Origin of the sequence: Marivita sp., assembly GCF_048006345.1 — a bacterium.
GTDB lineage: Bacteria > Pseudomonadota > Alphaproteobacteria > Rhodobacterales > Rhodobacteraceae > Marivita.
The window spans coordinates 1300001-1357311 of record NZ_CP180351.1 but is presented as its reverse complement, the minus strand read 5'-3'; the positions used below and the strand labels follow the sequence as shown (position 1 = coordinate 1357311).

The window sequence follows — 57311 nt, the reverse complement described above, 5'->3', positions numbered from 1 at the left end:
TCGAATGTGCTCTACGAGGACTTTACCGCCCGCCACGTTGTCGGTCTGTCCATTTTCTGGACGACACCGTTGGGACCGCTGCGCTTCAACTTCTCAGAAGCACTCAGCAAGGAAGAGTTCGACGAAAGTCAGGCGTTCGATCTGACGATTTCCACTCAGTTCTAAATGGCGCAAAGACCCCGCACAGTTTTAGGAGCGCTCCTCGGGGCGCTTCTTTGCGTCTGGCAACCAGCGCAGGCGCAACAGGACGGCGGCCTGACAAATCTGGGCGTCGTGCAAAGCCTGATCCTGACCGTGGCTCCAGAGGCGCTTTACACGCAAAGCGACTTCGGTCAGCGCATCACACGCGAGATCGAAGCCGAAAGTGCCGAGATCGCCGCCGAGAACCGCCGCATCGAAGCGGAGCTGACAGCAGAGGAACGTGAACTCACTGAGTTGCGCGACAGTCTTACCCCCAAGGAATTTCGCGCCCGCGCCGAGGCGTTCGACGAAAAGGTGCAGCGCTTGCGCCGGGAACAGGACGAAAAGGTCCGGGCCGTCGGCACCCGCAACGAAGAAGCCCGCCGCGCTCTTTTGACGGCCGCGCAGCCGGTTCTGCTGCGATTGATGGAAGAAAGCGGCGCCGTCGCTGTGCTGGACCGGCGCGTCGTGCTGCTCAGCGTGGATTCGGTCGATATCACCGAACAGGCCATTCTGCGGGTGAATGCCGAATTCGGCGATGGGGCCGAGATCCTGCCGCCGCGCCCCTGACAGCTTGCTCCCCGGCATCGGGATTGGTACTCAAAGCCCAACAAGACCAAAAAGGACGCCCCATGAGCGACACGCTTCTTCGTGCAGACATCCAGCTGATCCAGCGCATCCTGCCGCACCGCTATCCGTTCCTGCTCGTGGACCGCGTGGAAGAAATTGACGGCACGCAATCTGCGCTTGGCATCAAGAACGTCACGATGAACGAGCCGCATTTTCAGGGTCACTTTCCGGGCACCCCGATCATGCCGGGCGTCACGATCATCGAAGCGATGGCGCAGACCGCTGCCGTGATGGTGGGCACCGCGCTCGACCTCGCGGACAAGGAGATGCTGATCTACTTCATGGCCATCGACAAATGCAAATTCCGCCGCAAGGTGATCCCCGGCGACCAGCTTCAGATGCGGCTGACCACGTTGCGTGGCAAGCCGGGCGGCAAGGTCTGGAAATTCGGCGGCGTGGCGACGGTGGACGGTGAAATGGCGGCGGAATGCGAATTCTCGGCCATGATGGATCTGCCCGCGTGACAGCCCAAATTCACCCCAGCGCCGTGATCGAAGAGGGCGCGCAGATCGGTGATGGCTGTGTCATCGGCCCGTTCTGTCATATCGGCCCCGAGGTTGTGCTGGAAAATAACGTCACGCTGAAAAGCCATGTCGTCGTGACCGGCCAAACCTCTATTGGCGAAGGCACCGAGATCTTTTCCTTCGCTGTGATCGGCGAGATCCCGCAGGATCTCAAATTCGATGGCGAAAAGACCAGCCTGATCATCGGCGCACGCAACCGCATCCGTGAACATGTGACAATGAACACCGGCACCAAGGGCGGTGGCGGTGTGACCCGCGTGGGCGACGACAACCTCTTTATGGCGGGCTGCCATGTCGCCCATGACGTGCAAATCGGCAACCGCGTGATCGTCGTCAACAGCGCGGCTTTGGCCGGGCATTGCATCCTTGAAGACGACGTGATCGTCGGTGGACTGTCAGGCGTGCATCAGTTCGTGCGCATCGGCCGTGGCGCGATCATCGGCGCGGTGACCATGGTGACCAATGACGTGATCCCTTACGGTTTGGTTCAGGCCGAGCGCGGGCGACTGGACGGGCTGAACCTCGTCGGTCTCAAGCGCAAAGGCGTCAGCCGCGCGGACATCACGGCCTTACGCGCGGCGTTCCAGATGCTGGCACAGGGCGAAGGCGCGTTTCAGGAACGGGCCAAGCGACTGGGCGAAGAAACCGACAGCGCCTATGTCCATCACATCGTCGATTTCATTCTGGGAGAGACTGACCGGTCCTTCCTCACGCCGGGCTGAACGATGACACTGGCGCTGATCTGCGGGCAGGGGCGGTTGCCGCGCATCGTCGCGGATGCGCAACCGCAGCGCCCTCTTGTCTGCGTTCTGAACGGGTTTGAACCCGACGGTCTGACGGCCGATCTGACTTTTCATCTCGAAACGCTCGGCAGCCTGCTCGATACACTGAAGGCGCGCGGCATCACGCGGGTCTGCCTTTGTGGGGCGATCCGTCGCCCGCCGATTGATCCCGCACGGCTGGACGCGAAAACCGCCCCTCTCGTGCCACGTCTGCAAACTGCTCTGACGTCTGGCGATGACGGTGCCTTGCGGATCGTGATGGCGCTCTTCGAAGAAGTCGGGATCTCCATCGCTGCGGTGCACGAGCTTGTGCCTGACCTGTTGCCTGCTGCCGGTGTCCTGACGTTCAAGACCTATCAGCCGCAGAACAGCATCGAGGCGACCATGGGCGAACGCACCGTGGCCGCCATGGGCGCACGGGATGCGGGGCAGGCCTGCGTGGTGCGCGGTGACAGCGTTCTGGCCCGCGAGGATGCGGCAGGCACTGACGCCATGCTCACCCGGCTTGCGCGGGACCGTGCCAACAACACCGGCGACTTCCTCAGCAACCCGATCAACGCCGCAAGCGACATGTTCGGCGGATTGCTGGGGGATGCAACCGACTGGCTCACTGGAGGCACGTCGACATCCGATGGCGGCATCCTCTTCAAAGCGCCAAAACCCGGACAGGACCGCCGCGCGGATCTGCCGGTGATCGGGGCCGGGACGCCCGACGCGGTCTCGGCTGCCGGACTGTCCGGCATCGTGATCGAAGCAGGGGGCGTGATGATCCTCGACCGGGCCAAGACGGTCGCTCGCTGCGATCAGTTGGGCCTGTTCCTCTGGGTGCGGGAAAAGGGCGGCTGATGCGGGTCTTCGTCATTGCCGGAGAAGCCTCGGGCGACAAGCTGGGCGCGGCGCTGATGGCGGGCCTGCGCAAACATGCGGGCGATGTGACGTTCGAAGGCATCGGCGGCGACCGCATGATCGCCGAAGGGCTGGATAGCCTGTTTCCCATGGATGAAATCTCGATCATGGGCATCACCGAGATCCTGTCGCAATACCGCCAGCTCAAGGCGCGTATCCGCCAGACGGCGGATGCGGTGTTGGCGGCCAAACCGGATGTCCTGATCACCATTGACCTGCCGGAATTCAGCCTGCGTGTGGCCAAGCTGGTCAAGGCGCGCAGCACTATCCGGACCGTCCACTATGTTGCCCCGACGGTCTGGGCGTGGCGTCCCGGACGCGCGAAAAAGATGGCCGCGCATATCGACCAGGTGCTCGCGCTTTTACCGTTCGAGCCGCCCTATATGGAAGCAGCCGGCATGCGCTGCGACTTTGTTGGCCATCCCGTCGTGACCGATCCTGTTGCCACACCCGAGGACGTGGCGGCCTTTCGCACTGCGCAAGGCATCGGCGATGCGCCTCTTGCTCTGATCCTGCCCGGATCGCGCCGCAGCGAGGTGTCGCGCCTCTTGCCGGTTTTCTCCGAAGTGGTCGATACGCTGCAAAAGCGCCACTCCGATCTGCGCTTCGTCCTGCCTGCAGCACCGAATGTGGCGGCTTTCGTGGCGGACGCGGTGGCTTCCTGGCCGGTCAAGCCGATCATTGTGAACCCGGCCGAGGATGGCATGGCGACCAAGCAAGCGGCCTTTGCTGCGGCCGACGTGGCGGTTGCTGCATCGGGCACGGTATCGCTCGAACTGGCGGCATCGGACACCCCCATGGTCATCGCCTACGACATGAACTGGATTTCACGCCAGATCATCGGGCGGATGCTGCTGGTGGACACGGTGACCTTGGTCAATCTCGTATCCGAGACACGCGTAGTACCGGAATTCATCGGCGCGAACTGCACGCCGGGTCCGATTGCCGACGCGGTGTCGGACCTTCTTGCTGCACCGGAACGACAGAACGCAGCGATGGCCCTGACGATGGAGCGGCTGGGAAAGGGGGGCATTGCCCCCGGCGAACGCGCTGCACTGGCTGTACTGGACGGCCTGAAATAGAAACGGGGGCCGGATCGCCTGATCCAGCCCCCACCAAAAACAACACGAAGAAGCGCGTTACTGCGGCTGCAACGCGGTGATTTCTTCAAAGGCTGCGGTGAAGCCAGACAGCGACATTGCGACCGTGACCCGCTGGTCCGGGGCCAGCGCCGGGACGATGGTCACATTGGCCACGTTGCCACGACGAAAGGCCGCCACGTCCTCGGCAACAAAACCGACGCGCGCGTAGCAACCGACGGTGGTGCAGAACGAAAAGTCATAGCGCTTGGCCTGACCGGAATCGACCCGCACGTTCAGCTTCTCGGTCAGCAGCGTTTCAAGCGGAACAACAAAGGTGCCACCGGCTGCAACCTGTCCGCCTTGGGGTACGCGGAAGATGCTCACTTCGGCCACGTTGCCACCGTTCTGATCTTTCAACAGTTGATACATCTGGCAGGGTTCAGGTCCTTCCGGAACACGCAGACACTGAATCGACCAGTCGCCATGGGTGGTTTTGACATAAGTGCCGTCCTTCGCCGACGGCTCTGCCACGGGCTCACCAGTGTCCAGAACCGACAGATCGGCATTCGCCGCGGGGGCCTCGGTGCCTTCGGGCGCGGCGGTGTCCTGCGCCATGGCGGCACCGGCAAAAGCGAAGCTGGCAATCGTTGTCAGAAGCAAAAGGGGTTTGGTCATAAAGTCCTCTCCGAAGCGTCGGTCATGTTTGTCCGTGCGTTATCATGCGCTGTGCGAAGTGTCAGGCCAAAACGCGAAAAGTTGACCAAGCGAGCGGCGGATTCTTGCGCCTGCTGGCACAAATTGTTTCAGGCGATGGTGTTCAAGTGAAAACTGAGCAACGGCATTCAATGGCCTGAAATTAAAAGGGAAGCCGCAGTGGTGCGACTTCCCTTTCTTGCTCCCTGTCGGACCGGCCGACTATTATTGCGGTGACGCTACGAAATGAAATCCACAGCGTCAACAGGCAAAATTCAATCGTGAATTCACAAAAAAGGCCACGCTTCGCAGCGTGGCCAGTCCAACAGGGAGGATCGCCCGGATCGCAGGGGATCAATTCGATCCGGACGAAAAACATACTGGCGGCAAAAGGTTAAGTTTGTATGTTCGGTTCCTGAACAGAGTGCTGGGGGATGTGTATGGAAAACGGTGTGTTTGTCGGCGGCGGAGGCGAGGGCTACGGCGTCAAGCAATGGTTGCGGTTGGACTATGCCAACCGGCATGGGCTTGTCGCAGGCGCGACAGGTACCGGCAAAACCGTGACGCTTCAAATCCTTGCCGAAGGATCTCTGCTCAGGGCGTCCCGGTGTTCATGGCCGACGTGAAAGGCGATCTGTCGGGCCTTTCCAAACCCGGAAGCGCCGATTTCAAGCTGCATCAACCCTTTACAGACCGCGCGGCAACCATCGGTTTCGAGGATTTCGCCTACCGGGCCTTTCCTGTCACGTTCTGGGATCTCTTCGGCGATCAGGGGCATCCGATCCGTACGACGGTCGCCGAAATGGGGCCGCTGCTGATCTCTCGCCTTCTCGAACTCTCCGAGGCGCAGGAAGGTATCCTGAACATCGCCTTCCGCGTGGCCGATGAAGAGGGACTGCCGCTGCTCGACCTCAAGGACCTGCAGTCCATGCTGGTCTGGCTGGGCGAGAACGCAAGCACGGTGTCGCTCCGCTATGGCAATATCGCCGTCCAGTCCGTCGGTGCGATTCAGCGACGCTTGCTGGTGCTCGAAAATCAGGGGGGCGCCGATTTCTTTGGCGAACCGGCGCTGGAACTGCGCGACCTGATGCGCACCGACCCGAACGGTCAGGGGCAGATCAACATCCTTGCCGCAGACAAGTTGATGGGGTCGCCACGGCTCTACGCAACCTTCCTGCTGTGGCTTCTGTCCGAGCTTTTCGAAGAGCTGCCCGAAGTGGGTGATCCCGAGAAACCGAAACTGGTCTTCTTTTTTGATGAGGCGCATCTGCTCTTCGACGATGCCCCCAAAGCGCTGGTCGACAAGGTGGAGCAGGTCGCGCGCCTGATCCGGTCCAAAGGCGTCGGCGTCTATTTCATCACCCAGAATCCCGACGACATCCCCGAAGACATCCTTGGTCAGCTGGGCAACCGCGTGCAGCATGCCCTGCGCGCGTTCACCGCGCGCGATCGCAAGGCACTGCGCATGGCGGCGGAAACCTACCGCGAAAACCCGGCTTTCGACACGGAACAGGCGATCCGCGAGGTCGGCGTCGGTGAGGCGGTGACGTCGATGCTCGAACGCAAGGGCATTCCGGGCATGGTCGAGCGTACCTTGATCCGTCCGCCATCCTCGCAGCTTGGCCCGATCACCCCGGCAGAGCGGGGCGGCATCATGGGCGCGAGCGACCTTGGCGATAAATACACGCAGCGCCTTGATCGCCAGTCTGCCTTCGAAATCCTCGCGCAACGCACGGCCGAGGCTGCCGCCGCCGCCGAGCAGGCGGAACAGAAGGAAGCCGAGCTTGATGCGGCAATGCGGGAATATACCGCCGGTCGGCGCTATACCGGCACCCGCGTCGGGCGCTCCACCTCGCAACCGACGCGGACCAGCCGAACCAGTCGCAAGGACGAAAGCTTTGGTGAAGCGATTGCCAATGTGGTCGTCAAGGAACTCAAGGGCACAACCGGGCGGCGGATCGTCCGTGGTATCCTTGGCGGATTGTTCAAAGCCCGCTGAGCACTGGTCCTTCCGGGCAGGGCGGGCTAAGTCAGGGCGTCGAACAGGACGAAAGACGCATCTATGCCCGCCGATACCACAACCGACGCAGAAATGGCCGCCGATGAACGCCGTTCCGGTTTGCGCACCATCCGCAAGGTCGGCCCATATCTGTGGCCCGATGACAAGCCGTGGGTCAAACGTCGTGTCGTGATCGCGCTTGTCAGCCTTGTGCTGGCCAAGATCGTCAACATGTTGGCACCATTGCTCTTTGGTAAAGCGGTCGATGCGCTGTCCGGGCAGGCGTCTGATCTTGTTCTGGGCGGCGTCGGGCTCACGCTGGCTTATGGCTTTGCCCGCCTTATGAACGTGGGTTTTCAGCAATTGCGCGACGGTGTTTTTGCCCGCGTCGGCCAGCGCGCCTTGCGCTCTTTGGCGCTGGAAACCTTTACCCATATCCACCGTCTGTCGATGCGCTATCACATCACGCGCAAGACGGGTGGGTTGAGCCGGATCATCGAACGCGGGGTCAAGGGCGTCGACTTTCTCTTGCGGTTCATGCTGTTCAGCGTAGGTCCGTTGATCCTTGAACTGCTGCTAATCTGCCTTGTGCTGCTCTGGCTGCTCGACATCCGCTACATGCTGGTGGTGCTGTTCACCATCGCCATTTACGTCTGGTTCACCTTCAAGGTCACCGAATGGCGCGTCCGTCTGCGCCGCGAGATGAACCAGCAAGACACGGATGCCAACCAAAAAGCCATCGACAGCCTGCTTAATTTCGAAACCGTCAAATATTTTGGTGCCGAAGCCCGCGAAGCCGCACGCTATGACAAATCGATGGAAGCTTACGAAGGCGCTGCCATCAAGACGGCGACCTCGCTTGCCTTCCTGAACTTCGGTCAAAGCCTCATCATCACCGCAGGGCTTGTTGCCGTCATGGTGATGGCGGCGCTTGGCGTTCAGGCTGGCACGATCACGGTTGGCGATTTCGTCATGGTCAACGCCTACATGATCCAGATCACCATGCCGCTGAACTTCCTTGGCACGGTCTACCGCGAGATCCGTCAGGCGCTTGTCGACATGGGGGAAATGTTCGACCTTCTCGAACAGCCGCAGGAAGTGTCCGACAAACCCGGCGCACCGGATGTGCAGGTGTCGAAAGGCGCCGTACAGTTCGACAACGTGAAATTCGGATACGACCCCGCTCGTCCGATCCTGAAAGGTGTATCGCTGCACGTCCGCTCGGGCGAGAACGTGGCCTTGGTCGGCCCCTCCGGGTCCGGCAAATCCACCATCGGACGACTGTTGTTCCGTTTTTATGACGTGACGGATGGCGCGGTGCGGATTGATGGGCAGGATGTGCGCGACGTGACGCAGACCAGCCTGCATGACGCCATCGGCGTGGTTCCGCAGGATACGGTGCTTTTCAACGACACGATCCGCTACAACATCGCCTATGGCCGCGCCGGTGCCACCGAGGACGACATCATTGCCGCCGCCCGCGCCGCGCAGATCCACGATTTCATCCTGTCGCTGCCCGAAGGGTACGACACGATGGTGGGCGAACGCGGATTGAAACTGTCGGGTGGCGAAAAGCAACGCGTCGGCATCGCCCGCACACTGCTCAAGAACCCGCCGATCCTCATTCTGGACGAGGCGACATCCGCGCTCGATTCCGAAACCGAGGCGTCGATCCAGGGCGCATTGAAACTGGCCAGCGAGGGCCGCACGGTGATCACCATCGCGCACCGCCTGTCCACCATCGCCGATGCGGACCGGATCGTTGTTCTTGAAAACGGGCAGGTGGTCGAAGAAGGCACCCATGACAGCCTGTTGGCCAGTCACGGGCGCTATGCGTCGCTCTGGAACCGTCAGATGCAAGAGGACGAGGCCGCCTGAGGGGCCGTGGACCGGGAATGACCACAACAGGGTCATAAAATGGCCCACTGAAATAACGAGGTTTTGCGCCGTTCCCTAGCTGAGAAGCAAAGAGAAACGATGTCCAGACTGATCTTTTCACAAGTCCTTTTGCTGATCGAAGCGGTTGTGATCGTTGCGCTGTATCAGGTGTTCAGCGATTTTGAATGCCGCCAGACCGATCTGTTCGTTCTGTGTCGGGGCATTCGCCTTGGCATGGTGCTGGGGCTTTGTCTTGCCGCCGGGTTCGCGCTGCTGCTGTTTTTCCAGCCCTCCCTGCGTTCGGGACTTGTGGACAAAGCCGCGTCCGGCGGGCCGGCGTCGCGCCGTTGGGGCATCGTACATATCGCCGGACTGGCATTGATCGCGGCCCCGACAGTGATCCTGTCACAGGGGCAGATGGTCGACCAAGCCGGGCTGTTTCTGTCGGCGCTGGCATTGGGCGGGGTTGCCGCGCTGGTCGGCGCGGCGCTATGGCTGATGCCTGCATCCGCGTGGCGCGACCTGTTCCGCGACCATGCCCGCATCCTTCTGCCCACCATCGCGATTGCGCTTCTGATCCCGTCACTGGCCTGGGCGATCAGCCTTGCGTGGAATTGGTTCGAAACGCTCCAACTCGCGACCTTCTACGGTGTCGCAATCGTTCTTGCGATCCTCGGCAATGATGTCTTCGTCAATCTTGAGCGCGAAACCATCGGCATCGTCGACTTCTACGTCGAAGTGGCCGAGTCCTGTTCCGGGATCGAAGGGCTGGCTCTGACCACCGCCTTCATGGCGATCTATGCGCTGATGATGAAGGATGATCTGCGCATGGGGCGCTTCTGGCTGATCGTCTGGCCAGCCGCACTTCTTCTGAGCTTCCTTCTGAACATCGTGCGGATCAGCGTGCTGATCCTGATCGGGGCCTATGTCTCACCCGAACTTGCGGTCAACGGATTCCACAGTTTCGCGGGCTGGCTGTCTTTCACGCTTCTGGCCTTGCTGATCCTCACCATCGTGAACGTGCTGCCGGGGCTGAGCAAAACGCCTCGGGCCACAAACGCAAAGGCGCTGACCCCGCTGACCGAGGAAAAGGCGGCGGCCTTCATCGTGCCGTTTCTGGCCTTCATGCTCTCGGGATTGTTTGTCCATACATTCTCGCAGACCCCGGAACTTTGGTACGGCGTTCAGGTCGTGGCGATGGCCTTGGCCTTGTGGATCTTCCGCAAGCCCATATTGGCCCTGACGCGCGATATAGATCTGATTGCGATCGGCGCAGGTGTTCTGATCGGTGTTGGCTGGATCGTGACGGCAGAACCTGCCGCGCCTTACGCATCTCTCGCAGAGGTCGGCGCAGTCGCATTGACCGTCTGGGTCGTGCTGCGCGTGATCGGGACGGCGGTTCTTGTGCCCATCGTGGAAGAGCTGTTCTTCCGTGGCTACCTATTCAGCCTCATCGACGATGGCAGCGCTTGGCGGAAAGGGCTGGCCATCGCGGTTACGACGGCCGGCTTTGCCGCGCTCCATTCCCGGCCAATAGCAGCCGCCATTGCGGGTGTCGTGTTTGCGGCGGTGATGCTCAGACGGGGCAGGGTGTTTGACGCCATTCTGTCCCACGCAGTCGCAAATGCCCTGATTGCAGCCGCCGCCCTGGCCACGGGGCAGTGGTCCCTGATTTGACGTCTTGCTCTTTGGTGGAGCCAAAAAAAAAGCATCCGACGAAAACGTCGGATGCTCATGTGTGTTGAGGGTCCAATTTACGCTCGCTTGCGCCGACGGACTTCCCAAGCCAACAACATTGCTGCAGCAACAACGGCAAGCGCCAGTGCACCACTGCTTGCATCGATTTCAGGAACAGAGGACGACACGGTAGGTGTCGTGCTTCCGCCACCGAAAAAGATACGCCAGCTATCCCAGAACATAAGTACCTCCTATATAGCAGCAATTCTGTCCTACACAAAAAAGCCATAATCTCCAAGCAACGGGGCTTTTCTGTTCACTTTTGCGCAACAATCATCAACTCTGACTAAAATAGAAAAAGTGCGGTTAACAAAGCTGCCACATTATTCAGCAGCCCTGACCGGAGGCGTGCCATCATTGGCCTGCGACCGCTGCAAAATACGCTTGAGATCATCAAGACCGGGAGCGCCGGATGTGCCTTCTTCGTAGTCCGCGTCAGGGCGTCCGTCGTCATCTTCCCAAAGGATCGTCGGTGATTTCAGCTTGCGTGCCGCCCGCTGCAATGTCCAGTCGCGACCTGCGCGGCTTGCGCTGCCTCCGCCCAGACGGGCCAGCAGGCGGAAGAACCACAAGGCGTAGGTCGTGAACCACACCCGTGCCGCCAGCATAGCGGGGGTGAAGACCAGCGTCAGAACCGTCGCGATGCCCAAGCCGAACACAACCGCCGTTGCCAGCTGTTTCCACCACAGCGCCGTTGGGCTGTCGATGGAATAGCCACCTCCGAAGAAATCAAGGCTCAGGCCGAACATCATCGGCGCAAGGCCAGCCATCGTTGTGATTGTGGTCAGAAGCACCGGACGAATACGATCCTCGGCGGTGCGCACAATCGCCTCGATCCGCGGCATGTAGCGCGAGTATTCTTGGTAGGTGTCGATCAGAACGATGTTGTTGTTCACCACGATCCCGGCCAGCGCGACGATCCCGGTGCCGGTCATGATGATGCTGAAGGTCTGATCCATGACCAGCATCCCGATCAGCACACCTGTGGTGGACAGCACCACCGCCAGCAGCACCAGCAACGCGTTGTAGAAGCTGTTGAACTGCGCCAGCAGGATGATGAACATCAACCCCAGCGCCGCCGCAAAGGCGTTCATCAGGAACGCGCCGCTTTCCTCTTGTTCTTCCTGATCGCCTGTCCACTCCCACTGAATCCCCGGCAGCGGGTCGGTGTCGAGCCATTGTGTCAGATGGGCGATCCGCTCATTCGCATTGACCGGCACAACCCGCGCCCCATTGTCGAGCGCGTCTTGTATTGCAGCTGCCGATACCTCGGACCCAGTATCGAACACAGAATATTGCGTATCGTTCGGCCCACGGATCTGGCCGTCGTCCGTGGCTTCAACCAGACCAAGCGTCGTGTCGGACCCGTCAGACCCTGCAACAACGACTTTGCTCAGCCCCACAAGAACATCTGCTTTGACGTCGAAATAGCGCTTCTGATCGACGCGGTTGATCTCGGCCAGTTTGGCCACCGGTTTACGGGTGATGAAGTTGGACAGCGGCACCAGACCGTCTGGAGTGCGCACGCGCAACGTGTCGAGCGTTGACAGGTATCTGTCCTCTTCCGGCAGACGCACACGGATCTCGATTTCTTCGTCGGAACTCGGCACGCGCATCGTGTCAAGCAGGATGCCGCGCGTCACCAATTGCACCATCGCGCCAACCACAGCCACGTTGGCACCATAACGCCCGGCCTTTTCCACATCGACATCAATCTGCCAGTCGATGCCGGGCAGGGGCCGCGTGTCTTCGATCAGTGTCAGACCCGGCGTCTGTTCGAACTTCTGACGTGTGGTCTCGGTGACAGCCAGCAGCTGGTCCCAGTCATCCGCCTTGAGACGCAGATGCACCGGCTTGCCACTGGCCGGGCCCTGTTCCAGCGCCTTGATCTCGACCTGTATCCCCGGCAGGGTTTGCGCCGCCGCGTTCAGTTCCGCAATCACGACATTGCCGTCCAGATCGGGACGATCAGCACGGTCTTCCCAAGGGATCGTTTCAAACTGCACCTGTCCAATGGTATCGCCGGGAATGGAGGCCCCGCTGGCATCGGTGTTCAGACCGCCGTCACCCGCAAAGGAAAAGGCGTTGATCACACCGGGATGCGCCAGAACGATGTCTTCGACCCGGCGGACAAGGGCGTCCTTTTCCTCAAGGCTCAGGTTGCCACGGGCGCGGACATAGGCAATCGCCTGTTCCGGTTCGGATTCCACGAAGAATTCGACGCCGTTGCTGTGTTCACCGAAATACATGAACACGCTGACAACAAAGCCCAGCACGCTGGCAATGGCGACGATTGGCATGATCGGATTGCCCGCGATAAGCTTGGTGAAATAGCCGAAAGCCGTCCGGCGGCGGCTGCCCTCGACCCGAGTCCGTTTCCAGGTGATCGACGCGGCATCGAGCACGATCGACGCCAATACAGACGCCACCAGAAACAGCGCCACGCCCGGAAGATGCGAGACAAGCCCATTGCCCAAGGGCGGGAACAGGAACCCCGGCTCAAGCAGCAAGAGCGCGCCTAGAAACAGCATCGTCAGCACGACAGGAACCAGCGCCGCCCGCAAAAGCCACGGTGTCCGTGCTTTCATGGCAGTCGACGCACGATCCAGCATTCGCGAAAAACGCCCCGTGACGCCGCCCATGACCGGCAGATAGACCAGCGCAACCACCAGCGATGCCGACAGCACGAAGATCAGCGTGACGGGCAACATCCCCATGAATTCGCCCGGAACACCCGGCCAGAACAGCATCGGCAGGAAGGCACACAGCGTTGTCGCGGTTGAACTGACCACCGGCCAGAACATCCGCTTTGCCGCCTCGACATAGGCATGCATCGGCCCCGACCCGTCCTTGATGCGCTTGTCGGCATACTCCACCACCACAATGGCGCCATCGACAAGCATCCCCACCGCAAGGATCAGCCCGAACATCACGATGTTCGAAATGCTGACCCCCATGATCGTCAGGAACACGAAACACAGCAGGAACGAGGTCGGGATCGCGAAGCCGACCAGCAGCGCCGCCCGCAGACCGAGCGAGGCCAGAACGACGATCATCACCAGCGCCACGGCGGTCAGAACCGACCCTTCCAGCTGTTTGACCATGCTGTCCACGATCCGCGACTGGTCGTTCGAACTGCCCACCTGCACAGCGGCGCGCAATTCCGGCGGCCAGTTTGCCTCGGCCGCGGCGACCTCCTGTTTGACCAGTGTCGCGGTGTCGATCAGGTTGAAGCCCTTGCGCTTCACCACTTGCAAGGCCAGCGTCTTTTCCCCGTTGAATCGCGCCGTGCCCTCGCGGTCCTCGAATGTCAGGTTGATGGTCGCCAGATCGCCCAACGTGACAACACGGTCGCCATTCACCTTGACCGGCAGGTCATACACATCGCGCTGATCGTCAAAGCTCGAAGGGATCTTGACCGCGAAACTGCCCTGTTCACTGCGCAATTCACCTGCCGCGATCAACTGATTGTTGTTGCGAACAACATTGATAAGTTCGTCAGCCGTGACGTTGTAGCTTTCAAGCCGAAGCGGGTCGATCACCACTTCGAGCATTTCATCCCGGTTCCCGGCAAGCCCGGCCTCAAGAACAGGTTCCAGAGATTCCAAACGGTCCTGCAGGTCTTTCGCCACCCGCGCCATCGTGCGCTCGGGCACAGGGCCTGTCAGGTTCACGATGATGATCGGGAATTCCGAAAAGTTGATCTCGTTGATCGAATACTGCTCGGCTCCGGACGGAAAGCTGGCCTGCGCTTTGTTCATCGCGTCGCGCACATCGGCCATGACCTGCGTCTTGTCCCAGCCGAACTCGAACTCAAGCGCGACACCCGCATAGCCTTCGGCAGCGGTGCCGGACATGGATTTCAAGCCATCCAGATCCGCCATTTCGGTTTCCATCGGCTTGACCAGCAGGGTCTCGCTGTCTGCAGCCGAAATACCGGGGAACTGGACCGACACGAAGAGAGCCGGGATTTCGATATCCGGCTCACCTTCCTTGGGCAGCGTGTCGTAGGCGAACCACCCGATGGCCAGCGACAACGCGATGAACGCCAGCACCATTCGGGCGCGTTCAGCCGCCCAATCGACAATCCCGGTCATTGGATGACCTCTTCAAAACTGGGGGCGACGGGCACACCATCCGTGACGAATTCCTGTCCCACGGTGATGACATCCACCTGATCAGGCAGGCCTTTGACATATATGCCGTCCGGCGTGTCGCGCAGGATTTCGACAGGCATGAACAGCGCCGCGCTGTCGCTGTCGATGACCCGAACGCCCAACGTACCCTCGTCATTCAGCGTCAGCGAAGACGATGCAAGAAGATGTGCCAGAACACCCTGCGATTGGATCAAAATCTCGGCTGTCTGTCCGTCGCGGATGGAAAAATCGGGGTTTGGAACGGTCAGTTCCACCCGGAAGGTGCGTGTCGTCGGATCAGCGGCGCGGGACAGGAAGGTCACGCGGGCCATCACATCGCGACCTCCGTTCAGCCGCGCCCCGGCCATTGCGCCCACTTCGACACGGCCAACCTCGGTCTCGGGGACAAATCCAACCACCTTGATCGGATCCAACTGGATCACCGTGGCACAGAGGCCACCGGGCTGCATCAGGCTCCCAAGTTCCGCGGTATCGGTCTCAAGCACACCTGCAAACGGTGCGGTGATCTGAAGGCGGTCGATTTCCGTCTGTGCTCGGGTGACGGAAGCCCGCGCGCTTTCGATGCTGGCGGTCAGCCCGTCCAACCCCGCCTCGGCTGCTTTCACACCTGCTTCTGCCGTCGTGATGGCGGCCTGCGCGCTTTGTACGGCGGCTTCGGTATTGGCCACACGGGTCTGGCTGGCGAACCCGTCCTGGCTCAGACGCTCGGCGGCAGTCGCATTGATCCGCGCTTCCTCAAGCCGCGCTTGCGCTTCGGAAAGGCGAGCCTGCGCTTCGGGAATTCGTGCTTCGACCTCGGGGCGGCGGGATTCGGCTTCGGCCAGTCTGGCCTCTGCCTCGGCAAGCGCCGACGCCCGCGTGCCCGGATCAACCGAACACAGCAGATCGCCCGCCTGAACAAAGGTTCCCTTGCGCAGGGGCGGCGACATGATCTTGCCGCTGACCTCGGACACGACAGACACCTGCCGCGCCGCTTCCGTTTCGCCACGCAGTCGCACCTGAGTTCCGATTTCCTGCGCAACTGAGCGTTTTGCCATGACCCGCACGACACCGTCCGCAAGGACCTCATTTTCCGTGGAAACCTCGGCTTCGGGCGCCGCCGCAACATCTTCGGAAGGCGCGTCTGCAACCTCGCGGGGGCTCAGATCCGACAAAAGCGCGAAGAAACGCTCTCGTTCGATCACCAGCCCAAACAGAACGGCGGCCACCAGACAGGCGGTGATAAGGGGAACTATGCGCATCAGACGAACCTTGTGCCTGCCGATCTATCGTAAAACGGGTGTCTTTGCCCCGGTCTGCGTGTGTCTTATCCGGTCTTCTTGCCCGCAATAAGACATACGGTGAACTAATCAGTTTAGATTAAGTCTCCGCAGAATTTTTTTCAAGATGAACCGAATGGTTCACCTTGTCTCAGGGCGTCGTTGCACGCGGGTGTGCAGGAATTGAGCAACGGATGGCTTATGTCACATTACATTGCGTGGGAAACACCGGAAAACCGCGGCTTGGCACCCGAGGCGCATCACGGTATGAGGGGCAAAATGTACGCGCGTCCAGCAAGAGGCGCAGGTCAAAAGGGGCTTCAGGGTGAGCGACACAGACAGCTTTATCGAAGAGGTGACCGAAGAGGTCCGCCGCGACCGCCTTTTCGCTCTGATGCGCCGCTATGGCTGGATTGCGGTGGTTGCGGTTCTGCTCTTGGTGGGCGGCACAGCCTATCGCGAATACACCCGCGCCGCCGAAACGGCCAAGGCGCAGGCCTTTGGCGATGCGATCCTGGCCGCTTTGGAAAACGATGCCGCTGCGGATCGTGTAAGCGCGCTTGACCAGATCGAGGCCCCCACCGCCGAAGGCGCTGCCGTGCTCGACATGCTGATCGCCGCGGAAGAAGCTTTGGAAGGCAACGGAACCGCCGCGGCCGAACGGCTCAACGCGGCAGCCACCGATGGCGACTTGCCAGAGATCTACCGCCAGATCGCCAGCTTCAAGGCGCTGACACGTCCCGAAAGCCCGCTCGGTGCCGACGAACGGCGCGTGGCGTTCGAAGCGATGGCCGTACCCGGCGCGCCGCTGCGGCTTCTGGCCGAGGAACAATTGGCGCTGCTCGACATCGAAGCAGGTGACACCGAAGCCGCACTGACCCGCCTCAACGCACTTCTGTCGGATTCGGAACTGACAGCAGGCTTGCGCCGACGCGCGTCTCAGTTGATTGTGGCGCTGGGGGGCGAGATCGAGGCGTCCTGATCGGAGGGCCGTCAGGGTCCGACACGACAAAAAGACGAGGGCAGGGCAGTGCAAGCGAAACTTATTTTGGCCAGCGTGATCGCAACCGGTGTTCTGGCCGGCTGCGCGGATCGCGAGATTATGCTGCCGGGCGAACGTCTGGGCGTCCGCGAAGTTCTTCAAGACCCGGTGAATGCCGTGGCCGCGACACCCGAAAACGCCACCGTCGCAGCAAGCATCCCCGCCACGGTGAACAACGCGGCATGGGCACAAAGCCATGTCAGCCCCTCGACCCGGATTGGCAACGCCGCGCTCTCTACCAATCTGACGCCGGTCTGGTCGACCTCCATCGGGCAGGGCGACAAACGCCGCGCGCGGATCATCACCGATCCCGTGGTCGCCGATGGTCGCATCTTCACGGTCGACAGCGCAGGCCGCGTCTCTGCCACGTCCACCAACGGCGAGGCGCTGTGGTCCTACAGCCTCGTGCCCCTCCGCGATGATGCCTCGCAAGCGCTGGCAGGTGGTGTGGCACATGACAACGGTCGGCTTTATGTCACGTCCGGTTTTGGCACGCTGACCGCTCTCGATGCCGCAACGGGTCAGGAAATCTGGACCCAGCGCCTTCAGGCAACGGCAACAGGCGCACCCACTGTGTTCGGCGGTCTGGTCTACCTCGTCGCGGGCGACAGCACCGCTTGGGCGATCGAGGCTGATGATGGCCGGGTGCGCTGGCAGTCCGACGGTCTGGGTGACGTGGGCAACGTCGCCGGGGCAGCACCACCTGCGGTCAACAACACGCATGTGGTCTTCTCCTTCGGCAGCGGTGCCGTACAAGGCGCATTCCGTCAGGGCGGCCTGCGCCTCTGGAGCGCGGACATTGTTGGCGCCCGCAAAGGATTTGCGATTGCTCTTGTTGATGACATCACGGGCTACCCGGTGATTGACGGCAATACGGTCTACGCGGGCAACCATTCCGGCAGCCTTGTCGCGCTCAATGTCAATTCCGGCGAACGGCTCTGGACCGCGCAGCAGGGTGCAATGGACCCGGTCTGGCCGGCGGGCAACTCGGTCTATTTTGTCTCTGACCTGAACGAGCTTGTGCGTCTGGACGCCACAACGGGCGAACAGATCTGGGCGGTCGATCTGCCGGGCTACGAACCTGTGCGCCGTCCACAACGCCGCCGCGACTCGGCATTCGCCAACCACGGTCCGATCCTTGCCGGCGGGCGTCTTATCGTAGCCTCTTCGGATGGCTTCCTGCGCTCCTTCGATCCGGCTTCGGGCGAATTGATCAGCCAGACCGAGATTCGCGGAGGTGCAACCACGCGCCCTGTCGTTGCCAATGGTACGCTTTACGTGGTGTCCACCAACGGTGTGCTGCACGCCTATCGCTGACCCCTTTCGCAGGCGCGGGAAATAGGCTAGGCGGGCGGCTTGATCTGAACCGGAGTCCTGTGCGCCCATGTCTTTCACCCTTGCCATCGTCGGCCGCCCCAATGTCGGCAAGTCGACCCTGTTCAACCGTCTGGTCGGCAAACGGCTGGCTCTGGTGGATGACCAGCCCGGTGTGACCCGCGACCTGCGCGAAGGGGCGGCCAAGCTGGGCGATCTGCGCTTTACCGTGATCGACACCGCCGGTCTGGAAGAGGCGACCGACGAAAGCCTGCCGGGTCGGATGCGCAAACTCACCGAACGCGCCGTGGACATGGCCGACATCTGCCTGTTCCTCATCGACGCCCGCGTCGGTGTCACCCCCGCCGACGAGGTGCTGGCCGAGATCCTGCGCAAACGTGCAGCGCATGTGATCCTTGGGGCCAACAAGGCCGAAGGCAACGCGGCTGAGGCCGGTGTTCTGGAAGCCTATGCTCTGGGTCTCGGCGAACCGCTGCGCATCTCGGCCGAACACGGCGAAGGCATGCCCGATCTCTACACCATGCTGCAACCGCTGGCCGACGCCTTCGAAAAACGCGCCGAAGCAGACGCGCCCGAAACCGAAGTGGATGTCGACGATGACGATCCCGACGCGCCCCGCGCCATCACCAAGGCCAAGCCGCTTCAGATCGCCGTTGTGGGCCGCCCCAATGCGGGCAAATCCACACTAATCAACAAGATCCTTGGCGAAGACCGCCTGCTCACTGGCCCCGAAGCGGGAATCACCCGCGATGCCATTTCCGTCCAGACCGAATGGGACGGCGTGCATATGCGCATCTTCGACACGGCGGGCATGCGCAAAAAGGCCAAGGTGCAGGAAAAGCTGGAAAAGCTCTCCGTCTCCGACGGCCTCCGCGCCGTCAAATTCGCCGAGGTTGTGGTCGTCCTGCTCGACGCTGCGATCCCGTTTGAATCGCAGGATCTGCGCATCGCCGATCTTGCCGAACGGGAGGGCCGCGCCGTCGTCATCGCCGTGAACAAATGGGACACGGAAGACGACAAGCAGGACAAGCTCAAGATGCTGAAAGAGGAGTTCGAACGCCTCCTCCCACAACTGCGCGGCGCACCGCTTGTCACCGTCTCCGCCAAAACCGGACGCGGCCTCGACCGCCTGCAAGCCGCCATCGTCAAGGCGCATACCGTCTGGAATCGCCGCGTGACCACCGCCCAGCTCAACCGCTGGCTGGCCGCGATGCTCGAACAGCACCCGCCGCCCGCGCCGCAGGGCAAACGCATCAAGCTGCGCTACATGACCCAGGCCAAGACCCGTCCGCCCGGTTTCATCGTGATGTGCTCACACCCCGACAAGATGCCCGACAGCTACAAACGCTACCTCGTCAACGGGTTGCGCGACGATTTCGACATGCCGGGAACCCCCATCCGCCTGACGCTGCGCGGGCAGGGCGATAAGAACCCCTACAAAGGCCGCCGCGAACGTAATGCAGGGGCGTTGAAAAAGCATTTGGGGAAGGGGCGGGGGTAACCGGCTGAAGGTCGGGTGTGCGGACGAAGCTGGCTGTCATCGGCCTATTGCGAATGACTGCTGCCAGCCCGAAGCGGACATGATCAGCCGAACGCTTTGTTAGCCCAGCGTCAGCAGGTCGGGCGGGAAAAGCGGAAGTTCGCTGCGAACGCGAATTCGTTAGCATGGGGCAATGACTACTCGTGAATACAAGGCTTGGGCGCTAGATTTCAGCGCCCAAGCCTCGTAGTTTTGGGGCTAGACATCGTTGAAGCTTGTCAAAAGCCAACCGTAGTTGGTGAATACGAGTGAAATGGTTCGCTGCCATCTTTGCCAGCGCTCACCGGCATTACGGCCATAGACATCAACGTAAACTGTCGCGGTTGTACCATCGTTGAAGAGCGTATGGGCGTTTGCGATCTCATAGTCTTGCCGTCCGTTGCGCCAGGGTTCATTTCGGCGCACCACCGGATCCACCCAGAAAGTCCGCTCTTCACGAGCCGCGCCGTGCTTGAGAAGGTAGTAGTAGGCGATCACGGCGGGCATCGGACCGTTTTCGCCCTCTGCCCGCGCACGTGACAGCACGTTGTCACGTGCCACTTGCCCGAAGGATTGCGGCGCCTGGTACGCGGCGGACAGGATGCGCTCGGCGCTTTCGCGATCGCGCCGGTTCTCGCGCCGGGCCCCGTAAGGCACGACATCGCTGTTCTGGGCGGCGGCCTGCTGCGCGGACAGCGCAACCTGACCCATCGTCGTCGCTCCGACTCGGGCGACGGTGGACCGGGAAACGACCCGCCGGAGCGTCGCCTGCGCCGCACGCCTGGCCGCCATGCGGCCCAGCCCCTGCAGCAAGAAGGGCACGAACCACGCGGCTTTGGCGGGCTGCGCCGGGACAAGCGCCAGAGCGCCGGCGCCAAGAAAGAAATCTCTGCGAAGCATGAGTGTATTTCCTTTTTTTGCTACCGGCTCAGCGCCGGTTGAAGAGCCAGATCAGAAGGCCGATGCCGGTGATCGCGAGAAGTAGCTTTTGAAAGTTGGACATGTCTTCGGTTTCCTGTGTCAGTGATAGCTGGGAGGGGCTCAGCAACGGCCGCGAAGAAAGTCTTCGAGGTAGTCCGACAGGGTCATCAGCAGGGCGAACCCGACGACCCAGCGCCAGAAGATGACGCAGAGCACGAGGGTGAGGAAAAAAGCGGCTTCCATGGTTTCGGTCCTTTCCGGTTGCGTGAGCATCCTCAGGATCGGTGAAACCCCTCCGGCAGACGACAAGGCGATTCCGGCATAGCGAGCGGGAGGATCCGGAGGGCGCAGGCGCCAGCCCAAAACGGAGACCGGGGGCGGATGACCGCCCCCGATCTGTCTTCAAGGCCAATGTGGGAGCACAGGGCGACAGGCGCCCTGCGCCGCGCGCCTTAGCGCGGCTTGAACGGCTTGCCGACAAGGTCCATCATCGCGGAGTCGTAGCCGTTCAGGTGGCCGAAGGTCTGCTGGCCCTGCTTCAGCGATCCGCCCGTCAGCGTCAGGCCCCCATCGGGGCTATGGGCATGGAACTGCACATTGTTGCCAAGGTTCGTGCCACCGGTGAACGGCCCGCCGAGGTTTCCGTTGCCAAGGCTGTTGGACCGGTTGAGCGGCTGGCCGCCAAACTGGTTGGGCAGCAGGCCGAGGCCGGGTTTGAAGGATGTCATGTCTGGTTCCTTTCAAATTCATGATGGGAATGCGCCGACCCGCACCCGCGGCTCGGCCAGCCGATCCACCGGACCGACCACATTAAGGATCTCGGAGTCCCCTCCGGCAGACGATGATGTGATTTCCGGCAGAGACGCGGACCTTTTGCTCAGGTGTTCCCGGACCCGTAATAAATCCTCAGCTTGGTCAGATGCGAAAGGACGCTGACATCGTGGATTTGAGTACCACTGATCTCCAGCGTCTGCAGCGCGGTCAGCCCGGCCAGTGGGGCGAGGTCGGTCACCTGCGTGCGGTCGAGGCGCAGCGTCTGCAGCGCGGTCAGCCCGGCCAACGGGGCGAGGTCGGTCACCTGCGTGCCGTTGAGGTTCAGCTCCTGCAGCGCGGTCAGCCCGGCCAGTGGGGCGAGGTCGGCCACGTGAGTGCCGAAGAGCCACAGCGTCTGCAGCGCGGTCAGCCCGGCCAACGGGGCGAGGTCGGCCACGTGAGTGCCGAAGAGCCTCAGCGTCTGCAGCGCGGTCAGCCCGGCCAACGGGGCGAGGTCGGTCACCTGCGTGCGGTCGAGGAGCAGCGTCTGCAGCGCGGTCAGCCCGGCCAACGGGGCGAGGTCGGTCACCTGCGTGCCGTCGAGGTCCAGCGTCTGCAGCGCGGTCAGCCCGGCCAACGGGGCGAGGTCGGTCACCTGCGTGCGGTCGAGGCGCAGCGTCTGCAGCGCGGTCAGCCCGGCCAACGGGGCGAGGTCGGTCACCTGCGTGCCGTTGAGGTTCAGCTCCTGCAGCGCGGTCAGCCCGGCCAACGGGGCGAGGTCGGTCACCTGCGTGCCGTCGAGGTTCAGCTCCTGCAGCGCGGTCAGCCCGGCTATCTCCTCCGGCAGGCGGTCGATCGACAGGAAAAACAGGTCCAGTTTGCGCAGGCCGACCGTTTTCGCCTCCGCGATGCGCAGTCGGGCTTCCTCGAAATCATCGGCATGGGGCGGGCGTGGGTCCAGCAGGATCGGCTCCAGTCGGGCGGGGTGGGTGCGCGCGATCAGGTCGCGCTGCGCGGTGCTCATCACCACCTGCACCAGCACCGCATCGCGGAACGACACGCCCTGAACCGACCAATTCCGCATGTCTTGACGGGGCAGGGCGTGAAAGCCTTCGAAACAGGTGGCGGTGTTGGCCCCGGCCTGCTCCAGTTTCGTCGGCCAGTCTTGCCCATCATCCAGCTTTGCCACGGTGCGCAGGACATCGTCCTGTGTCGCGTCGGGCAGTTTGACGGGGTGCTTGCCATCAAACGGGATCATTATGGTCCTCCGGTAGATCGAGCGCGGGGGCGGAGATCAGATCATGCCGCTGGTCATGGATCAGCGCGTTCCCAAGATATGTGTCGCCATCCGTTTCAAGCAGCAGGCTGCGCATCAGGTGGCTGGCAAGATTTTCGCGCGCCAGCTTGTTAAAGTTCTCTTCCTTGTCACGGCGCTGCCGTCCGCTGAGCGCGTCGATTTCCTTTTTTCTTTGTGCGCTGAACATGACCGAAATCTCGATCTCCTCCATCGGGGCGGTGACGGCGACCCGAAGTTGCGTATCGGCAAAGGTGACGCAGGTTGCCACCTCGAAGCCGTGTTCGAGACTGTTGACGTTCCAGACCTTGCGCACCGTGTTGCCGCGTTTTTTTGGATTCAGGCTATAGGAGATCACGCTGCTGGTGTTGAGCGTGTTGTCCATGTCAACGAAGTCCCCGTCCTGAAGCATGGGGGGCGGGGCGGATTTCGGATCCAGCGCATCGCCATCCATGCGCTGGAAGGCCGAGGTGTATTTCCGGAAGCCGAAATCGAGTGTCGCGAAGGGCTTGCCGTCGCTGGTGTGAAGCTGCACCCAGCCGTCCTGCAGGGAGATCGCGGTGACGACGATGTCATGGCGGGTGCCGCCATCGTTCAAGTCATTGGACAGCACGGTGACATCAAAGCGCGTTTCGCTCCTGTCCTGCAGCGACAGGGTGATTTCGCCGGGCCAGTCATAGGCACTGGTGCGAAACACCTCGCCGATGGTCGGATCGAAGCAGCCACGGCTGAGCAGGTAGAACGGATACAGCTTTGCGGCGCTCATGTTGTAAATCGGCTTCGTATCGGCCCCGTTGAGCAGGCTAATGATGGCCCGATAACTCATCTGCAGCTTTTCGTGGCGCCTTTCCGCGGTCTTGCTTTCGCACAGCGTGTCGACGCGGTTGATTTCTCGATTAGGCAGACCTGTCGCATCCGGGAACCGCCCTAACGTCAGTTCCTTGACGTGTTGCATGTAACGTGTCATGGCGGCTCTGTCGCTGGCCTGCGTGATGTCATATTCCTGACGGAAGAACTGGCGCAGCCGTTCGGGGTCATATTGTAACAGTAACACGGGTAGCTCCGTTCAGCGGTGTCTTGACGCCATTCTTTCGGGTGCGTCTCCGATAGAGAACCTGTTTTCTCCGACAGTGTTTGATCCCAAAAGGACTGTGGGAACTGTTCCTCCCAAGTTGAGAGGGACACCTTTTTAGGTTTTACACCTGCCGCCAAAGCTTTCAAGAAAAGGGCATGGCGAGAAAAGACACTTCGTGAAGGCTGACCGATCTACCAGATCCTCCGCAGCAACCACCGGATAATCGGGCTTCGTGATCCGTATTCGAAAAACACGTCTGGCGGTCGTCCGGTGACCTAATGGGATGAACTGCTGCGCATGGCCACTAGGCGAAGGGCTGCTTAGGGCCGGGCGCGTCTGGATGAGCGACCAAGGTTTGCAACTTTGCAAGGTTGGCTTTCTGCGCGTAGCAGCCGTTCGTACGAAATGCGCCATCGTACATTCCTACGCTCACCACACCAAAAAAACGGCGCACCCGAAGGTGCGCCGCTCTATTTTACCGCTTGGTAAAAATCAGTTCGCCGCGGCCAGCTCTTTCGGCAGGCGGAAGGTCCAGAGCGTGCCACCCTGGTTCAGGTAGTTGACCTTCTTGGCCACTTCACCACCCCAAAGCGGAACAGCACCACCCCAGCCAGAGATGACCGAGACATACTGCTCGCCATTCTGTTCCCAGGTGATCGGCTGACCGACGATGCCGGAGCCGGTCTGGAACGACCAGAGCTCCTGGCCTGTTTCGTCATCCAGCGCGATGAACTTGCCTTCCGGCGTGCCGAAGAACACCAGACCACCCGCCGTGGTCATCACACCACCCCAGAGCGGCGCGTCGTTCTTGTATTCCCAGACCCAATCGCCGGTATCCGGATCAATCGCCTTGAGCGAGCCGATATGATCTTCGTAGTTCGGCTTGATCGTAAAGCCGGAGCCCAGATAGGCCGCACCCTTCTTGTAGGTGATCGGCTCGTTCCAGATGTCCATGCCCCATTCATTGGACGGCACGTAGAAGTTGCCGGTCCGCTGCGAGAAGGACATCGGCATCCAGTTCTTGCCGCCAAGGAAGGATGGCGAGGCAAACACGACCTCACCCTTCTTGCCGTCAGCTGCTGCCGTCGGATCACCCGGACGGTTGCTCTCGATAAAGATCGGACGACCGTTTTCGTCGATACCCTCGGCCCAGCTGATGTCCTTCACAAATGGCGTGCCGCTGATGAAGCCACCGTCTGCAGCGTTCAAAACGTAGAAGAAGCCGTTGCGGTCCGCTGTCGCCAGACGCTGCGACCCGTCGCGGGCATCGAACGCCACAACTTCGTTCACACCGTCATAGTCCCAGCCTTCGCGCGGCGTGGTCTGGTAGTGCCACTTGATCTCGCCGGTCGCCGGGTCAATGCCGATGCGGCTGGCGGCATAAAGGTTGTCGCCCTTGCCGGAATTGTCCTGACCCGCATCGCGCAGCCAGCTGTTCCACGGGGCCGGGTTACCTGCGCCGAAGATCAGCGTATCGGTGCGCTCGTCATAGGATCCGCCCAGCCATGTGGCACCGCCACCGGTTTTCCACATGTCGCCCGGCCATGTCGCGTTGAGCGTGCCGGTCATGGTGCTTTCCTGACCGTTGAGCATGCCCATATGGCCTTCGATCACCGGACGTTCCCAGACCAGATCGCCGTTCTCGACATTGCGCGCCTGCACCGATCCAACGATGCCGAACTCGCCACCCGAGTTGCCGGTGATCACCAGATTGTCCACGACAAGCGGTGCCGCCGTATAGGAATAGCCCGCCTTGTAGTCATTGATCTGATCGCGCCAGACCACGTCGCCGGTCTTGGCGTCCAGCGCCACGATCCGCGCGTCCAGCGTGCCGAAGATCACCTTGTCGCCGGCCAGCGCCGCACCCCGGTTGATCACGTCACAGCAGGGCAGGATGCCCTCGGGCAGACGTGCGTCGTACTGCCAGACCTCTTCGCCCGTGTTCACGTCGATCGCGTAAAGACGCGAATACGACCCGGTGATGTACATGATGCCATCATAGACCAGCGGCTGCGTCTCCTGACCGCGCTGCTTTTCGCCACCAAGGCTGAACGCCCAGGCCGGAACAAGGTTCTTCACGTTGGCCTTGTTCAGCGTCTCCAGCGGCGAATAGCGCTGCAGATGCCGCCCCATCCCGTTGGTGACGACCTGATTGGTCATCGTCTGGTCATTGGCCAGCATATCCTCGGTCACACCCTGTGCCAGAGCGCCTGACGCGGCGAGTAGGCTGGCTGTGACGGCGGCAACAAATCTGTTCATCCGTATTCCTCCCATGAACTTCAGTTGCAGGTATCCAGATGCACGGGGGGCGCATATGGACGGCTGACCGGCAGTATAGGGATAACGATTGCGTGTTGTACGCGACTTGTGTCGTAAGACCTTTGGGAGATTGACAGGACTTTGGTCGCATTCGGGGTGAGGGCGATTCGAAAACTGAGATGCGCCGTGCGTAAATCCGCGCCCATGCCAAAATCCAATCGCCGTTCCATCAATGCGAAATGATTGATTTCCCCAGGCAAACATACGAGGCTGCGTCGGCGAACTTGTCTTCAGGGACACTAAAATGGCTTCAGTTTCCGTGCGTCTGGTTGATGACGACACCGATCTCGATATTGCACGAGCATTGTGTTTGGAGTGGCTGGATTGGCATTGGCAGAACTATCCGGGTGATTGGCCTAAAGGTGACGACCATCCGATGGAGCCAGACAGGTTCCGAGCAGTCGTTCAAGACCTGCATCAACTGCACGCTCGGCCAAAAGGCGGAATCCTGATCGCGTCTGTTGACGGGCAAGAGTGCGGGTGCGTCATGTATCACGAAGCACGGGATGGGGTTGCCGAATTCAAACGCATGTTCGTCAGCGAAAACGGTCGCGGTCACGGTGTAGGCACTCGAATGCTCCACGCGATGTTTCAGCAGATGATTGCGGATGGCTATCGCTCTGTCTTTTTTTCATCGGCAACTTTCCTGACTCATGCAAAGACAATGTACGGCCGCGCAGGTTTTGTGGATATGCAGCTGCCAGAAGGTATTCCAGATCATTGGAAAGACCGTATTTATTTCATGCAGCGAACCTTGGCGTAGCGACACCTATTAAGGTGCCACCCTTCGCACAGAACTCACTAAGCAAGAGTAAGGTGCGTGCTTGCTCGCACCGCTTTTGGGACGAATACCGCACCGCCCTGCATTCCAACAAGTTACGTGAGATCACGCACCCTGCCTTCTGGCTGTGACGGAGGCAACAAATCTGTTCATCCGTATTCCTCCCATGAACTTCAGTTGCAGGTATCCAGATGCACGGGGGGCGCAAATGGACGGCTGACGGGCAGTATAGGGATAACGATTTCGTGTTTTACGCGACTTGTGTCGTAAGAGCTTTGGGAGATTGACAGGACTTTGGTCGTATTCGTGGTGAGGGCGATTCGAGGGGATGCCTTTAAGCGTATTGGTTGCGAACGTATGTGCTGTTTTCGTGTTTGAGAACTTGAGCGTCAATCTTGTCGAGAACGCTGTTTGCAGAGCGTTCTAGAGGGCGCGATATTGTTTTTTCCACCGACTGCGGCGCGGAAGAAACAACTGTACTTTTCAAACCATGGTTGCTTGGCTTGATAAAGGTATTTTTGAATTTGACAGTGGGGGAATCATTGATAGCCTAAGTCGAGCCTTCATTTCAGATGGCTTTCCACGAAAAAATTTCGGACCAGTATGCTTGGTGTTCTTCCATTTGGCGCGAATATCGTCAACTCGTGAGCAAGATTTGATGGTGCCGATCGTCAATAGGGAATTTCATAATGCCTGCCACGCTTGTCGCCGCAAAGGCGCTCTCTCTCGCGGATAAGGTTGGTCTTGCAGCGGACGCCGTCACCTTCATTTCATTTGGCGCGGATTTGCTTGGTGTCGATCTTGGGCTTGGCGACGAGGAACCGGCCTTCGTCGTTGATTTCTCGGCCATCGAAGCGCAGTTGGCCGACATCGGCGCCGCAATTGACGAATTGCGCGCCCTGACAGAGGCCAGCATCAACGCTGATATCAATGTGTCACTTGGCACTGCAGAGGTCGCTCTGTCGAACATCCGCAGCTTCCTTGCCGAAGACAATCCGGCGGCGCGCGAAGTGCAGGCCGCAGCAGCGATCCAGAATTCGACAGAAGGTCTGAACCAGATCATGGGGCAGGTCACGTCGATCCAGGGCGTGGTCGAACTTGAGACGCTCACACACGCCTTTTCCGCCCTCCATCAGGCGATCCTGATCCGCCAGGCCGTTGCGAACACGGTGCAGGATGGCCCATTAGGGGCACCCGGTCTGCACCAGCAGATCAAGGAAGCTGCGAACATTCTCTATAACGAGGACAACCGTGAGAGTGATCTGCTTTATCAGATGGAACAACGTGTCCGGGCGGATGTGGCGCAGATCTATGTCGTTCCGTCTACTCTTGGTGCTCAGGAGCAGGAATTTCCGCTTTCGCAAACCGTGAATTTGAACACACCAATCGCACGCAGCACAATTTCGGATGGTGAAGAAAGAGGGGTACGTTTTACCAGAGAGGTTTTGGAACCTGGAATTCCATCACCTGATATTCCGGATATCATTGGCATCCTTCCTGATCTGCCCGAATGGGCCGTCCCGCCGGTGCTGGAACCCCTCGGTGAATATCGGGCAAGACTCCAAAGCGCGATGGATGTTCTTGTCGATCAGGTGGCCGCTGAGGATTTCGAGGCCCTTGGCCTGAATTTCTATCGTGAGCTTGGCGAAGGCGTTCATGCAACTCTTGCCGAAACCATTGGCGATGTGGCCGCGAACAATGAGTTTATCCTGACAGGCGGCGATGACGTACAAGAGGGCTCCACCTTGGCCGACTTCATCTTGGGGCGTCAAGGCGATGATCAGCTTGCCGGACTGGATGGGCCTGACGCGCTCAACGGCGGTGATGGGAACGACATTCTACGCGGAGGCGAAAGCGCCGACATGCTTCGCGGGGGCCCCGGAAACGATTTCCTGATCGCAGCAGGCACTCGCACGGAAATGGGCACTTCGGATGTGGCACGATTTGAAGGGCTTTCGACCGAACACACCATTATCGGCGGCAGAACCTATGCCGTGGTGCTGGGCGCGGATGGTGAGCGCGACAAACTCTTTGGCTTTGATTATGTGCGCTTTGACGATGGGATCGTTGAACTTGGCGACGGGTCGGCTTTGGACGGCGCGGGAGACATCGAAGACTTCGTCACCGCAGAAAGTGTCGCATTGCTTTACGAGGCGGGATTAAACCGCGACGGCAATATTGATCGCTCCGGCCTCAATTTCTGGATCGATGTCGCAAATGATCTTGCACAAAACGGAATGCAACAGCTTGCAGTCATGGACTTCATCGCGCAGGAATTCATTGAAAGCCCGGAATTCGCAAACAGTTTCGGCGATCCCGAAACTCTTTCGAACGACCAGTTCCTCGAACAGATTTACCTCAATGTACTTGACCGCCCCTCTGACGCGGCAGGCCGTCAATTCTATCTTGATCTGCTGAATGCCGGGGTAATCACACGGGCAACGGCACTGTCAGATATCGCAATCAGTCCGGAAAACACCCTCGGGTCGGTTGATGTACTGATGAGCCTTTACGAGACAACAACGCCAGAGGTGCACCCAACGACCAACATTGTTCTCGATTGGTATTTCGTCTCCTGACTTTGGGAGTAGGCTGCGTCGTGCATTTGTTGGAACTTGGTTTTCCGACGTTGAACAAGCGTCGGGTGCCTGCTTGCAAGCACCGCCCGATACGAAAAAGAGGTGCGTGAAATCACGCACCCCACCTTCGCCCTCCCATAAGGGCCGGCTCACATCGCCAATCGCCACGAAAGCAACTCCTTAACCCCCAAACCTCACTTAGAAATCGCCGAATTGTCCTGCGGTGTGATCGACACGAGATAGGACAGGATGAAATCCTGCACCGTGCGGTCCTCGATGCCGACATGGCGCATTTTGGTCCCCGGCATGAACCCGTCATTGTCCTCCATCCACGCCCGCAGCGCGGCCGGGGTCCAGACGATTCCCGAGGCTTCCAGCGCAATCGAATAGTCGTAATCCGGATAGGTCCCGGCACCGCGCCCGACGATGTTCTCCAAAGGCGGGCCGTAAGACGAATCCGTCGGCTCAACCGCATGACAGCGGCGGCACTCGGCCTCGAACAGGGTCTTGCCCGCATCGATCTTCACCTGCTCAAAGGTGGTCTCGCTGGCAAAGGCGGGCAGGGCGCAGAGACTTGCAGCTGCGATCAGGGCAAAACGGGTCATCGGTGGTCTCCTTCAATAAGATGCCCCAAGGTAAGAACGCCCGAAATCCGCCAATATGATCCACATCAAGAGATGCGACCTTGGCCCACATCCTTTGGTCGTATTTCCGCTGGAAAAGTGACTGGTACTGTGGGCCCAATCATTCTGGGAGGACATGATGAGCTTTTTCTCCACACTCCGCGCGACCTCTGCCGCGCTGGTTCTCGTCGCCACAGGCGCACTCGCCGAAACCCCCGTTCTGCGCGCCGCCGTGCTCGAAGCAGGCACGGTGAACTGGGAACTCGACAGTCTCAAACACAACGGGTTCGACACCGAAAACGGGTTTGAACTGGTGGTTCAGGGCGTTGCAGGCGGCTCGGCCGCGCAGGTCGCGTTTCAGGGCGGCGAGGCGGATGTGATCGTGTCCGACTGGCTCTGGGTCGCCCGTCAGCGGGCCGAGGGAAAGGATTACATCTTCGTGCCCTATTCCAAGGCCGTTGGCGCGCTTCTGGTCCCCGAAGGCAGCACCGCCACGTCGCTCGCTGACCTCAAGGGCGGCAAGATCGGCATCGCCGGTGGGCCGCTCGACAAAAGCTGGCTGATCCTGCGGGCCTATGCACAAAAGATGCACGGTATGGATCTGGTGACCGAGACCGAGCAGGTCTTCGGCGCGCCGCCGTTGATCTACAAGACCGGGCTGCAGGGCGAACTCGACGGCGCGATCAACTTCTGGCACTTCCTCGCCAAGATGGAAGCGGGCGGCATGACGCCGCTCATCACCGTGGATGACGCCGCGCGGGAACTGGGGCTGGACCCCGAAACCCCGCTTCTGGGCTACGTCCTGCGGGGCGAGATGCTGCGCGATCACCCAGACCTGGTCGAGGGCCTTGCCGCCGCCAGCCGCGCCACCAAGAACCTGTTGGTCTCGTCCGACGCCGAATGGGACCGCCTACGCCCACGCATGAACGCCAAGACCGACGCCGAATTCGAAGCCCTCAAAGCCGGGTTCATTGCAGGCATACCCGCCGACCAACCCGTTGACGAAGACGCTGCGGCCCGCATGCTGGCGCTCATGGCCGATCTCGGCGGTGAGGAACTGATCGGCGCGGCCACGACATTGCCCGAAGGCGTCTTTGTCCAGCCGGGTAGCTGAGCTTGGCTGCGGCGCCGACCCTGAAACTGGTGAGCAACCGCGACACCCCCACACCGGCGGACGCACCCCCGCCGGTCCTGTCCGTCACTCTGGACGGCATGCGCTTTGGCGACAAATCGGTGCTGGGCGCCATCGACCTGCGACTGGCACCCCGGGAAACTGTGGCCATCACGGGCCCGTCCGGTGTCGGCAAAACCACCCTGATGCGCATCGTCGCGGGTCTTGAACACCGCTACGACGGCCATGTCCGCCGCCCCGATAAGCTGGCTATGGTGTTTCAGGAACCCACTCTGATGCGCTGGCGCAGCGTCGCCGACAATCTGCGGATCACGCTGGGACTGACGCCCGCGCAGATCGACATCGCCCTGGAAGAGGTCGGCCTCGCCGGGCGCGGCGACGCGTTCCCGGATCAACTCTCCCTCGGCCAGCAACGCCGCCTGTCACTGGCCCGCGCCTTTGCCGGAAAACCCGATGTGCTGCTGATGGACGAACCTTTCGTCAGCCTCGATGCCGATCTCTCGGACGAGATGATGACCCTTTTTGAGCGCCTGCGCGACAGCCACCCCGTCGCCACGCTGCTCGTCACCCATGCGATCCCCGAGGCCGAACGTCTCGCGACACGCATTTTAGAGCTGTCGGGAAGTCCCGCGCAATTGCAGGCGCGTCGCCGCTAAAACAACGGCGCGTATTTCCAATTGTCGGCATCTGGCGTGACCTCGTCGAGGTCATAGCCTGCCCCCTGCAAACGCTGCGCGATCTCCAGACCCTCGGCTGCCGCCTCATCGACAAACTGTCGCCCCAGCGCCTCATCCTTGGCGATCCCGTGCCCGCGCATCAGGTTCAGACCGTGGTTGAACTTGCCCACCCGGTCCCCAAGTTCCGCCGCCTGCCTGTCCCAGGCCGCGCTGGCATCCGGGTCGTAGTCACCGCCAAGCCCGTTGTTGTCCAGCTGGCTCATCCAGGTCATCGCGCCGGTATAGCCCGCATTGGCGCAGTTCTCGAACAAGGCCCGCGCCGTCGCATGATCGCCCGACTTGGTCAGCATATACCCGGTCGAGCACAGCACCATGCCCGTCTCGCCCTTCTCGGCGCGGTCCAGCATGGATTGCCATGTCATCTCGTCCGGGTTCAGAACACCACCGGGATCATCGTCCTCCGGCTCGGCCCAAAGGGCGGTGGCACTCAGCGCCATGGCGCAGCTCAGCGGGATCAAAACCTGTTTCATGCCCTGACCCTATCGCAACACGCGTCGGAATTCACCCTTGCTATGGTCGTAGATCACCCCTTGCGGGTCATCATCCCCCGCGCCGGGTCATAGCCCCAGACCGCAAGCGCCATGAACCCAAGCGTGGCCAGGGCTGTCCACAGAAGCGCGATGGGGTTCAGTTCGACGTAAAGCGCGAAGCGGATCAGCTCGACCGCATGGGTGAACGGGTTGGCGGCACAAATGTCGTGCAACAGTTCTGAACTCTCCGCCATCTTCCACAGCGGGTAGAGCGCCGAGGACAGAAAGAACATCGGAAAGATGACGAAATTCATCACCCCTGCGAAGTTTTCCAACTGCTTGATGAAACTCGACAAGGCCAGTCCCAGCGCCCCCAGCATCAACCCCGCCAGCATCAGCGCGGGCAACACGGCCACATAACCCAGCGGCGGCAGCGTGATGTCAAAAAGCCAAGCCACCAGCAGAAACGCATAGACCTGCAGGATCGAAATGATCGTGCTGCCCAAAAGCTTGCTGAACAACAGCCACGCCCGCGACAGCGGTGCGGTCAGCAAAAGCCGCATCGACCCCATTTCCCGATCATAGACAAGGCTGAGCGAGGATTGCATCCCATTGAACAGCAGGATCATCCCGCAAAGCCCCGGCACGATATAGGTCTCATAGGTGATGTAGGTCTGGTAGGGCGGCGAAATCGACAGGCCCAACGCCGCCCGGAACCCGGCGGCAAACACCAGCAGCCACACCAGAGGCCGCACCAGTGCTGCGACGAACCGCTCGCGCTGATGCACGAACCGCAAGGCCTCGCGCAGGACAATGGCCCGCATCGCGATCAGCGCGTGCCTCATGCCGGTGCCCCCGTCATCTGCGCGAAATAGGCGGGCAGGGGTGTGTCACCCAGCAAGTCGCCACAGCGGCCATCCGCCAAGACCTTGCCACGATGCAGCAGGATGACCTGATCGCTGTCCGTCACCTCATCTGTCAGATGCGTCGCCCAAAGCACGGTCACACCGGTATCCGAACACAGATCATGGATGTGTTGCGTCAGCCCAGCCCGCGTGGGGGCATCCAGCCCAACCGTCGGCTCGTCCAGCAACAGCACCTTTGGGTGGTGCAGCAGCGCCCGTGCGATCTCGGTCCTGCGCCGGTGACCGCCGTTCAGCCCGCGCGCCTTTTCGCCTGCGCGCTCGGCCATGCCCAAACGGTCCAATGCGGCGTCGATCCGCATATCGGCAGCACGCCCGGACATCCCGTGCAAAGCTGCGAAATAGCGCAGGTTCTGTTGCACCGTGAGATCGAGATCCAGCGTCGATTGCTGAAACACCACCCCCAGATCCGCCATGGCCGCCAACGGAGCCGCTGCAAGATCATGCCCAGCGATCGAAATCGTGCCACCCTGTGTCACGAAAAGACGCGTCAGCAGCGAAAACAGCGTCGATTTTCCAGCGCCGTTCGGGCCGAGCAAGGCCGCAAACTGCCCGTGCCCCACCGAAAAGGACACGCCGTCCAACGCGGTCTTGGTTCCATAGGAAAAGGACAGATCAGAAACCTGCAAACTCATCCGCGTGACCCGTCCAGTCTTCTCTGGTTCCAAAATACGCCCGGGGGAGCGCCCCCGATTTTGCAGCGACGCAAAATCACGATGCGTCGACGCATCGGACGCGCCTCAGGAAAAGCCTCGTCTTATTCAATGGTGATGTCCACCCGCTGGGTTTCGCCGGTCGTGCCGGGAATACGCAGGAAATACTGACCCGGCTTGATCGCAACGAACCCGATCTCCATCGTACCGGCATCGTCGAACTCGATGGAGTTGATCCCAAGCGGTCGGATCTCCAGATCGTTCACAACGATCTCGTCGATCCAGATCGCCCGGAAAAACTCGGACCCTTCCAATGCAAGTTCCGCCGACCCATCGCCTTCGATCTCGAACTCGTAATAGGTGCCCGAGGTCAGAACCCATGGCGCCTCAGACAGCGGCATGCCCGAGCTGAGCGTGATCGGTGGCAAGTCGACCTTGTTGGCAGAGGACAGGATCCCCGCACGGCCCCATTGATCCCGAGGCGCACCATCGGCCAGAGCAATCGCAGGGGACAGGATCGCAAGCCCTAGGGCGGCGCAAAACCATTTCATATCAATCTCCTGTGTCGTGAACGTAAGGTAAAACATTACCTATTTATTCGGTCGGCCGGAAGGCAGCTCCCCAGGGGAAGCGGCCGACCTTGATGCTCTTGATGGCCTTTCGGCTGGCCACATCCACCACGGTGACGTCTCCGGAGACTCCATTTGTAGTGAAAAGCTGCGAGCGGTCCCGGTTGAACTCCAGATGCCAGACGCGGCGGCCGACAAGGATATACTCCTCGACCTCGTAGGTTTCGGCATTGACGACAGCGACATGGTTTGACGGCCCCAGCGCGACAAAGGCATGGGTGTCGCCATTGGTAAACTCGAACCCGACAGGTTGCACCCGGTCGGGGTGAATGTTGTCGATGTCGAAATCGATCTTGGCCTTTTCGGTTTGGGTCGCCACATCGAAAACCGAAATCGTCCCGCCGATTTCGGCACTGACCCAAAGCTCGGTCCCGTCCTTGACGAATTCCGCATGGCGGGGCCGCGAATCCACCAGCGTGTTGGCGAACAGCGTCTGGGTTTCGGTGTCGATCCAATGCGCCATATTGGTGGTTTCGGACGTTGTGATGGCGATCTTGCCATCAGGGCTGACCGCCATGCCTTCGGGTTCGATACCCACGTCGATCTGTGCCACGACCGTGCGGGTTTCGGTGTCCACCACCGTGGTGATCGCATCATCCTCGTTGGCGATGTAAAGATGCCGGTTGTCCGGGTGCAGCACGAACTGTTCGGGGTCTTCGCCCGAGGGCAGGTCATGCAGGATCTTGCCCGTGTTCGGGTCCATGACCTGCACCGCATCGCTGTCCGAGGCGCAGATATAGACGACGGAATAATCCTTGGAGAACGTGATCCCGCGAGGCCGTTCGCCGGTCTCGATCGTGCGAACCACCTCCATCGTTTCGATGTCGATCACGCTGATCGTGTCGTCTTTTTCGTTGGTCACCCAGATCTCGTCCGCAAGTGCCGTGGTCGACAAAAGAGCTGCGGTCAGGGTGGTGAGGATCGGCAGTTTCATGGGCGTCGGTCCCTTTGGTTGCGGTCGGATCGGGGGCCAGCCCCCGAACCCCCGGAGTTTACCGGGCAAGATGAAGAAGCAGGTCAGTTCTCGAAGGCGGTACATCCGCTTTCAGGCTGGTCGAGCCCTAATGTGTCAAGCTCGGTGCGCTGGTGCAGGAAGCCCTCCAGAGGGGCTTGCGCCACCAGAGCGCGTTCATGCACCAGCGGGATCGGCTGCCGCAGCTGGCCGTTCCACGTGCGGAAGGTCAGGGGCCGTCCCTTGAAGCCCGCAAGTTCAAACGCGTCGGACAGCATGTAGCTGCGCAGGGTGGCGGCGTCGGCGGCGCCGGTGCGGGTCACCGCCTCTCCAATTGCACGCATCGCGGCCCAGACGGCGTAATCGCGGTCGAGCATGGGACGGCCCGCCAGGTCTTCGAAACGCGACTGCAGCTGGGCCGCGCCCCACGCCTCGACCACACGGTGCCAAGTCACCGGGCGCAGCCCTTCCGATCCGGCCACCGGGCGCGGACGCCACGTGTTGTAAGAGATGTACCGAGCAAAATCATCCGCCGCGTCGGCGACCAGCAGAACGTCGTAATCGCCCAGATCCTGCGTGAAAAGCGGCACTTCCTGCGACGCATTGCGGCGCATGTCGGCGTCAAACGCCCATGTCTTGCGCGCCACGAACGTGAGGCCGAACTTGCGGGCGGAGGTTTCCAGCGTGTCAGCCCAGGCCACATCCTCGGCTCGGTCTCCGGCGATCAGGGCAATCTCGTCCCAGCGCCGCGCCACGAAGAACTGCATCAGCGCGTCTGCCTTCATTGCGTAAGACGGGATCGTATGGAGCACCTGTGCGCGGCACTGGTCCGCCCGCAACGCAACATCCGCGGCACCCGCGTTGAACAACAACGCCTCTGCCGCCTCGGGCAGATCTGCGGCCTCCAGAAGCTGAGCCATCGGTGCGTCAATCACAAGAAGGGCGCTTTCGGCCAAGGCCGCACGCACGGCGGCGGCGAAATCGCCGTCCTCGGGAACGTCCGTCATGGTCAGTCGATAGGTCTGGCCCAGAAACCGCCCTGTGGTGGTGTTGTCCTCCTGCCCCAGTTCGGCACCGCGCACTCCAAGATCCTCGGGGATCGGATCAAGATTGGACAGGGTCGGAGGCGGCGCCACCACTTGCTTGATGTAATGGATGTCCACGTTGACCTGGGCCAAAGCCGGGGCCGCAAGACCCAAAGCCAGCACTCCGCAAAAGGCACACGCAAGACGTGTTCGCAACATGGACGGTTCCTCCCGCTCAGACGGTAGTCGGTCTTCGAAACGGCGGGAAATACGACCATTGTCCTGTGCCTCAGGGGCCTGAATTGGCCTTCCGCGCCACGAAAGTCCAATACCGGGGGTGTCAACGCGCCATTACACATCGGCCGAGACACACCATTGTGCCTGAGGAGGACCCCATGACCGCATTCACATTCAAAACAGCTCTGGCCGTCGCGGCCCTGACGGCCGCAGCCAGCCTCGTTCAGGCGCATGGCGATGTGGCGCCGCAAGCGGTCGACACAACCGGGCTTCCTGAGAACGGTGAGGAGTGGCTGACCGAAAACCCGTACCGCGCGGAACTGGTGGGCGACGAGATTTGGGCCAAGGCGGTTGCGATTGGCGCGTCCGGCTACAACCAGAACTGCGCCCGCTGCCATGGTCTCGAAGTGATTTCCGGCGGTCTGGCCCCCGACCTGCGTTTCCTCGAAGCCGAGCAATATGGCGACGAATGGTTCGTTGAGCGCTTCCGCGACGGCTACACCCAGAACGGCACCACGAAGATGCCGGCCTTCGGCGAACTGCTGGGTCAGGACGCTGCCTGGGCGATCCGAACCTACATCGAAACCCGCCCCGATGATGCGTCGATGGAAGAAGCCTCGGATGCACTCAAGGCGCTGCGGGATCAGATCGCGGGATATGCCGAAGACCCGACAAACGCCGATGCAGACGCGCTCAAGACGCAACTGAGCGAGATTGCTGCCGGGATCGAAACCCTGTCTGGCGCACCCGTGGCCGACAGTGCCGCGTACCGCGCGGCGAACTTGATCGACGGCACACAAGAGGCCTATGCCCGCGCCGCCGAGGCCTTGACGATCGGTCTCTCAGCGGCACACTGACGCCATGAACACCCTGGTTCGCGCCACGTTCACCGCAACCCTGCTGGCCATGGCCTCACCCGTCCTGGCCAGCGATCCCTGTGCTGATTACACGCCGCAGGCCAGACCCCAGAATGCCAGCCGCGACATTGTCGGGCAGGATCTGGACCAGATCATGGAGCGGGGCTTCATCACCTTTGCAGTCTACGAAGACTACCCGCCCTACAGTTGGCAAGAGGACGGACAACCGCGCGGTGTGGACATCGACATAGCTCAGTTGATCGCAGACGATATCGGCGTCGAACCACGGTTCACGTTCTTCAGCGCGGGCGAAAATCTGGAAGCGGACCTGCGCTATCACATCTGGCAGGGACCGTTGATCGACGGCAAGGTGTCCAACGTGATGATGCGCGTCCCCTATGACAGCGCGTTCAACTGTCGGGTCGAACAGGTGGTGTTCACCGGTCAATACATGACCGAAAGCATCGCCATCGCCTATTCGGATGCTGAATATCCCGATGGTGGCCCGGTCCCGGCCTATTTTCGGTTTGATACGGTGGCGGTCGAAAACGACTCCATCGCCGATTTCTATCTGACGAGTTTCGCGGGTGGACAATTGGCAAAAGGTGTGCGCCGCTACCCGACCATGCAAGCCGCGATGAAAGCGTTGAACGACGGCGAGGTGATGGCAGCGATGGGCCCACTGGCGCAGCTTGAATTCGGCGCGGGCGAGGGGGTCTCGATCCACCAGCCTCCGCTGCCGGGTTTGGCCAAATCCAAATGGACGCTCGGCACCGGGAGCCATTTCGCGTATCGGGGTCTGAGCTACTCCGTTGATGACAGTATTTTCGCGGCTCTGTCCGATGGACGGATCGCAGCAATTTTCGAAAGCTACGGGCTGACGCATCAACCCCCGGAAAGATAGCTTTCTCGCGTATGTTAAGCCATTGGTCTTATATGCCCCGGGGGGCCAACCCCCTAGGCTGACCGTCAAAGAAGGATCACACCCATGCAGATGACCGATTCCCGCACGATTGCCGCCAGCCCTGAAGAGGTCTGGGCCGCGATCCTCGATCCTGAAGTCCTCAAAGCCTGTGTGCCGGGCTGCACCGAGATGAGCGGTTCGGCCGACGAAGGCTTTGAAGCGACCGTTGTGCAGAAAGTCGGCCCAGTGAAGGCGACGTTCAAAGGCACGGTGGTCTTGTCCGATATGGTGCCGGGTCAATCCCTGACCCTGACAGGTGAAGGCAAGGGTGGCGCTGCCGGCTTTGCCAAGGGCGGCGCAGACGTCCGGCTTGTCCCGGTCGAAGGCGGCACCGAACTGCATTACGATGTGGATGCCAAGGTCGGCGGCAAGCTGGCGCAGTTGGGCAGCCGCATCATCGACGGATTCGCCAAGAAGATGGCGGATCAGTTCTTCAGCAATTTCCAGTCTGCCGTTGAAGGTCCGCAAGAGGGTGGTGATACTGCCCCCGAAGCCGATGGCGACGGCGGCGAGAAGAAAAAAGGCTGGTTCAAGAAACTCGTTTCTTGATCGTCACACAGTTCTGACACAACACTTATCAAAAGACCCACGGGAGGAGTTTGATGACAAAGGTAACAATGACGGTAAACGGCAAGACCGTTTCCGGTGAGGTGAAGGGCAACACGCTTTTAACCGAATTCCTGCGCGAAGATCTGCGCCTGACAGGAACACATGTCGGCTGCGACACGTCCCAGTGCGGGGCCTGCGTCGTGCATGTGAATGGCGAAGCGGTAAAGTCCTGCACCATGTTTGCCGCCGAGGCCGATGGGGCCGAGGTCAAGACCATCGAAGGCATGGCCAATGCCGATGGCTCGCTCAGCGTGATCCAGCAGGCGTTTCAGGATTATCACGGCCTTCAGTGCGGTTTCTGCACGCCGGGCATGGTGATGTCGGCTGCCGCACTGCTCAAGGAAAACCCCAAACCGTCCGAGGCGGAAGTGCGGGATTACCTTGAAGGCAATATCTGCCGCTGCACCGGCTACCACAACATCGTGCGCGCCATCATGGCGGCATCCGGTCAGGACGTGCCCGCGGTCGCGGCTGAATAATCCACAATTGTAGGGTGTGTGCCTGCACACGCCACTCCTAGGGAGGAACACCACTATGCCGAAAGATCATGGCATTGGCGCAAGCCCGAAGCGGCGCGAAGACGTCCGCTTTCTGACCGGCGCCGGAAACTATACCGACGACATCAACGTACATGGCCAGGCCTATGTGCATTTCCTGCGCTCCGATATGGCGCATGGCAAAATCAATGGCATCGACACCAGTGCCGCCGAAGGTATGCCGGGCGTCGTCCGCATCTTCACCGGCAAGGATTTCGAAGGTGTGGGTGGTCTGCCCTGCGGCTGGCAGGTGACGGACAAGAACGGTGATCCGATGAAGGAACCGCCGCATCCGGTTCTGGCACAGGGCAAGGTCCGCCACGTGGGCGATCCCATCGCCGCCGTTGTGGCCGACAGCCTCGAACAGGCGCGCACTGCGGCGGAAGCCATCGTGCTCGACATCGAAGAACTTCCCGCCGTTGTGGACATGGCCAAGGCGCTTCAGCCCGGTGCCACCAAGGTGCATGACGATCTGTCCGACAACCTCTGCTACGACTGGCAGTTCGGCACCGACACCGAAACCACCGACGCCGCGTTCAAGAACGCAGCCCATGTGACGACGCTGGAACTGGTGAACAACCGCCTCGTCGCCAACCCGATGGAGCCGCGCGTCGCCGTGGGGGAGTATTCCCGCGCCCGTGACGAGCACACGCTCTACACCACGTCGCAGAACCCGCACGTGATCCGCCTGCTGATGGGGGCCTTCGTTCTGGGCATTCCCGAGCACAAGTTGCGCGTTGTGGCCCCTGATGTGGGTGGCGGCTTCGGCACCAAGATCTTCCACTACGCGGAAGAGGCGTTCTGCACCTTCGCCGCCAAGGCCTGTAACCGCCCGGTCAAGTGGACGGCAACCCGCTCTGAAGCGTTCATGTCAGACGCCCATGGCCGCGATCACGTGACCAAGATCGAACTGGCGCTCGACAAGGACAACAACTTCATCGGCGTCCGCACCGACACGATGGCGAATATGGGCGCGTACCTGTCCACCTTCGCATCGTCCGTTCCGACATGGCTCCACGGCACTCTGATGGCTGGCAACTACAAGACACCCGCCGTGCAGGTGAACGTGAAGGCCGTCTTCACCAACACCGTCCCGGTGGATGCCTATCGCGGTGCTGGCCGCCCGGAAGCGACGTTCCAGTTGGAGCGCGTGATCGACAAGGCCGCCCGTGAACTGGGTGTCGACCCAATCGCGCTCCGCCGTCAGAACTTCATCACGCAATTCCCCTATGCCACGCCCGTCGCCGTCGAATACGACACCGGTGACTACGAAGCGACGATGGCCAAGATGGAAGAGTTGATGGACATCGGCGGCTTCGCGGCACGTCGCAAAGCCTCCGAAGCCAAGGGCATGCTCCGCGGTCTCGGCGTCAACTGCTTCATCGAAGCCTGCGGCATCGCGCCCTCGAACCTCGTGGGTCAGCTCGGCGCACGCGCCGGTCTCTACGATGCCGCCACCGTTCGCGTGAACGCCACCGGCTCCATCTCGGTGATGGTCGGCGCGCACAGCCACGGCCAAGGGCACGAAACCGTGTTCCCGCAGGTGGTGGCAGAAATGCTCGGCATCGACGAGAGCATGATCGATATCGTCCACGGCGACACCTCCAAGATCCCCTTCGGCATGGGCACCTACGGCTCACGCTCGCTGGCGGTCTGCGGCTCTGCCATGGTCCGCGCGACCGAGAAGATCATCAACAAGGCCAAGAAGATCGCGGGCCACCTTCTCGAAGCCTCCGACAGCGATATCGAGCTGAAAGACGGCAAGTTCACCGTGGCAGGTACCGACAAGTCGGTCGCCTGGGGTGACGTGACGCTCGCCGCCTACGTGCCGCACAACTACCCGCTCGAAGACATCGAGCCGGGCCTCGAGGAAACCGCCTTCTACGATCCGGCCAACTTCACCTACCCGGCAGGCGCCTATGCCTGCGAGGTCGAGGTCGATCCCGAAACCGGCAAGGTCACCATCGAAAAGTTCGTCTCGGCGGATGATTTCGGCAACGTGGTCAACCCGATGATCGTCGAAGGCCAGGTCCACGGCGGCATCGCCCAGGGCATCGGTCAGGCGCTTCTGGAAAACTGCGCCTATGACGAAAACGGCCAGCTGCTGAGCGCATCCTACATGGATTACGCAATGCCGCGCGCCGACGACCTGCCGCATATGGCGAACTACGTGGTCGACCATTCCTGCCAGACCCCATGCACCCACAACCCGCTGGGTGTGAAGGGCTGCGGCGAGGCAGGTGCCATCGGCTCCCCGCCCACAGTGGTGAACGCGGTCATCGACGCGCTGCACTCGGGTGGCCACACCCACGTTTCCCATATCGATATGCCCGTGTCGCCGTCGCGCGTCTGGGCAGCGATCAACGGCCAGTAAGGAGGGCTTGAGACATGTATAGCTTTGACATCCAACGGCCCACCTCTGTCGCAGACGCGGTGGCAGCACTGGCCACCGACGAAGCACTGCCTCTGGGCGGCGGCCAGACCCTGATCCCGACGCTCAAGCAGCGCCTCTCGGCCCCGTCCGTGCTGGTCAGCCTGTCCGGCATCGCGGAGATGAAGGGCGTCTGCACCGGCGATGACGGTGCACTTTGCATCGGCGGCGGCACCACCCACGCCACCGTCGCCCGCGAAGCGTCGTCCTACCCGGCTCTGGCCGATCTGGCAGGCCATATCGGTGATCCGGCGGTCCGCAACCGCGGCACCATCGGTGGCAGCCTCGCCAACAACGACCCTTCTGCCTGCTACCCGTCCGCCGCTCTGGCGTCCGGTGCGACCATCGTCACCAACACCCGCTCCATCGCGGCGGATGATTACTTCCAGGGGATGTTCGCAACAGCCCTGAACGAAGGCGAAATCATCACCGAAGTGCGCTTCCCGGTGCCGGAAAAGGCCGCTTACATGAAGTTCGAACAGCCTGCCTCGCGCTTTGCGCTGGTCGGGGTGTTCGTTGCCAAATACGCGGACGGTGTGCGCGTCGCGGTGACAGGGGCGTCCGAGAATGGCGTCTTCCGCTGGACCGAGGCCGAAGCGGCGCTCTCGTCGAACTTCTCCGCGGACGCGGTGCCGGCTGCACCGTCGGGCGACGGTATGATCTCGGACCTGCATGGCTCGGGCGCATATCGCGCACATCTCGTGGCCGTGATGACCAAGCGCGCGGTCGCTGCCGCACGCTGATCTGGTCAGACGTTGAAACGACAAAGCCCCGGTTTCCAAGCCGGGGCTTTTTCCTTTGGGGCGCACGATGCGTCGACGCATCGTGATTTTGCGTCAACGCAAAATCCTGGGGGTGCCACCCCCAGACCCCCGAAGTATTTTTGAACCAGAGAAGATCAGACGGTCTGAAGATTGCCGTCGGGATCGACCAATGTGATCCGCTTCAGCCCTGCGGCGACCTTGAGCCGTTCAAGGGCAGGGCGGTCCATGAAGACCGCCGCCGTCGACAGCGCATCCGCCATCGTGGCCGAGGGAGCTTCGATGCTGACGGTGGACCAAAGCGGGGTCTCCCCGCGCGGTCCCAGAATATGCGCCCGGTCCCCAAGGCGCATCGCTGCAGGGCTCGACGTGGCAATCGCCATATCGCGCAACTCGCGCGTGCCCAGATGCCCATGTGTCGGGTCCTCCAGACCGAGCGTGAACGGTCCGCCCATCGCCGCCTGTTCGCCGATATTGACCAGCGCTGTTTGCACCCCGTGTTTGCGCAGAAGCAATCGCACAACGTCGGTTGCAAACCCTTGGGCGATCCCGTTGAAGGTCAGTGCCTGTCCGGTCTGCAATTCGATCATTCTGTCGGAATAGCGCACCCGGTGCCAGCCAAGTGACGCCCGCGCCGGGGCGGTGTCGCGGCCTCTCGCCAGCGCGTCCCAGAGAGGCTGAATGGTGGGATCGAACAATCCACCGCTCAGACGATGCGCCTCGTCCGCGCGGGCCATCAGCGTGCGCATGAGCGCGTTTGGGTCGCGCAACTGTCCCATCATGTTGAGGCGACTGAGATGGGAGGTTGGGCGGAACAGGCTGAACGCCTCTTCGAAATTCACCAGCAGGCGTGGCACGTCAGCCAGGGCGCGTTGCGTCATCTCGCGCGGCCCGTGAAGGGTCACCGACACCTCCGCCCCTAGTGCCTGACCCGACCACGTGTCAGCCCGCGCGAGGGCAGGGGCGCAGGCAAAGGCAGCGGCGAGGGTGATGAAGCGGCGTCGTTTCATTGGGCAGGCACCGTGTTGGGATGGCCCAGAGTGCGCGGCGCCCGGCGACCGGCCCGACCCTTGAGGATCAAGGGCACGCACTGATCCGCGTCATCATGGATTGCCACGCAGTCAAGGCATTGGAAACATTCCGAATACTGGATCTTGCCACTTGGCGCGATGGCTTCGTAATTGCATTTGACCCGGCACAGCTGACACGGGGATCCGCATTCCTCCCGGCGGGGAATCCAGCGGCGCAGGCGCAATACCCCGCCGATGGCCATCAGGGCGCCGAGGGGGCAGAGGTAGCGGCAGAAGCCTTTGAAAACAAACATGCCCAGCACCAGCCACAGCGCGGCGTAGGCCACATAGTACCATTCCCGCACGAAGAAGGTGGTGATCGCCGTCTTGAACGGTTCGATCTCGGCCGCTTTGTCCATGTAGGACGGCGCAAAGACGGTCACGGCGACCAATCCAGCCAACGCGACGTATTTCAGGGATTTCAGCCGTGCATCCCAGCGCGCGCTGGGTTCGATCTTCGGCAGGCGCAGCAGGCGGCCCAAGTGGTGCGCGAATTCCTGCAATGCGCCAAACGGGCAGAGCCAACCACAGAAAAGCCCGCGCCCCCAGAGCACGAAACCAAGGATCGCCACGCCCCAGATCAGCAGTGAGAATGGATCGTAGAGCAGGAACGCAAACGATCCGCCTGCCATAGAGGTCTGCAGTGCCGCGAGCGGTGTGACGATGGACAATTGCCCCTGTCCCCACCAACCGATGAACCCCAGAACGCCCGCGAGGATGCCCAGCCGCACCGGCGTGAAAGCCGCCAATCCCGCCAGCCAGCTTTGTGCCCCCAACAGCAGCGCGACCAATCCCGCAAGAACCACCGCCAGCAAGATGAGGTCTGTCTCGCGGTTCAGGATCGCCTCTTTCCACGGCGGCAGCTTTTCGACCACCACCGGACGGGCGTAGAACCTCTCGTCCGTCACATGGGTCGCGGTCAGCTGCACCGATCCGATCTCTGGCTGGAACATCCCGTGTTCGCGCACCGCGTCGACGCTCATTGTCCACTCGCGTGTCGGATCGAACCCCAGCCGCCGGTCGGTGCGCAGGATCATCGCGACGCCGTCTTGGAGGTCATCCGGTACGCTGTCGCTGAGTTCCACAAACAGATCCGCATCGCGCAGCGCCACAGGAAACCCGTCCTGCTGCACGCCGATCCAGTCGGGCGACGTGTTGCGTACGAAATCCTCGGACACCAACCCGTGCCGCGCCGTCTCGATCACGAGGATCGGCTCGTCGAAGGTCGAGATCGACATGAACCGGTCCAACTCCTCCAGCGTGTCCTCGTCCAGAAGCACCCGCGCGATCGACTTCGGCCCCACATCCGCGATCCAGAGGTCGAGGTACGGCGCATCCGGCGCGTCCAGCGCCTCGGAATCGTCATCCTCCCACACCGTGCCCGCAAACAGCGCCTGCACCTCGGCATTGCTCGCCACCCGCCGCGTGATCAGACCCTGTGTGACCAGATCGTCCCAGGTCAGCACCTCGACATTGTCGGGGTCCGGATACGCTGGCGGCCCCGACGCGATCCCCTGCATCTTCTCGCGCGCCACCTGCAGCGCCGCCGCCAGCACGCTTTCATGCGCGATGCGGATCGACGCGGTCGCCTTCGTCACACCATCCAGATAAATCAACCCGCCGCCACCGGTTGCCCCGCCATACGGCGTGCCCACCACCAGCGAGTCGCTGATCGAATGGCCGCGGTACTGCTCAAAGAACGCATGAAACGGCGCCTGACCCAGACCCGACACGAAGATCGGCTCATTATGGTCCAACAGCTGCACATCCAGGAACCGCCCCTCCAGGTCCAGCACCACCAGCACATTGATCGGCGCGCCCGAAAAGCCGGGCAGGGCGGCCATCGGCTCGGTCTGGAACACGTAACCCGCATGCGCGCCGCCCGAATTGAGCAGCTCATACACCCCGTTGTCCGAGATCAGCGCCCCAAGGCTCATCGGCGCAAAGATCTTCGCCCCGATCTCCTCTTCGGACAAAACCTCCCCCACCGCGCAAACTGCGCTCACGCACCACAAAACCGCGGCGAAGATGAAACGAAGGCCTCCCATGACCGCGACCATAAATCCGCATCCCCGCCGAACCCTATTGGACCTTCGTCCAAGAGCGGCACCGCCATGAAATCCCCTATGCTGCCCCCATGCGCGCACCACTCCACGTCACCCTGATCTCGCTCGCCCTGCTGATCGCCGCCTGGACGCTCGGCGCCTGGGCGATGAACGACGCCGACATCCTGCCCACCCCGCTCGCCGTTTGGCACGAGATCGCGGACGAGAGCGCATCAGGCGCGCTCTGGTATCACATGGCCAACACCCTGCGCCGCGTCGCACTCGCCTTCACCCTCGCCATGGCCGTCGGCATGACCCTCGGCATCGCCATGGGCCGGTCCGAGCGGCTCAACATGTGGCTCGACCCGTGGGTCACCGTCTTTCTGAACCTGCCCGCGCTGGTGATCATCGTGCTCTGCTACCTCTGGATCGGGTTGAACGAGGTCGCGGCCATCATCGCCGTCGCCCTCAACAAGACCGCCATGGTCACCGTCACGATCCGAGAGGGCGTCCGCACGCTCGACCGCGGAGTGGGGGACATGGCGCAGGTCTACCGCCTGACGCCGATGACCCGCCTGCGCCACATCATCTGGCCGCAACTGGGGCCGTTCGTCGCCACCAGCACCCGCAACGGGCTGGCCGTGATCTGGAAAATCGTGCTGGTGGTCGAGTTCCTCGGCCGCTCCAACGGCGTCGGCTTCCAGATCCACCTCTATTTTCAGCTCTTCGACACCGCCACCGTCATGGCCTACGCGCTGGCCTTCACCGGCGTGATGCTGAGCATCGAATACGGCCTCGTCCAGCAATGGGAGAGGCGGTCGAGCGCATGGCGTCGCGCCTGACCCGGTAGGCCGGGCATCCGCCCGGCAATCCCTCACCAAACCCGTAGGCCGGGCTTCAGCCCGGCACGCCACGCACCCAACCCAAACCCAAGAGGTCACCCCCAGCCCGGAACGGGCCAGCGCCCATCCGCCCCCGGGGCGGGCGCTTCTGCACCGACATCACGCCGAAGAGCCGTTATCCCGAGCCAATCGGAGCGCCTCGCTCCACTGTCGAAGCGCCCACCCCGGACGGACGCTGGCCCGGTCTTGCGTGATGCTGAGAAATTTTGAAAGTTCTATCCAGTGTTGGGAGCTACGATCAAACGCGTGGCGGCGGGTTTAAAGCTCGTAAGTTGTCTCCTTCGGCATTTACTCAGCCGAAATGTTGATTTACTTCGCAGAGAGATTGCACTTTGTGAAACGTCAAGCAAATGCGTTTGCGAAATGGTTCGTGGCAACACGACGTTTCCATTGACAAGAGGCCTCCAGTCAACGAACCGTTTTTAAGCTGATACATCTCAGAAAGTTCAGGCAGATTTTATGCAATTGCTAAGTACAAAGAATGTTTACGACGTGGAAGCGGACAGCGGTAACAAAGATTTTCTTCGGTTGGTTCAAAATCCTCCTGAGGGTATTGTTGTTCTCGATGGTAATGCGGGACTTGGTGCCGATTGGCCTGCAGCGATTTGGCAAAGCGCAAGTGCCGCTGCTATCGCACTCTCCATCATTGGGGCACCTTCGACCATTGAAGAAAACTGGCCGAAATGGCTCGCTATCTATGAAAGCGTTCGTTCAATGGTTCTTGATTTTCATGGCGAGTACCGAGTTGATCGTGACACTGCCCAGGTCTTGGCTATGCATCACGCTGTGCAAGCTTTAGGCCTAGAAGCAGATACACTAGAAATACATCTGGCTGTTCGACATTATTTCACGACTGTAGCTGGGTACGAAGACCTTCTAGCAACTGAACGTGTTATGATGGATTGGCCTGACCATGCGGAGTACGGTTCTCCAGAGTTCTCGCTTGGGGTTAAGAGTAACGAGGAAGCTGCCAAGCAGGCGATTTGTAGATATGTTTTTGGCGTGAAAAGTCGAAATGGTTGCTTTACCGTCGTGGTTGAGAGCAATGGAAAAATCTCATACTCAGAGCCACTCGTGCTTGAAAAGCAATGGGGTTAGCCGAGCAATAACCGCCAATTGGGGAAGACACTCGTTGTTTTTCGTATTTTCCATTTCTGGTATCTATGATGCAAAGAATCGGCACTTTTTGGGTAAAGCTCTCTCGCAAAGTTACGTGGTCAAAACTGGCTAAGCTTGGGACGCTACCTGTTGTCAGACTTACCGCGCTAGTACCGATGCTTGGTCTGTTCCTTTTATTTAATCAACAAACCGAGGTCTTATTTCAATTTCCTGAGTTCCTTAATGAAGACATCGGGAGAGACGATAGCTCAGAACTTTCTGTCTCTAACCTTTACTTTACTTACTTTGGATTGTGCGCGCTCGGCGTGGCGTCCTTGTTGTTCTCAGCTTTGTGTCCACAAGAAATTCAAGATCAGCCGAACAAGGAATTGTTTGTTGCACAAGCTTCATCGACAGAAACACCAGTTCTATCAAAGTCCAATTTTCGTCACCTTCTTGAACTTCATCATTCACATGTAAGAGATGAGGTTTCTTGGGAGAACCCCGAGTATCCAGGTGAACTGGAAGGGGATTTTCATAGTCTTATGGAGGAATTCTACACAAAGACCGACTATGGGAACGAGGGTAGCGAAGGTCTGCCAGAGATAATTACTGGAACAGGCTATTTGGATTTTACAGAATTTGCCAACATGTTGTGGATGAACCAACGGGTAGTATGGCCAATAACTCTACCCGTTTTCGAACTTGCGCCTCAACTGGCAAAGGATACTGCTTTTGTGCGGTTTCAAGCGTTAGATTATACGCGCTTTCGTTTGAGGGTAGCTATCTCAGCAATGTATATTTTCGGTTTCGTGCTTTTAATCATCCCGACTTTGCGTGTCTTTTTACTACTCGTTTATGGTTTTTTTGTTGGTTGGTAGTGTTTCTTGGCGTCACTCGAAACTTTGTGTGTATTTGCGATTTTATTGTTCAACGTAATCTGGCTTGGTCCATCACCTTGCCGATCAAGCGGGTGCGCGAAACTCCCTTTTACTATTCATGAGAAGCATTGTTTTGCATTTCTGTGGTGCTAATTGTACCGTATACTCCCAGAATCCACCGTTGGTGGCGCCCCACTAACTCTCTCTCACAAACCTTGAACGCAAGCCAGCAGGCCAGCGACAGGCCGCCCTAGGGGGTGAGTTCGGCCACTTGCCCGAGCGTGCTTTGGCGGATGGCTTCGGGCCCGAACTTGTTCAGGGAGGTGAGGCTGGCTGTGATTTGAGAACCGTGACGGATAATGCGTGAGGTCACTCATCCTAAGGACACCACAACGCGTGTTACTAAAAGGTTAATAGGTCCGATCCGGACCCAATGTTTCGCGCGCGAAACATTGGGTATCGCATGCTGACCTTTCCAAACCCATATGCTAGGGCAAAGCCAAACCACCACGAAGGGCGCAGACATGGCCAAGACCCCAACCGGCAAGAACACCTCCGGGCGCGGACAGCGGGACCTCAAGGTCAAGGTGAAATCCGCGCGGGGGCGCAAGCTCAGTTCGACCCGCTGGCTGCAGCGGCAGTTGAACGATCCTTACGTCAAACGCGCCCATGCCGAAGGCTACCGGGGCCGCGCCGCCTACAAGATTCTCGAACTGGACGAAAAGTACCGCTTCCTTGTCCCCGGTGCCCGTGTCGTCGATCTGGGGGCTGCCCCCGGTGGCTGGTGTCAGGTCGCCGTCAAACGGGTGAACGCGCTTGGCGAGAAACCGGGCAAGAAGATCGGCACCGTCCTTGGCATCGACCTGCAGGAGATGGAGCCGATTGCCGGCTGCGAATTGCACCAGCTCGATTTTCTGGACGAGGGTGCGGATGAGAAGGTCAAGGAATGGCTCGGCGGCCCCGCCGATGTGGTCATGTCCGACATGGCCGCCGCCAGTTCCGGTCACAAGCAGACCGACCACCTGCGCATCATCCACCTCTGCGAGACCGCCGCCCATTTCGCCTTCGACGTGCTCGAAGAGGGCGGCACCTTCGTCGCCAAGGTTCTGGCCGGCGGGGCAGAGGGCAGCTTGCAGCAGCTTCTCAAGCAGCGCTTCACCAAGGTGATGAACGTCAAGCCGCCCGCGTCCCGGTCTGACAGCTCCGAAAAGTTCGTCGTCGCAACCGGATTCAAGGGCTGAACCGTACGGTTCGGGTGGTTTTTTGGCCCAACCGTAAGGTCCGTGTCGAACCGTACGGATGAACCGTGAGGTTGGACCTTTACCGTACGGTTGAACCTTGCGGTTCGGCGGGTCGAAGCGAACGGTTCGCCCGTTCCCGCAGCGCCAGCGCGATGTCCGGGCGCTGTGCGTCAGGCCCGGAATAGGCCCGTCCAGAGCCTGTCTGAAGCTGCTCCTGACGGTGCAATTCAAACAGTTTTGCCCGACGCGCGTCGGTGTGACCTGCGCTTTGCAGGTCAGGATAATGTCGCATGATGCCTCCCCAGGCGATGTGGCGTAAACCCGGCGATATCGTTGATTTAAGGCGATTTTATGCCGGAATTCGGGCGCTTTTGGCTGTCGGGAATGGTTTTGCTTTTGTCGCAATCCCCATTGCACTCGCATGCGTTTGCACCCAGTCTCCGGCGAAAGACGAGGGAGAACGACCATGCCACTGACCATGACCCAAGAGGTCTTCATCACCTGCGCCGTCACCGGCTCCGGCAGCACCCAAAACCGAAGCCCCCACGTCCCCAAATCCCCCAAAGAGATCGCCGACAGCGCCATCGCCGCCGCCAAGGCCGGCGCGGCCATTGTGCATTGCCATGTGCGTGACCCGGAGACGGGTGCGCCTTCGCGAAAACTTGAGTATTACCGGGAGGTTACGGACCGTATTCGCGATGCGGAGGTGGATGTCGTACTGAACCTCACCGCTGGAATGGGCGGCGATATCACCTTCGGATCCACCGAGAATCCGCTCCCCGTGAACCCCAAAGGCACCGATATGGTGGGGGCCGAAGAGCGCGTGGCGCATGTGGCGGAGTGCCTGCCGGAGATCTGCACGCTCGACTGTGGCACGATGAATTTCGCCGAAGCCGATTACGTCATGACCAACACCCCCGGCATGCTGCGCGCGATGGGCAAGATGATGACCGATCTGGGCGTGAAGGCCGAGATCGAAGCGTTTGACACCGGTCACCTGTGGTTCGCCAAGGAACTGGTGAAGGAAGGCATCCTTGAGGACCCTGCGCTTGTGCAGCTTTGCATGGGGGTGCCGTGGGGTGCGCCGAATGACCTCAACACCTTCATGGCCATGGTGAACAACGTACCCGATCACTGGACCTTCAGCGCGTTCTCATTGGGGCGGAACCAGATGGCCTATGCGGCGGCTGCGGTTCTTGCGGGGGGCCATGTGCGGGTGGGGCTTGAGGACAACCTGTGGCTCGACAAAGGCGTGCTGGCGACCAACGCACAATTGGTGGAACGGGCGGTCGGCATCGTCGAAGGCATGGGTGCCAAGGTCATGGGGCCACAGGCGGTGCGGGACAAGCTGGGTCTGACCAAACGCGCGCCGCGAGGCTGAGATGGCTGTCATTCTCTGTTACGGCGACAGCAACACCCACGGCACCAAGCCGCTCACACAGGTGGGGAAGTTCGAACGCCACGGTCCGGGCGATCGCTGGCCCGATGTGATGGCGGCCAGCCTTGGAGCCGATCACACGGTCATTTCCGAAGGCTTGCCTGGGCGGACAACGGTCCATGATGATGTGGTTGAAGGCGGGATGCGGAATGGCCTCACTGTTCTGCCCGCGATCCTGCACAGCCATCGCCCGATTGACCTGATGGTTCTGATGCTGGGGACAAATGACCTCAAGAACCGGTTTTCTGTTACCACCTTCGAGATTGCCCGCTCTTTGGAACGGTTGATCGTGACAACGCGGAACGAGATCGAGGTGAACGACATCCTGCTGGTCTCTCCGGTGCCGGTGAAAGAGGCGGGTGTGCAGGCACATGCCTTTGCCGGTGCCGAGGCGCGACAAGTGGGCCTGGCAGAGCATATCGCGGCGGCGGCGGAGCGGCAGGGCTGCGGCTTTCTGGAGGCCGGGCGGCATGTGTCCGTGTCCGATGTGGACGGCATCCATTGGGAAGTGGAGGCGCATCACGCCTTTGGGGCGGTGATGGCCGAGGCTGTGGCGGCGCGGCTATGAGGCACGTCGTCATCACCGCCGGCGCGTCCGGGCTAGGGCGGGCAATGGCAGTACGGTTCATGACCGAAGGCGACCGCGTTGCCATCTGCGACGCGGACCTGAATGCGGTAGCGGCATTTGCGGCGGCGTACCCCGACGCAATCGCCTGCGTGGCGGATGTGACCAACGAGGCGCAGATGCAGGCGTTTTTCGACCAGATCGACGCCGCTTGGGATCAGGTCGATGTGGTCTGCGCCAATGCCGGGATCGGTGGGCCTGCGGGGCGGATCGAAGACCTGAGCCTTGCCGATTGGAACCGCTGTGTCGAGGTGAACCTCTCGGGCACGTTTCTCACCTGCCGCTGGGCCGCGCGGCGGATGCGGGCGGCCGGGCAGGGGTTGATCGTCCTGACCTCTTCGACCGCCGGGCAGTTTGGCTATCCGCTGCGGTCTCCCTACGCGACGGCGAAATGGGGCATTGTCGGCCTGACCAAGACCCTCGCCATGGAGCTTGGTCCAGCGGGCGTGCGGGTGAACGCGATCTGCCCCGGTGCTGTCGAGGGCGACCGGATGGACCGGGTTGTGGCAATGGAAGCCGCGGCCTCGGGCAAGACGCATGACGAGGTGCGCGCGCTTTACGTCAAAGGCGTGTCGCTGCGCACATGGGTGACGGCCGAGGATGTGGCGGACACGGTGGCGTGGCTTGCCTCGCCGCACGCGAAACGGATTTCGGGCCAGATCGTGGCCATCGACGGACATACGGAGACTTTGACACCATGACCAAAGTAGCGGCCATCATCGGCGGTGGCGTGATTGGCGGCGGCTGGGCCGCGCGATTTGCCCTTATGGGATGGGAGGTGCGCGTTTTTGACCCCGATCCCGAGGCAGAGCGTAAGATCGGCGAGGTCATGGGCAACGCGGCGCGGGTTTTGCCGATGCTCTATGAAGCGCCGATGCCCAAGCGCGGGCAGATCCGGCTGGTTGAAACAGTCGCCGAGGCGGTGACGGGCGCGGACTGGATACAGGAAAGCGTGCCGGAGCGGCTCGACATCAAGCACCGGGTGATTGCCGAGATACAGGGGGCGTGTCCTGAAGGCGCGGTTCTCGCGTCATCGACCTCCGGGTTCAAGCCATCGGAATTGCAGCAGGGCGCGGCACGCCCCGGCCAAATCGTTGTCGCGCATCCGTTCAACCCGGTCTACCTGTTGCCTTTGGCCGAATTGGTGCCGAGTGCGGCCACTGACGAGGCCATCGTCGCGCGGGCCAAGGAGATCCTGACGGCCATCGGAATGTATCCCCTACATGTCCGCGCCGAAATCGACGCGCACATCGCCGACCGGTTCCTTGAGGCGGTCTGGCGCGAGGCGCTTTGGCTGGTCAAGGATGGCATCGCCACAACCGAGGAAATCGACAACGCGATCCGCTACGGCTTTGGTTTGCGTTGGGCGCAGATGGGCCTCTTCGAGACCTACCGCGTGGCGGGCGGCGAGGCCGGGATGCGGCACTTCATGGCGCAGTTCGGGCCGTGCCTGCAATGGCCGTGGACCAAGCTCACGGATGTGCCCGAGTTTACGGATGAGCTGGTGGACCTGATTGCAGGCCAGTCCGATGCACAGTCGGGCCATATGGTCATCCGCGATCTCGAACGCCTGCGGGACAACAATCTTGTCGCCATCCTGCGCGGGCTCAAGCAACAAGGAGCCGGGGCTGGAAAGTTGATCCTCGAGCATGACACTGCGCTGCGAGGGCCTCTGGGGGAAGAGGTGCCACTGGTGACGGTGCGCCGGGTGGTGCCAGTCGATTGGACCGACATCAACGGCCATATGAACGAAGGTCGGTACGGGCAGCTGTTCAGCGACGCGTCAGAGGAATTGATGACACATATCGGCGCGGACCGCGACTATATCGCGGCGGGAAACAGCTATTTCACGGCTGAGACAACCATCAAGTATCTGAATGAGACCCATGCAGGCGAAGACATTTATGTCACCACGCGGGTGATGATCGGGCAGGGCAAAAAACTGAAGCTCTGGCACCAGATGCACCGAGCATCAGACCATGAACTGCTGGCCACTTGCGACCAATTCCTGCTGCATGTGTCGCTGGAAACGCGCCGATCCTGCCCGCCTTTGCCGGATGTGCTTGAGGCGGTCGAGGCTCTGGCGGCAAAACACGCGGAGGCGGGGGCATGAATTTCGGACTGTCAGACGAACAGGAGATGATCGTCTCCACCGTGCGCGAGTTTGTCGAGCGCGAGATCTATCCGCATGAGACAGAGGTCGAGCGGACTGGCGAGGTTCCGCATGAGGTGGCGCAGGAGATCAAGCGCAAGGTGATCGACCTTGGCTTCTACGCCTGCAATTTCCCAGAAGAGGCTGGCGGCGCAGGCCTCTCGCATCTGGACTTTGCGTTGGTCGAACGCGAACTGGGGCGCGGATCGATGGCGCTCACGCATTTTTTTGGTCGGCCGCAGAACATCCTGATGGCCTGCGAGGGTGATCAGAAAGAGCGGTATCTGCTCCCTGCGGTGCGTGGTGAGCGCATGGACGCGCTTGCGATGACAGAACCCGAGGCCGGTTCGGACGTGCGCGGCATGTCCTGCACCGCACGACGCGATGGCGGAGATTGGGTGGTCAATGGCACCAAGCATTTCATCTCGGGCGCGGATCACGCAGATTTCTTCATCGTCTTCGTGGCGACCGGCGTCGATGAAACCCCGAAGGGGCCAAAGAAGCGCATCACCTGTTTCCTCGTGGACCGTGGACATCCTGGCTTTACCGTGCGCGATGGCTACAAATCGGTCAGCCACCGGGGCTACAAGAATTGCATCCTCGACTTCGATGATTGCCGGTTGAGCGATGCGCAGGTCTTGGGCGCGGTCGATGGCGGGTTCGAGGTGATGAACACCTGGCTTTATGCCACGCGGATCACAGTGGCGACGATGAGTGTCGGCCGTGCGCGGCGCGTGTTTGACCACGCGCTGTCCTACGCCGCCGAGCGCAAGCAGTTCGGCCAGCAGATCGGTAAGTTCCAGGGGGTCAGCTTTCAGATCGCCGACATGATCACCGAGATTGATGCGGCAGATTGGCTAACCCTGTCGGCGGCATGGCGGCTCGATCAGGGGCTGCCCGCGAACCGCGAGATCGCCAGCGCGAAACTCTACGCAAGCGAAATGCTGGCGCGGGTAACCGATGCGACCCTGCAGATCCATGGCGGGATGGGCTTGATGGACGACTATCCCATCGAACGGTTCTGGCGGGACGCTCGGGTCGAGCGGATTTGGGACGGCACATCCGAGATTCAGCGTCACATCATCAGCCGCGATCTGCTGCGGCCCTTGGGAGCGTGACGCCAGTGTTTAACGATTTCTTAACCCCGGGGCCCGATTCTTCGCAGAAGAATTGTGGCGCCGCGTGGTCCCGATGCAAAATCCGGTGCGAAAAATGACGCAGAGCGGGCTTGAGCGCCTGTTCAAACCGGCGTCGGTTGCCGTCATCGGCGGCGGAGCATGGTGCCGCTCGGTGATTGCATCGCTCGACCGCATGGGGTTCGCCGGCCCCGTTTGGCATGTGCATCCGACCGCGGAAGGTGCGATCCGGTCTATTGCAGACCTGCCTGCATCGCCTGATGCCTGCTTCCTCGGAGTTAACCGCAATGCTACCATCGCGTGTCTGCGCGAACTGTCGGCTTTGGGGGCCGGGGGCGCGGTCTGTTTTGCAAGCGGTTTTGCCGAAACCAGCGATGGCGCCGCCTTGAACAGCGCTCTCGTTGAGGCAGCAGGGGGCATGGCGGTCATCGGACCCAACTGTTACGGGTTTGTGAACGCGCTGGACCAAGTCGCACTTTGGCCTGATGTGCATGGACTGATCCCGGTCGACAGCGGTGTGGCAATTCTCACGCAAAGTTCGAACATTGCCTTAAACCTGTCGATGCAACGGCGCGGATTGCCGATCGCGTTTTTGGGCACGGCAGGCAACCAGGCTCAAATCGGGCTGAGCCAGATCGCACAGGCTTTGATACAGGATCCAAGGATCACCGCGCTTGGGTTGCATATTGAAGGTGTTGGTGATCTTTCGGCCCTGCAAGACCTGATGAAAGAGGCGCATCGCCTCGGCAAACCAGTCATTGCATTTAAGTCCGGACGGTCGGAGGCGGCACAGACCGCGGCCTTGTCGCACACGGCGTCATTGTCGGGTTCTGATGCCGGGGCCACCGCCCTGTTTGATCGATTGGGCATCCTGCGGGTCCGGTCACTTGATGCCCTGATCGAAGCCTTGAAACACGCGCATCTCTACGGGCCAACAGCGCCGGGCGCCATTGCGTCACTATCCTGTTCCGGCGGCGAGGCCAGCCTCATGGCCGATGGCGGAGATGCGCGTGGATTGACCTTTGCCCCTTTGACCCAAGCGCAGGACGCGACGCTCTATGATGTGCTGGGTCCACTGGTCACCCGCGCCAACCCGCTCGATTATCATACCTTCATCTGGAACGATGCGCCCAAGATGGCCGAGGTCTATGCGATCATGGCATCCGGTCCGGCGGCACTCACTGTAATCGTGGTCGATTTCCCAAGGCCGGATCGATGTCAGACCGACGCATGGGATTGCGTCGAAGAGGCTGCAATCCTAGCCCGGCAGCGCACCGGCAAAAAGATTGCTCTGCTGACGTCCTTGTCGGACTCCTTGCCCGAGGACATGTCGGCGCGGCTTATGCAGCTTGGTATCCTGCCGTTGCATGGTCTGGATGCCGCGCTGGATGCGCTTGCAGTCATTTATGGCCCGCGACATGGCGCAGATCCCGATCGCCCGATCCCCAAACCCGGTCTTCATATTGAGACCATCATGCGCGATGAGGCCGAAGCCAAATCCGTCCTCGCGGGATGCGGCCTTGATGTGCCGCGCCACGCTCTGGCGTCGTCACCGGAAGAAGCCGGACAGCTTGCAAAGCCCATGTTGCCAATTGTCCTCAAAGCGCGTGGGCTTGCCCACAAGTCCGAGATGGGCGGCGTCGCATTGAACCTGTTGAATGCAGAGCAGGTGATTTCGGCGGCTTCCGCGATGTCTTGTGACACCTATTATATAGAAGAGATGATCACTGATGGCGTGG

General features: G+C 60.9%; 51 protein-coding genes and 1 pseudogene (2 of these 52 running past the window's edge). 32 read left to right on the top strand and 20 right to left on the bottom strand.

Features of this window, described 5'->3' with window-relative positions:
- The 6 genes from bamA to lpxB form a co-directional block, all read left to right on the top strand.
- Window positions 1–165, top strand: the end of a protein-coding gene (gene bamA, locus ACMVPR_RS06715; RefSeq protein WP_416882220.1) for an outer membrane protein assembly factor BamA. It extends 2175 nt beyond the left edge of the window; 165 of the gene's 2340 nt are visible here — the last part of the coding sequence; its start codon lies beyond the left edge, outside the window; its stop codon occupies window positions 163–165.
- On the top strand, window positions 166–750 hold the full coding sequence (locus ACMVPR_RS06710; RefSeq protein ID WP_416882219.1) for an OmpH family outer membrane protein: 585 nt from the start codon (window positions 166–168) through the stop codon (window positions 748–750).
- Between the two features lie 62 nt (window positions 751–812).
- Entirely contained in the window at window positions 813–1274 is a 462-nt protein-coding gene (gene fabZ, locus ACMVPR_RS06705; protein ID WP_085630989.1) for a 3-hydroxyacyl-ACP dehydratase FabZ, read from the top strand.
- Window positions 1271–2056: an acyl-ACP--UDP-N-acetylglucosamine O-acyltransferase gene (gene lpxA, locus ACMVPR_RS06700; protein WP_416882218.1), complete on the top strand. Its 786-nt coding sequence runs from the start codon at window positions 1271–1273 to the stop codon at window positions 2054–2056. Before fabZ ends, lpxA begins: the two co-directional genes overlap by 4 nt.
- Before the next feature lie 3 nt (window positions 2057–2059).
- Window positions 2060–2962, top strand: a complete 903-nt coding sequence (locus ACMVPR_RS06695; RefSeq protein ID WP_416882217.1) for an LpxI family protein — start codon at window positions 2060–2062, stop codon at window positions 2960–2962.
- On the top strand, window positions 2962–4104 hold the full coding sequence (gene lpxB, locus ACMVPR_RS06690; protein WP_416882216.1) for a lipid-A-disaccharide synthase: 1143 nt from the start codon (window positions 2962–2964) through the stop codon (window positions 4102–4104). Before ACMVPR_RS06695 ends, lpxB begins: the two co-directional genes overlap by 1 nt.
- Window positions 4105–4161: 57 nt before the next feature.
- Here the strand turns inward: lpxB and ACMVPR_RS06685 are convergent, their stop codons facing one another.
- Window positions 4162–4779, bottom strand: a complete 618-nt coding sequence (locus tag ACMVPR_RS06685) for an invasion associated locus B family protein (RefSeq protein ID WP_416882215.1) — start codon at window positions 4777–4779, stop codon at window positions 4162–4164.
- A gap of 458 nt (window positions 4780–5237) precedes the next feature.
- Here ACMVPR_RS06685 and ACMVPR_RS06680 point away from each other — a divergent pair.
- The 3 genes and pseudogenes from ACMVPR_RS06680 to xrtE all read left to right on the top strand — a co-directional run bounded on the left by ACMVPR_RS06680 (window position 5238) and on the right by xrtE (window position 10351).
- Window positions 5238–6796: pseudogene (locus ACMVPR_RS06680) on the top strand (helicase HerA-like domain-containing protein).
- Between the two features lie 63 nt (window positions 6797–6859).
- Window positions 6860–8674, top strand: a complete 1815-nt coding sequence (locus tag ACMVPR_RS06675) for an ABCB family ABC transporter ATP-binding protein/permease (protein ID WP_416882214.1) — start codon at window positions 6860–6862, stop codon at window positions 8672–8674.
- Between the two features lie 99 nt (window positions 8675–8773).
- Window positions 8774–10351 (top strand): exosortase E/protease, VPEID-CTERM system, encoded by a 1578-nt coding sequence (gene xrtE / locus ACMVPR_RS06670; RefSeq protein WP_416882213.1) that lies wholly within the window; start codon window positions 8774–8776, stop codon window positions 10349–10351.
- A gap of 77 nt (window positions 10352–10428) precedes the next feature.
- Here the strand turns inward: xrtE and ACMVPR_RS06665 are convergent, their stop codons facing one another.
- The 3 genes from ACMVPR_RS06665 to ACMVPR_RS06655 all read right to left on the bottom strand — a co-directional run bounded on the left by ACMVPR_RS06665 (window position 10429) and on the right by ACMVPR_RS06655 (window position 15809).
- Complete coding sequence (locus tag ACMVPR_RS06665) at window positions 10429–10593, bottom strand: VPEID-CTERM sorting domain-containing protein (protein WP_300588848.1); 165 nt, start codon at window positions 10591–10593, stop codon at window positions 10429–10431.
- Window positions 10594–10734: 141 nt separating this feature from the next.
- The gene (locus ACMVPR_RS06660) at window positions 10735–14508 is read right to left on the bottom strand and encodes an efflux RND transporter permease subunit (RefSeq protein WP_416882212.1); all 3774 of its coding nucleotides are present in this window, start codon (window positions 14506–14508) and stop codon (window positions 10735–10737) included.
- Window positions 14505–15809, bottom strand: a complete 1305-nt coding sequence (locus tag ACMVPR_RS06655) for an efflux RND transporter periplasmic adaptor subunit (RefSeq protein WP_416882211.1) — start codon at window positions 15807–15809, stop codon at window positions 14505–14507. The genes ACMVPR_RS06660 and ACMVPR_RS06655 overlap by 4 nt, the downstream gene beginning before the upstream one ends.
- Window positions 15810–16152: 343 nt before the next feature.
- On the opposite strand from ACMVPR_RS06655, the gene ACMVPR_RS06650 reads away from it, so the two are divergent.
- From ACMVPR_RS06650 to der, 3 genes are all read left to right on the top strand, one after another.
- The gene (locus tag ACMVPR_RS06650; protein ID WP_416882210.1) at window positions 16153–16809 is read left to right on the top strand and encodes a hypothetical protein; all 657 of its coding nucleotides are present in this window, start codon (window positions 16153–16155) and stop codon (window positions 16807–16809) included.
- A 48-nt stretch (window positions 16810–16857) separates the two neighbouring features.
- Entirely contained in the window at window positions 16858–18186 is a 1329-nt protein-coding gene (locus ACMVPR_RS06645; protein WP_416882209.1) for a PQQ-binding-like beta-propeller repeat protein, read from the top strand.
- Window positions 18187–18253: 67 nt separating this feature from the next.
- A complete protein-coding gene (gene der, locus ACMVPR_RS06640) occupies window positions 18254–19705 on the top strand; it encodes a ribosome biogenesis GTPase Der (protein ID WP_416882208.1) in 1452 nt (483 codons plus the stop codon).
- A 237-nt stretch (window positions 19706–19942) separates the two neighbouring features.
- Here der and ACMVPR_RS06635 read toward each other — a convergent pair whose 3' ends face one another.
- The 6 genes from ACMVPR_RS06635 to ACMVPR_RS06610 all read right to left on the bottom strand — a co-directional run bounded on the left by ACMVPR_RS06635 (window position 19943) and on the right by ACMVPR_RS06610 (window position 26025).
- Complete coding sequence (locus ACMVPR_RS06635) at window positions 19943–20623, bottom strand: hypothetical protein (protein ID WP_416882207.1); 681 nt, start codon at window positions 20621–20623, stop codon at window positions 19943–19945.
- A 141-nt stretch (window positions 20624–20764) separates the two neighbouring features.
- Complete coding sequence (locus ACMVPR_RS06630) at window positions 20765–20887, bottom strand: hypothetical protein (protein ID WP_416882206.1); 123 nt, start codon at window positions 20885–20887, stop codon at window positions 20765–20767.
- A 209-nt stretch (window positions 20888–21096) separates the two neighbouring features.
- Window positions 21097–21372 (bottom strand): hypothetical protein, encoded by a 276-nt coding sequence (locus ACMVPR_RS06625; protein ID WP_416882205.1) that lies wholly within the window; start codon window positions 21370–21372, stop codon window positions 21097–21099.
- Window positions 21373–21521: 149 nt separating this feature from the next.
- Window positions 21522–22655 (bottom strand): leucine-rich repeat domain-containing protein, encoded by a 1134-nt coding sequence (locus ACMVPR_RS06620; RefSeq protein WP_416882204.1) that lies wholly within the window; start codon window positions 22653–22655, stop codon window positions 21522–21524.
- Window positions 22642–23745 (bottom strand): hypothetical protein, encoded by a 1104-nt coding sequence (locus tag ACMVPR_RS06615; RefSeq protein ID WP_416882203.1) that lies wholly within the window; start codon window positions 23743–23745, stop codon window positions 22642–22644. Before ACMVPR_RS06615 ends, ACMVPR_RS06620 begins: the two co-directional genes overlap by 14 nt.
- Window positions 23746–24258: 513 nt before the next feature.
- Window positions 24259–26025 (bottom strand): PQQ-dependent methanol/ethanol family dehydrogenase, encoded by a 1767-nt coding sequence (locus ACMVPR_RS06610; RefSeq protein ID WP_416882202.1) that lies wholly within the window; start codon window positions 26023–26025, stop codon window positions 24259–24261.
- 304 nt (window positions 26026–26329) lie between these two features.
- Here ACMVPR_RS06610 and ACMVPR_RS06605 point away from each other — a divergent pair, with 304 nt between their 5' ends.
- The gene (locus ACMVPR_RS06605) at window positions 26330–26848 is read left to right on the top strand and encodes a GNAT family N-acetyltransferase (RefSeq protein ID WP_416882201.1); all 519 of its coding nucleotides are present in this window, start codon (window positions 26330–26332) and stop codon (window positions 26846–26848) included.
- Between the two features lie 707 nt (window positions 26849–27555).
- The gene (locus ACMVPR_RS06600) at window positions 27556–29445 is read left to right on the top strand and encodes a DUF4214 domain-containing protein (RefSeq protein ID WP_416882200.1); all 1890 of its coding nucleotides are present in this window, start codon (window positions 27556–27558) and stop codon (window positions 29443–29445) included.
- 194 nt (window positions 29446–29639) lie between these two features.
- Here the strand turns inward: ACMVPR_RS06600 and ACMVPR_RS06595 are convergent, their stop codons facing one another.
- Window positions 29640–30050: a c-type cytochrome gene (locus ACMVPR_RS06595; RefSeq protein WP_416882199.1), complete on the bottom strand. Its 411-nt coding sequence runs from the start codon at window positions 30048–30050 to the stop codon at window positions 29640–29642.
- Between the two features lie 154 nt (window positions 30051–30204).
- Between ACMVPR_RS06595 and ACMVPR_RS06590 the strand changes: the two genes are divergently transcribed.
- Window positions 30205–31182, top strand: a complete 978-nt coding sequence (locus ACMVPR_RS06590; RefSeq protein WP_416882198.1) for an ABC transporter substrate-binding protein — start codon at window positions 30205–30207, stop codon at window positions 31180–31182.
- Between the two features lie 2 nt (window positions 31183–31184).
- Window positions 31185–31856: an ABC transporter ATP-binding protein gene (locus tag ACMVPR_RS06585; RefSeq protein ID WP_300588821.1), complete on the top strand. Its 672-nt coding sequence runs from the start codon at window positions 31185–31187 to the stop codon at window positions 31854–31856.
- Here the strand turns inward: ACMVPR_RS06585 and ACMVPR_RS06580 are convergent.
- The 6 genes from ACMVPR_RS06580 to ACMVPR_RS06555 all read right to left on the bottom strand — a co-directional run bounded on the left by ACMVPR_RS06580 (window position 31853) and on the right by ACMVPR_RS06555 (window position 36808).
- Entirely contained in the window at window positions 31853–32374 is a 522-nt protein-coding gene (locus tag ACMVPR_RS06580) for a tetratricopeptide repeat protein (protein WP_416884627.1), read from the bottom strand. The two genes, ACMVPR_RS06585 and ACMVPR_RS06580, sit on opposite strands and share 4 nt — an antisense overlap.
- Window positions 32375–32460: 86 nt before the next feature.
- Window positions 32461–33252, bottom strand: coding sequence for an ABC transporter permease (locus tag ACMVPR_RS06575; protein WP_416882197.1), 792 nt, complete (start codon window positions 33250–33252; stop codon window positions 32461–32463).
- Window positions 33249–33965, bottom strand: a complete 717-nt coding sequence (locus ACMVPR_RS06570; protein ID WP_416882196.1) for an ABC transporter ATP-binding protein — start codon at window positions 33963–33965, stop codon at window positions 33249–33251. Before ACMVPR_RS06570 ends, ACMVPR_RS06575 begins: the two co-directional genes overlap by 4 nt.
- 122 nt (window positions 33966–34087) lie before the next feature.
- The gene (locus ACMVPR_RS06565; RefSeq protein WP_416882195.1) at window positions 34088–34534 is read right to left on the bottom strand and encodes a hypothetical protein; all 447 of its coding nucleotides are present in this window, start codon (window positions 34532–34534) and stop codon (window positions 34088–34090) included.
- Window positions 34535–34577: 43 nt separating this feature from the next.
- Window positions 34578–35546 (bottom strand): YVTN family beta-propeller repeat protein, encoded by a 969-nt coding sequence (locus tag ACMVPR_RS06560; protein ID WP_416882194.1) that lies wholly within the window; start codon window positions 35544–35546, stop codon window positions 34578–34580.
- An 83-nt stretch (window positions 35547–35629) separates the two neighbouring features.
- Window positions 35630–36808, bottom strand: a complete 1179-nt coding sequence (locus ACMVPR_RS06555; RefSeq protein WP_416882193.1) for an ABC transporter substrate-binding protein — start codon at window positions 36806–36808, stop codon at window positions 35630–35632.
- Window positions 36809–36984: 176 nt separating this feature from the next.
- On the opposite strand from ACMVPR_RS06555, the gene pedF reads away from it, so the two are divergent.
- From pedF to ACMVPR_RS06525, 6 genes are all read left to right on the top strand, one after another.
- A complete protein-coding gene (gene pedF, locus ACMVPR_RS06550; protein ID WP_416882192.1) occupies window positions 36985–37683 on the top strand; it encodes a cytochrome c-550 PedF in 699 nt (232 codons plus the stop codon).
- Window positions 37684–37687: 4 nt separating this feature from the next.
- Entirely contained in the window at window positions 37688–38587 is a 900-nt protein-coding gene (locus ACMVPR_RS06545) for a substrate-binding periplasmic protein (protein WP_416882191.1), read from the top strand.
- A gap of 84 nt (window positions 38588–38671) precedes the next feature.
- Complete coding sequence (locus ACMVPR_RS06540; protein WP_300588805.1) at window positions 38672–39196, top strand: CoxG family protein; 525 nt, start codon at window positions 38672–38674, stop codon at window positions 39194–39196.
- A gap of 53 nt (window positions 39197–39249) precedes the next feature.
- Window positions 39250–39735: a (2Fe-2S)-binding protein gene (locus ACMVPR_RS06535; protein WP_416882190.1), complete on the top strand. Its 486-nt coding sequence runs from the start codon at window positions 39250–39252 to the stop codon at window positions 39733–39735.
- Window positions 39736–39790: 55 nt separating this feature from the next.
- Window positions 39791–42166 carry a xanthine dehydrogenase family protein molybdopterin-binding subunit gene (locus ACMVPR_RS06530; protein ID WP_416882189.1) on the top strand — a complete coding sequence of 792 codons (2376 nt, stop codon included), beginning with the start codon at window positions 39791–39793 and terminating at the stop codon, window positions 42164–42166.
- Between the two features lie 14 nt (window positions 42167–42180).
- Complete coding sequence (locus ACMVPR_RS06525; RefSeq protein ID WP_416882188.1) at window positions 42181–42966, top strand: FAD binding domain-containing protein; 786 nt, start codon at window positions 42181–42183, stop codon at window positions 42964–42966.
- Between the two features lie 155 nt (window positions 42967–43121).
- Here ACMVPR_RS06525 and ACMVPR_RS06520 read toward each other — a convergent pair whose 3' ends face one another.
- Both ACMVPR_RS06520 and ACMVPR_RS06515 read right to left on the bottom strand, forming a co-directional pair.
- Window positions 43122–43994 carry an FAD:protein FMN transferase gene (locus ACMVPR_RS06520; RefSeq protein WP_416882187.1) on the bottom strand — a complete coding sequence of 291 codons (873 nt, stop codon included), beginning with the start codon at window positions 43992–43994 and terminating at the stop codon, window positions 43122–43124.
- A complete protein-coding gene (locus ACMVPR_RS06515; RefSeq protein WP_416882186.1) occupies window positions 43991–46102 on the bottom strand; it encodes a 4Fe-4S binding protein in 2112 nt (703 codons plus the stop codon). The genes ACMVPR_RS06520 and ACMVPR_RS06515 overlap by 4 nt, the downstream gene beginning before the upstream one ends.
- A gap of 89 nt (window positions 46103–46191) precedes the next feature.
- Between ACMVPR_RS06515 and ACMVPR_RS06510 the strand changes: the two genes are divergently transcribed.
- The 4 genes from ACMVPR_RS06510 (at window position 46192) to ACMVPR_RS06495 (ending at window position 50221) form a co-directional block, all read left to right on the top strand.
- Window positions 46192–46941, top strand: a complete 750-nt coding sequence (locus ACMVPR_RS06510; protein WP_416882185.1) for an ABC transporter permease — start codon at window positions 46192–46194, stop codon at window positions 46939–46941.
- A 519-nt stretch (window positions 46942–47460) separates the two neighbouring features.
- A complete protein-coding gene (locus tag ACMVPR_RS06505; protein WP_416882184.1) occupies window positions 47461–48099 on the top strand; it encodes a hypothetical protein in 639 nt (212 codons plus the stop codon).
- Between the two features lie 65 nt (window positions 48100–48164).
- Window positions 48165–48980, top strand: a complete 816-nt coding sequence (locus ACMVPR_RS06500) for a hypothetical protein (RefSeq protein ID WP_416882183.1) — start codon at window positions 48165–48167, stop codon at window positions 48978–48980.
- A gap of 524 nt (window positions 48981–49504) precedes the next feature.
- Complete coding sequence (locus ACMVPR_RS06495) at window positions 49505–50221, top strand: RlmE family RNA methyltransferase (RefSeq protein ID WP_416882182.1); 717 nt, start codon at window positions 49505–49507, stop codon at window positions 50219–50221.
- A gap of 79 nt (window positions 50222–50300) precedes the next feature.
- Here the strand turns inward: ACMVPR_RS06495 and ACMVPR_RS06490 are convergent, their stop codons facing one another.
- A complete protein-coding gene (locus ACMVPR_RS06490; protein ID WP_416882181.1) occupies window positions 50301–50513 on the bottom strand; it encodes a hypothetical protein in 213 nt (70 codons plus the stop codon).
- A 174-nt stretch (window positions 50514–50687) separates the two neighbouring features.
- On the opposite strand from ACMVPR_RS06490, the gene ACMVPR_RS06485 reads away from it, so the two are divergent.
- From ACMVPR_RS06485 to ACMVPR_RS06460, 6 genes are all read left to right on the top strand, one after another.
- Window positions 50688–51602, top strand: a complete 915-nt coding sequence (locus ACMVPR_RS06485; RefSeq protein ID WP_416882180.1) for a 3-keto-5-aminohexanoate cleavage protein — start codon at window positions 50688–50690, stop codon at window positions 51600–51602.
- Window position 51603: 1 nt separating this feature from the next.
- A complete protein-coding gene (locus ACMVPR_RS06480) occupies window positions 51604–52227 on the top strand; it encodes an SGNH/GDSL hydrolase family protein (protein ID WP_416882179.1) in 624 nt (207 codons plus the stop codon).
- Entirely contained in the window at window positions 52224–52985 is a 762-nt protein-coding gene (locus ACMVPR_RS06475; RefSeq protein WP_416882178.1) for an SDR family oxidoreductase, read from the top strand. Before ACMVPR_RS06480 ends, ACMVPR_RS06475 begins: the two co-directional genes overlap by 4 nt.
- Window positions 52982–54397 carry a carnitine 3-dehydrogenase gene (locus ACMVPR_RS06470; protein WP_416882177.1) on the top strand — a complete coding sequence of 472 codons (1416 nt, stop codon included), beginning with the start codon at window positions 52982–52984 and terminating at the stop codon, window positions 54395–54397. Before ACMVPR_RS06475 ends, ACMVPR_RS06470 begins: the two co-directional genes overlap by 4 nt.
- Window positions 54394–55554: an acyl-CoA dehydrogenase family protein gene (locus tag ACMVPR_RS06465; protein ID WP_416882176.1), complete on the top strand. Its 1161-nt coding sequence runs from the start codon at window positions 54394–54396 to the stop codon at window positions 55552–55554. Before ACMVPR_RS06470 ends, ACMVPR_RS06465 begins: the two co-directional genes overlap by 4 nt.
- 94 nt (window positions 55555–55648) lie before the next feature.
- Window positions 55649–57311, top strand: partial view of an acetate--CoA ligase family protein gene (locus ACMVPR_RS06460; RefSeq protein WP_416882175.1) — the 5' portion only. 347 nt of this gene lie beyond the right edge of the window; 1663 of the gene's 2010 nt are visible here — the first part of the coding sequence; its start codon is at window positions 55649–55651; its stop codon lies beyond the right edge, outside the window.

Coding starts and splice junctions, on each gene's coding strand:
- ACMVPR_RS06665 (WP_300588848.1), bottom strand. CDS start 10,593: ATGTTCTGGGATAGCTGGCGTATCTTTTTCGGTGGCGGAAGCACGACA.
- der (WP_416882208.1), top strand. CDS start 18,254: ATGTCTTTCACCCTTGCCATCGTCGGCCGCCCCAATGTCGGCAAGTCG.
- ACMVPR_RS06635 (WP_416882207.1), bottom strand. CDS start 20,623: ATGCTTCGCAGAGATTTCTTTCTTGGCGCCGGCGCTCTGGCGCTTGTC.
- ACMVPR_RS06660 (WP_416882212.1), bottom strand. CDS start 14,508: ATGACCGGGATTGTCGATTGGGCGGCTGAACGCGCCCGAATGGTGCTG.
- ACMVPR_RS06595 (WP_416882199.1), bottom strand. CDS start 30,050: ATGACCCGTTTTGCCCTGATCGCAGCTGCAAGTCTCTGCGCCCTGCCC.
- ACMVPR_RS06560 (WP_416882194.1), bottom strand. CDS start 35,546: ATGAAACTGCCGATCCTCACCACCCTGACCGCAGCTCTTTTGTCGACC.
- ACMVPR_RS06530 (WP_416882189.1), top strand. CDS start 39,791: ATGCCGAAAGATCATGGCATTGGCGCAAGCCCGAAGCGGCGCGAAGAC.
- ACMVPR_RS06655 (WP_416882211.1), bottom strand. CDS start 15,809: ATGCGCATAGTTCCCCTTATCACCGCCTGTCTGGTGGCCGCCGTTCTG.
- ACMVPR_RS06565 (WP_416882195.1), bottom strand. CDS start 34,534: ATGAAATGGTTTTGCGCCGCCCTAGGGCTTGCGATCCTGTCCCCTGCG.
- ACMVPR_RS06490 (WP_416882181.1), bottom strand. CDS start 50,513: ATGCGACATTATCCTGACCTGCAAAGCGCAGGTCACACCGACGCGCGT.
- ACMVPR_RS06620 (WP_416882204.1), bottom strand. CDS start 22,655: ATGATCCCGTTTGATGGCAAGCACCCCGTCAAACTGCCCGACGCGACA.
- ACMVPR_RS06610 (WP_416882202.1), bottom strand. CDS start 26,025: ATGAACAGATTTGTTGCCGCCGTCACAGCCAGCCTACTCGCCGCGTCA.
- ACMVPR_RS06685 (WP_416882215.1), bottom strand. CDS start 4,779: ATGACCAAACCCCTTTTGCTTCTGACAACGATTGCCAGCTTCGCTTTT.
- ACMVPR_RS06500 (WP_416882183.1), top strand. CDS start 48,165: ATGATGCAAAGAATCGGCACTTTTTGGGTAAAGCTCTCTCGCAAAGTT.
- ACMVPR_RS06570 (WP_416882196.1), bottom strand. CDS start 33,965: ATGAGTTTGCAGGTTTCTGATCTGTCCTTTTCCTATGGAACCAAGACC.
- ACMVPR_RS06630 (WP_416882206.1), bottom strand. CDS start 20,887: ATGGAAGCCGCTTTTTTCCTCACCCTCGTGCTCTGCGTCATCTTCTGG.
- ACMVPR_RS06675 (WP_416882214.1), top strand. CDS start 6,860: ATGCCCGCCGATACCACAACCGACGCAGAAATGGCCGCCGATGAACGC.
- ACMVPR_RS06525 (WP_416882188.1), top strand. CDS start 42,181: ATGTATAGCTTTGACATCCAACGGCCCACCTCTGTCGCAGACGCGGTG.
- ACMVPR_RS06590 (WP_416882198.1), top strand. CDS start 30,205: ATGATGAGCTTTTTCTCCACACTCCGCGCGACCTCTGCCGCGCTGGTT.
- ACMVPR_RS06695 (WP_416882217.1), top strand. CDS start 2,060: ATGACACTGGCGCTGATCTGCGGGCAGGGGCGGTTGCCGCGCATCGTC.
- ACMVPR_RS06580 (WP_416884627.1), bottom strand. CDS start 32,374: ATGGCGCTGAGTGCCACCGCCCTTTGGGCCGAGCCGGAGGACGATGAT.
- ACMVPR_RS06540 (WP_300588805.1), top strand. CDS start 38,672: ATGCAGATGACCGATTCCCGCACGATTGCCGCCAGCCCTGAAGAGGTC.
- ACMVPR_RS06475 (WP_416882178.1), top strand. CDS start 52,224: ATGAGGCACGTCGTCATCACCGCCGGCGCGTCCGGGCTAGGGCGGGCA.
- ACMVPR_RS06485 (WP_416882180.1), top strand. CDS start 50,688: ATGCCACTGACCATGACCCAAGAGGTCTTCATCACCTGCGCCGTCACC.
- ACMVPR_RS06625 (WP_416882205.1), bottom strand. CDS start 21,372: ATGACATCCTTCAAACCCGGCCTCGGCCTGCTGCCCAACCAGTTTGGC.
- fabZ (WP_085630989.1), top strand. CDS start 813: ATGAGCGACACGCTTCTTCGTGCAGACATCCAGCTGATCCAGCGCATC.
- ACMVPR_RS06555 (WP_416882193.1), bottom strand. CDS start 36,808: ATGTTGCGAACACGTCTTGCGTGTGCCTTTTGCGGAGTGCTGGCTTTG.
- pedF (WP_416882192.1), top strand. CDS start 36,985: ATGACCGCATTCACATTCAAAACAGCTCTGGCCGTCGCGGCCCTGACG.
- lpxB (WP_416882216.1), top strand. CDS start 2,962: ATGCGGGTCTTCGTCATTGCCGGAGAAGCCTCGGGCGACAAGCTGGGC.
- ACMVPR_RS06545 (WP_416882191.1), top strand. CDS start 37,688: ATGAACACCCTGGTTCGCGCCACGTTCACCGCAACCCTGCTGGCCATG.
- ACMVPR_RS06505 (WP_416882184.1), top strand. CDS start 47,461: ATGCAATTGCTAAGTACAAAGAATGTTTACGACGTGGAAGCGGACAGC.
- ACMVPR_RS06465 (WP_416882176.1), top strand. CDS start 54,394: ATGAATTTCGGACTGTCAGACGAACAGGAGATGATCGTCTCCACCGTG.
- ACMVPR_RS06710 (WP_416882219.1), top strand. CDS start 166: ATGGCGCAAAGACCCCGCACAGTTTTAGGAGCGCTCCTCGGGGCGCTT.
- ACMVPR_RS06600 (WP_416882200.1), top strand. CDS start 27,556: ATGCCTGCCACGCTTGTCGCCGCAAAGGCGCTCTCTCTCGCGGATAAG.
- ACMVPR_RS06605 (WP_416882201.1), top strand. CDS start 26,330: ATGGCTTCAGTTTCCGTGCGTCTGGTTGATGACGACACCGATCTCGAT.
- ACMVPR_RS06480 (WP_416882179.1), top strand. CDS start 51,604: ATGGCTGTCATTCTCTGTTACGGCGACAGCAACACCCACGGCACCAAG.
- ACMVPR_RS06515 (WP_416882186.1), bottom strand. CDS start 46,102: ATGGGAGGCCTTCGTTTCATCTTCGCCGCGGTTTTGTGGTGCGTGAGC.
- ACMVPR_RS06535 (WP_416882190.1), top strand. CDS start 39,250: ATGACAAAGGTAACAATGACGGTAAACGGCAAGACCGTTTCCGGTGAG.
- ACMVPR_RS06520 (WP_416882187.1), bottom strand. CDS start 43,994: ATGAAACGACGCCGCTTCATCACCCTCGCCGCTGCCTTTGCCTGCGCC.
- ACMVPR_RS06470 (WP_416882177.1), top strand. CDS start 52,982: ATGACCAAAGTAGCGGCCATCATCGGCGGTGGCGTGATTGGCGGCGGC.
- ACMVPR_RS06495 (WP_416882182.1), top strand. CDS start 49,505: ATGGCCAAGACCCCAACCGGCAAGAACACCTCCGGGCGCGGACAGCGG.
- ACMVPR_RS06510 (WP_416882185.1), top strand. CDS start 46,192: ATGCGCGCACCACTCCACGTCACCCTGATCTCGCTCGCCCTGCTGATC.
- ACMVPR_RS06575 (WP_416882197.1), bottom strand. CDS start 33,252: ATGAGGCACGCGCTGATCGCGATGCGGGCCATTGTCCTGCGCGAGGCC.
- xrtE (WP_416882213.1), top strand. CDS start 8,774: ATGTCCAGACTGATCTTTTCACAAGTCCTTTTGCTGATCGAAGCGGTT.